The 57,671-nt window shown below is 57.2% G+C and carries 52 protein-coding genes and 2 pseudogenes (2 of these 54 cut by a window edge); 22 read left to right on the forward strand and 32 right to left on the reverse strand.

The window, feature by feature from the left end; genetic code table 11:
• Both ACMGGU_RS14865 and xapA read right to left on the reverse strand, forming a co-directional pair.
• On the reverse strand, positions 1-1,232 hold the 5' portion of the coding sequence (locus ACMGGU_RS14865) for a nucleoside permease (protein ID WP_420300689.1). It extends 25 nt beyond the left edge of the window; 1,232 of the gene's 1,257 nt are visible here — the first part of the coding sequence; the start codon lies at positions 1,230-1,232; its stop codon lies beyond the left edge, outside the window.
• A 51-nt stretch (positions 1,233-1,283) separates the two neighbouring features.
• Positions 1,284-2,108, reverse strand: coding sequence for a xanthosine phosphorylase (gene xapA, locus ACMGGU_RS14870; protein ID WP_196365150.1), 825 nt, complete (start codon positions 2,106-2,108; stop codon positions 1,284-1,286).
• A gap of 206 nt (positions 2,109-2,314) precedes the next feature.
• On the opposite strand from xapA, the gene ACMGGU_RS14875 reads away from it, so the two are divergent.
• Complete coding sequence (locus tag ACMGGU_RS14875; protein ID WP_045909442.1) at positions 2,315-2,653, forward strand: FlxA-like family protein; 339 nt, start codon at positions 2,315-2,317, stop codon at positions 2,651-2,653.
• Here ACMGGU_RS14875 and ACMGGU_RS14880 read toward each other — a convergent pair.
• Positions 2,650-3,585, reverse strand: coding sequence for a LysR family transcriptional regulator (locus ACMGGU_RS14880; RefSeq protein ID WP_111968135.1), 936 nt, complete (start codon positions 3,583-3,585; stop codon positions 2,650-2,652). The genes ACMGGU_RS14875 and ACMGGU_RS14880 overlap by 4 nt on opposite strands.
• 89 nt (positions 3,586-3,674) lie before the next feature.
• Between ACMGGU_RS14880 and ACMGGU_RS14885 the strand changes: the two genes are divergently transcribed.
• A complete protein-coding gene (locus tag ACMGGU_RS14885; RefSeq protein ID WP_045909444.1) occupies positions 3,675-4,670 on the forward strand; it encodes a bile acid:sodium symporter family protein in 996 nt (331 codons plus the stop codon).
• Here the strand turns inward: ACMGGU_RS14885 and ACMGGU_RS14890 are convergent.
• From ACMGGU_RS14890 to zipA, 3 genes are all read right to left on the reverse strand, one after another.
• Complete coding sequence (locus ACMGGU_RS14890; protein WP_003861328.1) at positions 4,667-4,882, reverse strand: DUF3820 family protein; 216 nt, start codon at positions 4,880-4,882, stop codon at positions 4,667-4,669. The genes ACMGGU_RS14885 and ACMGGU_RS14890 overlap by 4 nt on opposite strands.
• A gap of 1 nt (position 4,883) precedes the next feature.
• The gene (ligA, locus tag ACMGGU_RS14895; RefSeq protein WP_048029625.1) at positions 4,884-6,899 is read right to left on the reverse strand and encodes an NAD-dependent DNA ligase LigA; all 2,016 of its coding nucleotides are present in this window, start codon (positions 6,897-6,899) and stop codon (positions 4,884-4,886) included.
• Between the two features lie 69 nt (positions 6,900-6,968).
• Positions 6,969-7,952 carry a cell division protein ZipA gene (zipA, locus tag ACMGGU_RS14900; RefSeq protein ID WP_048226152.1) on the reverse strand — a complete coding sequence of 328 codons (984 nt, stop codon included), beginning with the start codon at positions 7,950-7,952 and terminating at the stop codon, positions 6,969-6,971.
• A gap of 230 nt (positions 7,953-8,182) precedes the next feature.
• Between zipA and cysZ the strand changes: the two are divergent.
• The 5 genes and pseudogenes from cysZ to crr all read left to right on the forward strand — a co-directional run bounded on the left by cysZ (position 8,183) and on the right by crr (position 12,975).
• Positions 8,183-8,943: pseudogene (gene cysZ / locus ACMGGU_RS14905) on the forward strand (sulfate transporter CysZ).
• Positions 8,944-9,106: 163 nt separating this feature from the next.
• Positions 9,107-10,078: a cysteine synthase A gene (gene cysK / locus ACMGGU_RS14910; protein WP_045909448.1), complete on the forward strand. Its 972-nt coding sequence runs from the start codon at positions 9,107-9,109 to the stop codon at positions 10,076-10,078.
• A gap of 317 nt (positions 10,079-10,395) precedes the next feature.
• The gene (ptsH, locus tag ACMGGU_RS14915; RefSeq protein ID WP_045909449.1) at positions 10,396-10,653 is read left to right on the forward strand and encodes a phosphocarrier protein Hpr; all 258 of its coding nucleotides are present in this window, start codon (positions 10,396-10,398) and stop codon (positions 10,651-10,653) included.
• Between the two features lie 44 nt (positions 10,654-10,697).
• A complete protein-coding gene (gene ptsI / locus ACMGGU_RS14920) occupies positions 10,698-12,425 on the forward strand; it encodes a phosphoenolpyruvate-protein phosphotransferase PtsI (protein ID WP_023332954.1) in 1,728 nt (575 codons plus the stop codon).
• Positions 12,426-12,465: 40 nt separating this feature from the next.
• Positions 12,466-12,975, forward strand: coding sequence for a PTS glucose transporter subunit IIA (gene crr / locus ACMGGU_RS14925; RefSeq protein ID WP_003861316.1), 510 nt, complete (start codon positions 12,466-12,468; stop codon positions 12,973-12,975).
• A gap of 44 nt (positions 12,976-13,019) precedes the next feature.
• Here crr and pdxK read toward each other — a convergent pair whose 3' ends face one another.
• The 10 genes from pdxK to ACMGGU_RS14975 all read right to left on the reverse strand — a co-directional run bounded on the left by pdxK (position 13,020) and on the right by ACMGGU_RS14975 (position 21,365).
• Positions 13,020-13,856 carry a pyridoxine/pyridoxal/pyridoxamine kinase gene (pdxK, locus tag ACMGGU_RS14930; RefSeq protein WP_008501605.1) on the reverse strand — a complete coding sequence of 279 codons (837 nt, stop codon included), beginning with the start codon at positions 13,854-13,856 and terminating at the stop codon, positions 13,020-13,022.
• A gap of 5 nt (positions 13,857-13,861) precedes the next feature.
• The gene (cysM, locus tag ACMGGU_RS14935; protein ID WP_008501606.1) at positions 13,862-14,773 is read right to left on the reverse strand and encodes a cysteine synthase CysM; all 912 of its coding nucleotides are present in this window, start codon (positions 14,771-14,773) and stop codon (positions 13,862-13,864) included.
• Between the two features lie 118 nt (positions 14,774-14,891).
• Positions 14,892-15,986 (reverse strand): sulfate/thiosulfate ABC transporter ATP-binding protein CysA, encoded by a 1,095-nt coding sequence (gene cysA, locus ACMGGU_RS14940; RefSeq protein WP_335248931.1) that lies wholly within the window; start codon positions 15,984-15,986, stop codon positions 14,892-14,894.
• Positions 15,976-16,851 carry a sulfate/thiosulfate ABC transporter permease CysW gene (gene cysW, locus ACMGGU_RS14945; RefSeq protein ID WP_008501608.1) on the reverse strand — a complete coding sequence of 292 codons (876 nt, stop codon included), beginning with the start codon at positions 16,849-16,851 and terminating at the stop codon, positions 15,976-15,978. Before cysW ends, cysA begins: the two co-directional genes overlap by 11 nt.
• Positions 16,851-17,684 (reverse strand): sulfate/thiosulfate ABC transporter permease CysT, encoded by an 834-nt coding sequence (cysT, locus tag ACMGGU_RS14950; RefSeq protein WP_420300690.1) that lies wholly within the window; start codon positions 17,682-17,684, stop codon positions 16,851-16,853. The genes cysW and cysT overlap by 1 nt, the downstream gene beginning before the upstream one ends.
• Entirely contained in the window at positions 17,684-18,697 is a 1,014-nt protein-coding gene (locus ACMGGU_RS14955) for a sulfate ABC transporter substrate-binding protein (RefSeq protein ID WP_271368384.1), read from the reverse strand. Before ACMGGU_RS14955 ends, cysT begins: the two co-directional genes overlap by 1 nt.
• A gap of 175 nt (positions 18,698-18,872) precedes the next feature.
• Positions 18,873-19,772 (reverse strand): Dyp-type peroxidase, encoded by a 900-nt coding sequence (locus ACMGGU_RS14960; protein WP_048226164.1) that lies wholly within the window; start codon positions 19,770-19,772, stop codon positions 18,873-18,875.
• 92 nt (positions 19,773-19,864) lie between these two features.
• On the reverse strand, positions 19,865-20,440 hold the full coding sequence (locus ACMGGU_RS14965) for an RpoE-regulated lipoprotein (protein WP_420300691.1): 576 nt from the start codon (positions 20,438-20,440) through the stop codon (positions 19,865-19,867).
• 63 nt (positions 20,441-20,503) lie between these two features.
• Positions 20,504-20,953 carry a DUF2919 domain-containing protein gene (locus ACMGGU_RS14970; RefSeq protein ID WP_420300692.1) on the reverse strand — a complete coding sequence of 150 codons (450 nt, stop codon included), beginning with the start codon at positions 20,951-20,953 and terminating at the stop codon, positions 20,504-20,506.
• Positions 20,940-21,365 carry a GNAT family acetyltransferase gene (locus ACMGGU_RS14975; RefSeq protein WP_008501614.1) on the reverse strand — a complete coding sequence of 142 codons (426 nt, stop codon included), beginning with the start codon at positions 21,363-21,365 and terminating at the stop codon, positions 20,940-20,942. The genes ACMGGU_RS14970 and ACMGGU_RS14975 overlap by 14 nt, the downstream gene beginning before the upstream one ends.
• Before the next feature lie 212 nt (positions 21,366-21,577).
• On the opposite strand from ACMGGU_RS14975, the gene amiA reads away from it, so the two are divergent.
• Entirely contained in the window at positions 21,578-22,453 is an 876-nt protein-coding gene (gene amiA, locus ACMGGU_RS14980; protein WP_045325904.1) for an N-acetylmuramoyl-L-alanine amidase AmiA, read from the forward strand.
• Positions 22,453-23,352, forward strand: a complete 900-nt coding sequence (gene hemF, locus ACMGGU_RS14985) for an oxygen-dependent coproporphyrinogen oxidase (RefSeq protein WP_045909456.1) — start codon at positions 22,453-22,455, stop codon at positions 23,350-23,352. Before amiA ends, hemF begins: the two co-directional genes overlap by 1 nt.
• 97 nt (positions 23,353-23,449) lie before the next feature.
• Here hemF and maeB read toward each other — a convergent pair whose 3' ends face one another.
• Positions 23,450-25,729, reverse strand: a complete 2,280-nt coding sequence (gene maeB, locus ACMGGU_RS14990; RefSeq protein ID WP_045406103.1) for an NADP-dependent oxaloacetate-decarboxylating malate dehydrogenase — start codon at positions 25,727-25,729, stop codon at positions 23,450-23,452.
• 289 nt (positions 25,730-26,018) lie between these two features.
• Between maeB and tal the strand changes: the two genes are divergently transcribed.
• A complete protein-coding gene (gene tal / locus ACMGGU_RS14995) occupies positions 26,019-26,969 on the forward strand; it encodes a transaldolase (RefSeq protein ID WP_045909457.1) in 951 nt (316 codons plus the stop codon).
• A gap of 19 nt (positions 26,970-26,988) precedes the next feature.
• The gene (tkt, locus tag ACMGGU_RS15000) at positions 26,989-28,977 is read left to right on the forward strand and encodes a transketolase (protein ID WP_104950387.1); all 1,989 of its coding nucleotides are present in this window, start codon (positions 26,989-26,991) and stop codon (positions 28,975-28,977) included.
• Positions 28,978-29,239: 262 nt separating this feature from the next.
• Here the strand turns inward: tkt and ACMGGU_RS15005 are convergent, their stop codons facing one another.
• The 3 genes from ACMGGU_RS15005 to aegA form a co-directional block, all read right to left on the reverse strand.
• Positions 29,240-30,283: a DUF1176 domain-containing protein gene (locus ACMGGU_RS15005; protein WP_234084915.1), complete on the reverse strand. Its 1,044-nt coding sequence runs from the start codon at positions 30,281-30,283 to the stop codon at positions 29,240-29,242.
• Between the two features lie 101 nt (positions 30,284-30,384).
• Positions 30,385-30,978 carry a GDP-mannose pyrophosphatase NudK gene (gene nudK, locus ACMGGU_RS15010; RefSeq protein ID WP_048029618.1) on the reverse strand — a complete coding sequence of 198 codons (594 nt, stop codon included), beginning with the start codon at positions 30,976-30,978 and terminating at the stop codon, positions 30,385-30,387.
• 66 nt (positions 30,979-31,044) lie between these two features.
• On the reverse strand, positions 31,045-33,024 hold the full coding sequence (gene aegA, locus ACMGGU_RS15015) for a formate-dependent uric acid utilization protein AegA (protein ID WP_420300693.1): 1,980 nt from the start codon (positions 33,022-33,024) through the stop codon (positions 31,045-31,047).
• 152 nt (positions 33,025-33,176) lie between these two features.
• Here aegA and narQ point away from each other — a divergent pair, with 152 nt between their 5' ends.
• The gene (narQ, locus tag ACMGGU_RS15020; protein ID WP_420300694.1) at positions 33,177-34,871 is read left to right on the forward strand and encodes a nitrate/nitrite two-component system sensor histidine kinase NarQ; all 1,695 of its coding nucleotides are present in this window, start codon (positions 33,177-33,179) and stop codon (positions 34,869-34,871) included.
• A gap of 142 nt (positions 34,872-35,013) precedes the next feature.
• Entirely contained in the window at positions 35,014-38,127 is a 3,114-nt protein-coding gene (acrD, locus tag ACMGGU_RS15025; protein ID WP_008501624.1) for a multidrug efflux RND transporter permease AcrD, read from the forward strand.
• A 109-nt stretch (positions 38,128-38,236) separates the two neighbouring features.
• On the opposite strand, the gene ypfM is transcribed toward acrD, so the two are convergent.
• Entirely contained in the window at positions 38,237-38,296 is a 60-nt protein-coding gene (gene ypfM / locus ACMGGU_RS15030) for a protein YpfM (protein WP_015572204.1), read from the reverse strand.
• Between the two features lie 387 nt (positions 38,297-38,683).
• On the opposite strand from ypfM, the gene ACMGGU_RS15035 reads away from it, so the two are divergent.
• From ACMGGU_RS15035 to ACMGGU_RS15045, 3 genes and pseudogenes are all read left to right on the forward strand, one after another.
• Complete coding sequence (locus ACMGGU_RS15035; protein WP_023294259.1) at positions 38,684-39,034, forward strand: ArsC family reductase; 351 nt, start codon at positions 38,684-38,686, stop codon at positions 39,032-39,034.
• 10 nt (positions 39,035-39,044) lie between these two features.
• A pseudogene (dapE, locus tag ACMGGU_RS15040) lies at positions 39,045-40,171 on the forward strand (succinyl-diaminopimelate desuccinylase).
• 24 nt (positions 40,172-40,195) lie between these two features.
• The gene (locus ACMGGU_RS15045) at positions 40,196-40,393 is read left to right on the forward strand and encodes a YpfN family protein (RefSeq protein WP_008501627.1); all 198 of its coding nucleotides are present in this window, start codon (positions 40,196-40,198) and stop codon (positions 40,391-40,393) included.
• A gap of 38 nt (positions 40,394-40,431) precedes the next feature.
• Here ACMGGU_RS15045 and ypfH read toward each other — a convergent pair whose 3' ends face one another.
• The 6 genes from ypfH to dapA form a co-directional block, all read right to left on the reverse strand.
• Positions 40,432-41,127: an esterase gene (ypfH, locus tag ACMGGU_RS15050; protein ID WP_048029615.1), complete on the reverse strand. Its 696-nt coding sequence runs from the start codon at positions 41,125-41,127 to the stop codon at positions 40,432-40,434.
• Between the two features lie 73 nt (positions 41,128-41,200).
• Positions 41,201-43,147, reverse strand: a complete 1,947-nt coding sequence (locus ACMGGU_RS15055) for a tRNA(Met) cytidine acetyltransferase TmcA (RefSeq protein WP_420300695.1) — start codon at positions 43,145-43,147, stop codon at positions 41,201-41,203.
• Positions 43,147-44,016, reverse strand: coding sequence for a neutral zinc metallopeptidase (locus ACMGGU_RS15060; RefSeq protein ID WP_028016137.1), 870 nt, complete (start codon positions 44,014-44,016; stop codon positions 43,147-43,149). Before ACMGGU_RS15060 ends, ACMGGU_RS15055 begins: the two co-directional genes overlap by 1 nt.
• A gap of 120 nt (positions 44,017-44,136) precedes the next feature.
• Positions 44,137-44,850 (reverse strand): phosphoribosylaminoimidazolesuccinocarboxamide synthase, encoded by a 714-nt coding sequence (gene purC / locus ACMGGU_RS15065; RefSeq protein WP_008501631.1) that lies wholly within the window; start codon positions 44,848-44,850, stop codon positions 44,137-44,139.
• A gap of 109 nt (positions 44,851-44,959) precedes the next feature.
• Positions 44,960-45,994, reverse strand: a complete 1,035-nt coding sequence (gene bamC / locus ACMGGU_RS15070) for an outer membrane protein assembly factor BamC (protein ID WP_028016136.1) — start codon at positions 45,992-45,994, stop codon at positions 44,960-44,962.
• Positions 45,995-46,010: 16 nt separating this feature from the next.
• Positions 46,011-46,889 carry a 4-hydroxy-tetrahydrodipicolinate synthase gene (gene dapA, locus ACMGGU_RS15075; protein ID WP_058653485.1) on the reverse strand — a complete coding sequence of 293 codons (879 nt, stop codon included), beginning with the start codon at positions 46,887-46,889 and terminating at the stop codon, positions 46,011-46,013.
• Positions 46,890-47,034: 145 nt separating this feature from the next.
• Between dapA and ACMGGU_RS15080 the strand changes: the two genes are divergently transcribed.
• Entirely contained in the window at positions 47,035-47,604 is a 570-nt protein-coding gene (locus ACMGGU_RS15080) for a glycine cleavage system transcriptional repressor (RefSeq protein ID WP_023325845.1), read from the forward strand.
• Positions 47,604-48,074 carry a thioredoxin-dependent thiol peroxidase gene (gene bcp, locus ACMGGU_RS15085; protein ID WP_008501635.1) on the forward strand — a complete coding sequence of 157 codons (471 nt, stop codon included), beginning with the start codon at positions 47,604-47,606 and terminating at the stop codon, positions 48,072-48,074. Before ACMGGU_RS15080 ends, bcp begins: the two co-directional genes overlap by 1 nt.
• 83 nt (positions 48,075-48,157) lie before the next feature.
• Here bcp and ACMGGU_RS15090 read toward each other — a convergent pair whose 3' ends face one another.
• On the reverse strand, positions 48,158-49,222 hold the full coding sequence (locus tag ACMGGU_RS15090; protein WP_045908583.1) for an AI-2E family transporter: 1,065 nt from the start codon (positions 49,220-49,222) through the stop codon (positions 48,158-48,160).
• A gap of 221 nt (positions 49,223-49,443) precedes the next feature.
• Between ACMGGU_RS15090 and bepA the strand changes: the two genes are divergently transcribed.
• Both bepA and arsC read left to right on the forward strand, forming a co-directional pair.
• Positions 49,444-50,907: a beta-barrel assembly-enhancing protease gene (gene bepA / locus ACMGGU_RS15095; RefSeq protein WP_045908582.1), complete on the forward strand. Its 1,464-nt coding sequence runs from the start codon at positions 49,444-49,446 to the stop codon at positions 50,905-50,907.
• An 18-nt stretch (positions 50,908-50,925) separates the two neighbouring features.
• Positions 50,926-51,282 (forward strand): arsenate reductase (glutaredoxin), encoded by a 357-nt coding sequence (gene arsC, locus ACMGGU_RS15100; protein WP_032675303.1) that lies wholly within the window; start codon positions 50,926-50,928, stop codon positions 51,280-51,282.
• Between the two features lie 84 nt (positions 51,283-51,366).
• On the opposite strand, the gene ACMGGU_RS15105 is transcribed toward arsC, so the two are convergent.
• The 4 genes from ACMGGU_RS15105 to ACMGGU_RS15120 all read right to left on the reverse strand — a co-directional run bounded on the left by ACMGGU_RS15105 (position 51,367) and on the right by ACMGGU_RS15120 (position 55,812).
• Complete coding sequence (locus ACMGGU_RS15105; RefSeq protein ID WP_213014348.1) at positions 51,367-52,068, reverse strand: DnaA inactivator Hda; 702 nt, start codon at positions 52,066-52,068, stop codon at positions 51,367-51,369.
• 95 nt (positions 52,069-52,163) lie between these two features.
• Positions 52,164-53,453 carry a uracil permease gene (gene uraA, locus ACMGGU_RS15110; protein WP_032675304.1) on the reverse strand — a complete coding sequence of 430 codons (1,290 nt, stop codon included), beginning with the start codon at positions 53,451-53,453 and terminating at the stop codon, positions 52,164-52,166.
• A gap of 86 nt (positions 53,454-53,539) precedes the next feature.
• Positions 53,540-54,166, reverse strand: a complete 627-nt coding sequence (gene upp, locus ACMGGU_RS15115) for a uracil phosphoribosyltransferase (protein ID WP_008501641.1) — start codon at positions 54,164-54,166, stop codon at positions 53,540-53,542.
• Between the two features lie 215 nt (positions 54,167-54,381).
• Positions 54,382-55,812 carry a 6-phospho-beta-glucosidase gene (locus ACMGGU_RS15120; protein ID WP_262808930.1) on the reverse strand — a complete coding sequence of 477 codons (1,431 nt, stop codon included), beginning with the start codon at positions 55,810-55,812 and terminating at the stop codon, positions 54,382-54,384.
• 266 nt (positions 55,813-56,078) lie between these two features.
• Here ACMGGU_RS15120 and purM point away from each other — a divergent pair, with 266 nt between their 5' ends.
• Together purM and purN are read left to right on the forward strand one after the other, a co-directional pair.
• Positions 56,079-57,116 (forward strand): phosphoribosylformylglycinamidine cyclo-ligase, encoded by a 1,038-nt coding sequence (gene purM, locus ACMGGU_RS15125; RefSeq protein ID WP_025758936.1) that lies wholly within the window; start codon positions 56,079-56,081, stop codon positions 57,114-57,116.
• Positions 57,113-57,671, forward strand: partial view of a phosphoribosylglycinamide formyltransferase gene (gene purN / locus ACMGGU_RS15130; protein ID WP_395299490.1) — the 5' portion only. Its footprint extends 83 nt past the window's final position; only the first 559 of its 642 coding nucleotides appear in the window; its start codon is at positions 57,113-57,115; the stop codon falls past the right edge of the window. The genes purM and purN overlap by 4 nt, the downstream gene beginning before the upstream one ends.

A 57,671-nucleotide genomic window follows, 5' to 3' on the forward strand; every position in this document is an offset into this window, starting at 1 on the left:
CTGTTTTTGCAGGTGTGGCGATAGTTAAAGCTAAAATAAAACACCACCGCGAGCGCCAGGGCATAGGCCGCGAATACCAGCCAGATCGTCTGCCAGTCCTTCACTCCGTCCACCGAGAAATAATCGACGGCCATACCGCTCAATACCGATCCGAACCAGGCCCCGATACCGTTAACGGTTGTCATAAACAGCCCCTGTGCGCTGGCGCGGATTTCGGCGCTCACCTCCTGTTCGACAAACACCGAGCCGGAAATATTGAAAAAGTCGAACGCGCAGCCATAGACAATCATTGAGAGCATGAGCAGCACAAAGCCTGTTGCAGACGGATCGCCAAAGGCAAACAGCCCAAACCGCAGCATCCAGGCCACCATGCTCATCAGCATGACCGTTTTAATACCAAAGCGTCCGAGAAAATACGGAATGGTCAGAATGAAGAACACTTCAGAGATTTGCGAAACGGAGAGCAGGATGGACGGATATTTGACGATAAAGCTATCGGCATACGCCGGATTACGCGCAAAATCATGCAGGAAGGGGCTGCCAAACGTGTTAGTTATCTGCAGCACTGCCCCCAGCAGCATCGCGAATAAAAAGAACACCGCCATGCGGGGCTGTTTAAACAGGACAAACGCATTGAGGCCCAGCTTGCTGGCCAGCGACGGAGACGTTTTTGTTTTCGCCACCGGAATGGCTGGCAATGTCAGAGAATAGAGCGCCAGCAGCACGGACGCGGCAGCCGCCATATAGAGTTGCAGGTTGCTCAGCTCCGCCCCCATCAGGCTTATGGTCCACATTGCGGCAATAAAGCCCACGGTGCCATACACCCGCACTCGCGGAAAATGGCTCACCGTATCCAGCCCTGCCTGTTCAAGACAGGAGTAAGAAATCGTATTCGACAGCGCAATCGTGGGCATGAAGGCCATCGCATTCACCAGCATGACCCAGAACATCAGGCCCGGCTCATTAACCTGTGCGGCATAGCAGAGCGCGACGGCGCAAACGAGATGACAAATCACGTAGGCGCGGTCTGCCCGCAGCCATTTGTCGGCAATAATTCCCACCAGCGAGGGCATAACAATCGCGGCAAGTCCTTTGGAGCTGTACACCATGCCCACGTCGGAGCCGGTAAAGTGTAGGGTGTTAATCATGTAAGCGCCGAGGGTAACCAGCCAGCTCCCCCAGATAAAATATTGCATAAAGGACATCATCTTTAAGCGAGTCGTGATGTTCATAACCCATTCCTTATAGCAGTGTGGCCCTCACGGGCCACTTTATTGTTTTACTCAGGCAATATGGCGAAGAAAACCGCAGATAAGATTGATAAAGTTCTGGCGGGAAAGCTCAGCGGCAGCGAGGGTTTGTTCATGAGAGAGTTTGATATCGCCCAGCCCTTCCGCGAGATTGGTAATCGCAGAAACGGCCACGACCTTCAGGCCGCAGTGACGCGCGGAAATCACTTCCGGCACTACGGACATGCCCACCACATCGCCGCCGATAATTTGCATCATGCGGATCTCGGCCGCCGTCTCGAAGTTCGGACCGGGATAAGAAACAAACACCCCTTCATGGAGCGGGAAGCCGGCTTTCGTCGCCACGGTTTGCAGAATGGCGCGGTAATCCGCGTCGTAAGCATTGGCCAGCGAGAAGAAACGCTCGCCAAAGCGCTCATCGTTCAGCCCTACCATCGGCGTGCCCGGCATGGTGTTAATATGGTCGCTCAGAGCAACCAGACTGCCTGGCTGAACGTCCGGGCGCAACGAGCCCGCCGCATTGGTGCTAAACAGCAGTTCGCACCCCAGCAGCTTAAAGGTACGGATCGCATCGGTCATGATAGTCATCCCTCGCCCCTCATAGAAATGGCCGCGCCCCTTCATGCAGGCAACCGGCACCCCGGCAAGATGCCCGAGCACCAGCTCCCCGGCATGGCCATGCACGGTGCTCACCGGGAAGCCAGGCAGCGTTTCGTAGCTCAGGGAAACGGCGTCATCAATCTGGTCGGCAAGGGCGCCCAGGCCAGAGCCGAGAATAAACGCCACGCGAGGCGTGAAGTTTGGCTTAGCGGCGCGAATGATGTCGGCGCAGTACCACGGATTATTCGAGAGGGTCATAGAGGCTCCTTAAAGATGAAGATCGCGATGCGGGGATCGCATGACTTACGTCTTATATCCGCAGCCTGCCGGTGACCTCCAATACACTTTCACCGCACCATCAATACTGATTGTGTATCGATGCAACTCCCTGCCAGATATGGCAGTTTTGCTCAAGCTAATCCCGACGGTGCCGATACCTCTGTTTTATACCGCGAGGAAAAAGTATGACGACCATTCAGGCTTCAACCCAACAGATACAAACCAGCGGCGCGAGTGGCACTTCGAGCAGTAACGATATCTCTGCGCAAATCACCCGCATTCTCGACAAGATCAAAAAGCTGACCCAGCAGTTAAAAGAGCTGTCGAACAGCCCCATCAGCACCGATGAGAAGAAAAAGCAGCAGGAACTGATTCAGACCCAGATCAAAGTGCTGCAGGCGCAGCTCGCCGCGCTGCAGCGCCAGCAGGCCGAAGAGGCCCAGAAGAAGCAGGAACAAAAACTGGGCAAAGTGGAAGGCGTGAATAGCCCGTCAGACACTAATCAGATTGATATCTACATCTAATCTTCTGATGCGTTAAACAGTGGATCGCGTATGCGGGCCTCGGTTAATCGCTGTGCCTGGATACGCACCACTTCCCAGATAGCCTGCGCTGCCCCCGAGAGTGAACGATTTTTTCGCCGCACCAGCATTAGCTTTCGCTCGACAACGGGCGTCAACCGCTTCACGGCCAGTCGACTTCCCTGCGGCAGGGGAAGCGCCAGGGCGGGCAATACGCTGATGCCAATGCCGGCTTCCACCATGGGAAACAGCGTTGCCGGGTGACCAATCTCCTGCACGATTGCAGCCTTGACCCTCTGATCCACCAGTGCGGAATCAATCAGCGGACGGCTGCCCGAGGCATAATCCTGTAAAACCAGGTTCGCGCCCTGCAGTGACTGCCACCTGACCTCCGGTAACGCGGCCAGCGGATCGTCGTCACGGCAGAGCAGCAAAAAGGGCTCTGAAAGTACGCTTTCGCACTCCAGATCGCTCACCTGGCCGGGATCGATAACAATACCAAAATCGACATCTCCCTGGCGGATGCTCTCCAGCACCCACTGTTGCGGTCTGTCATGCAGCACAAAATCAATGTCCGGGTAGCGATGGCTTCCCTCGGCAATACACTGCGGGATAAGGTGCGCAGAGATCGTCTGGCTGGCCGCAACCCGCACGGTACCCGAAAGCTGCTGGCCAAGTCTCCCCACGTCTCTGAGCGTGCTGTTCAGCTCATCCAGCAGCCGTTCAAGGCGCAGAGCCAGCTGCTGTCCGGCTTCGGTCAACACCACTTCGCGCGTGGTACGATCGAGTAATCTTACCCCCGTCTGATTCTCCAGCTCTTTCACGCTGTGGCTGACCGCCGACTGGCTCAGGCCAATCATCTCCCCTGCCCGGCTAAAGCTACGGGCATGGGCGACGGTGACGAAAATACGAAGCTGGCGTAAGGAATAATTCATCTATTTAATTCATGAATGGATGCAATAAATCAATTTTATTTCTCAAATGGAAAAAAGCACAATAGCGACATCTGTTTTCAGGAGTCATTATGAAACTATTTCGTATTGTTGATCCGTTTACGCTCACCCTGGTGGTTACCGTTTTACTGGCCTCGTTCTTTCCCGCTCGCGGCGGGTTCGTCCCGTTCTTTGAAGGGTTGACGACGGCCGCCATCGCGCTGCTGTTTTTTATGCACGGCGCAAAACTCTCCCGTGAAGCCATTATCGCGGGCGGTAGCCACTGGCGACTGCACCTCTGGGTGATGTGCAGCACGTTTATTCTGTTCCCGATCCTCGGGGTGTTGTTTGCCTGGTGGGCGCCTGTTAACGTCGACCCGGCGCTCTACACCGGCTTCCTGTATCTCTGTATTCTTCCGGCCACGGTGCAGTCCGCTATTGCCTTTACCTCTCTCGCGGGAGGGAACGTGGCGGCCGCGGTCTGCTCGGCATCAGCCTCCAGCCTGCTGGGGATTTTCGTCTCGCCGCTGCTGGTGGGCCTGCTGATGAACATGCACGGTGCGGAAGGTAACCTTGAGCAGGTGGGCAAAATCTGTCTGCAGCTGCTGCTGCCGTTTGTCCTGGGCCATCTCTCCCGTCCGTGGACCGGGGCGTTTGTGGCGAAGCATAAAAAGTGGATCTCAAAAACCGACCAGACCTCGATTCTGCTGGTGGTTTACTCCGCCTTCAGCGAAGCGGTCGTGAACGGGATCTGGCACAAGGTGGGGGCAGGCTCGCTGCTGTTTATCGTGGTGGTCAGCATTGTCCTGCTGGCGATTGTAATAGCGGTAAACGTCTTTGTGGCACGTAAGTGCGGCTTCAACAAAGCGGATGAAATTACGATTGTGTTCTGCGGTTCGAAGAAGAGCCTGGCGAACGGCATCCCGATGGCCAACATTCTGTTCCCGACCTCGGTGATTGGGATGATGGTGCTGCCGCTGATGATTTTCCATCAGATCCAGCTGATGGTCTGCGCGGTGCTGGCGCGTCGCTACAAGCGCCAGACCGAAAAGCTGGCGCAGGAAGCGACCCGCGCCGCGAAGGCTTAAGGACGTTTCAGGGGCTGCACCAGCTGGGTCAGCCCCTCGGTTTTGATCAGTAACGTTATCGCCATCAGCTCGCCCAGTCGCCCTGCCGGAAATTCATCCTTACGGGCAAACCACAGCAGATACTCCTCCGGCAAATCAATCAGCCTGCGGCCCTTGTATTTTCCGAACGGCATCTCGGTATTGGCGATCTCAACGAGCTGCTCTTTCTCCACGTTACTCTCCTAACAGACGCATCATTTCCGCTTCGTCGATAACCTCAATGCCGAGCTCCTGGGCTTTCGCCAGCTTCGAACCCGCCGCTTCTCCGGCAATCACCAGGTCGGTTTTCTTCGACACGCTGCCCGCCACTTTTGCCCCCAGCGCCACCAGACGGGCTTTGGCATCGTCGCGTGAAAGCTGGCTCAGGCTGCCGGTGAGCACCACCGTTTTACCGGCGAACGGGCTATCGATCTCTTCAGCATTGACCACCACCGGCGCGGGCCATTTAATGCCCTCTTCCAGCAGTTCGCCGATGACGTTACGGTTGCTCTCTTCGGCAAAGAAGTTAAAGACGTGCGTGGCAACGACGATGCCGACATCCGGGACTTTCTGCAGCTCCTCGATGCTCGCCTTTTCCAGCGCCTCCAGCGTACCAAAGTATGCTGCCAGACCCGCGGCCGTCGCCTCACCCACTTCACGAATGCCCAGCGCGTACAGGAAGCGAGCGAAGGTGGTCTCTTTGGCGGCTTCCAGCGCGTTAACCACGTTCTGGGCTGACTTTGGCCCCATGCGGTCCAGACCGGTCAGTTTACCTGCGGTCAGCCTGAAGAGGTCCGCTGGCGTGTGGACATACTCTTTCTCAACCAGCTGATCGATAATCTTGTCGCCCATGCCGTCCACGTCCATTGCGCGACGGGAAACGAAGTGCTTCAGTGACTCTTTACGCTGTGCGCCACAGATTAAGCCCCCCGTACAGCGCGCCACGGCTTCACCTTCCACACGCTCAACGTCCGAGCCACACACCGGGCAATGGGTTGGGAAGACAACCTCGCGCGTATCGTCAGGACGTTCTGACTCCACAACGTTAACCACCTGCGGGATCACGTCCCCCGCGCGGCGAATTACCACTTTGTCACCAATACGCAGGCCCAGGCGGTCGATTTCATCGGCGTTATGCAGCGTGGCGTTACTCACCAGCACACCCGCCACCTGCACCGGCTCCAGACGGGCGACCGGGGTAATGGCCCCCGTACGTCCCACCTGGAACTCCACGTCGCGGACGAAGGTCATCTGCTCCTGAGCCGGGAACTTAAACGCCACCGCCCAGCGCGGCGCGCGCGCCACGAAGCCCAGCTGCTCCTGCAGCGCCAGTGAATTCACCTTGATGACCACGCCATCAATATCAAAGCCGAGCGTCGGACGATCCTCTTCCACCTTGTGGTAGAACGCCAGTACCGCTTCCGGCGAGTCGCAGAGCTGAACGCGGTTGCTCACCGGCAGCCCCCACGCCTTAAACTGCAGCAGACGCCCGAGATGGGTATCCGGCAGCTCGCCGCCCTCCAGAATACCGACACCGTAGCAGAAGAAAGTAAGTGGTCGCTTCGCAGTGATGCGCGGGTCAAGCTGACGCAGCGAGCCCGCCGCCGCGTTACGCGGGTTAGCAAACACCTTCCCGCCGGTGCGACGCGCCTCTTCGTTAATTTTCTCGAAGCCCGCCTGCGGCAGGAACACCTCGCCGCGCACTTCCAGACGCGCAGGAATGTTGTCACCCTGAAGCTTCAGCGGGATCGCGCGGATGGTACGCACGTTAGTGGTGATGTCTTCACCCGTCGTGCCGTCGCCACGCGTCGCGGCACGCACCAGCACGCCGTTTTCATAGAGAAGGCTGACGGCGAGGCCATCCAGCTTCAGCTCGCAGCACCAGGTGAGCGCGTCGCTGCTTTTCAGGCGATCCTGCACGCGCTTGTTAAACGCGAGGAAGCTCTCTTCATCGAAGACGTTATCCAGCGACAGCATTGGCACTTCATGCCGCACCTGGCTGAAGGCCCCCAGCGGCTCTGCGCCGACGCGCTGGGTGGGGGAATCCGGCGTGATGAGTTCTGGATGCTGCGCCTCTAATTCCCGCAGCTCGCGCATCAGGCGGTCATACTCCGCATCCGGGACTTCCGGTGCGTCCATAACATGATAGAGATATTCATGATGGCGAAGCGTGGTTCGCAGTTCAGTGAGTTGTTGTTCGATTGAGTCCATATCACACCATCAATGAGAAAAAACCCCCGACATGCGGGGGTTGAGGAGGAGTTGAAGTCAACGCGGCGATTACGCGTTAGCTTCCTTAACTTCGCGGATGCGGTCCTGATACTCGCGCAGTTTCTGCGGGGTCATCATTCGACGCTGATCGTCGAGCACCACACCACCGACTTCGTCAGCGATATGCTGAGCGGACTGCAGCATCAGCTTAAAGTTTTGCAGTTCGTCGCCGTAAGACGGCACCTGCATAAAGATAGTGACGCCAGGCGTAACGAAATCACCGGTCATGTCCGGATCAAAGGTACCTGGGTTAACCATGTTGGCCAGGCTGAACAGCGCCGGGCCGCTACCGTCAGGACTCAGGTGACGATGGAAAATGTTCATATCGCCAAACTTGAAGCCTGCCTGTTGAATACTGTTAAGCAGAACGTCACCGTTGAGATGGCTACCGTGATGCGCGGCCACGTTCATGATGATCACCGCTTCTTTACGCTGCGGTTTTTCAACAACCGGTTCTGGCTCTGCAACGGGCTCAGGCTCAACGTGCGGGGCTGGCGCGGGCTGCGGCGCAGGTTGAACATGAACAGGCTGCTGCGGTTGTGGTACCGGCTGTGCAGGCTGCTGTTGCACGGGCTGCTGCACCGGTTGCTGTTGAACCGGCTGTGGCGCAGCAGGCTGCTGATAGACAGGCTGTTGCGGCGGCTGGCGCACCGGTTCTTCCACAGGCTGCGGCGCTGGCTGGCGCGGCTGTGCAGAAGCATACGGCGGTTGATACTGGTGCTGCGAAGGACGAGGCGCTTCATGCTCCCCATGGCCTACGCCGGGCGCAGTATTGACCCGATGAACACGAACTTCACCCACGCCGTCGTCGTCGCTTCCATCGATGTCATCTTCACTGTCATCGTCGTCACGACTGGACTTCATGCGCTTCAGTGGGCGATCGCGAAACATCGAGGAACGCTCTTTACGGCTGGTCCAGAAACCATGTACCAGTAAAGCGATTATGGCGATCGCGCCAACAATGATTAATATCAGACGCAAATCCTGCATCATTATATTCTCTGTTGTTCTAACACCTTGCCACCACGGCAAACATTTACTCACTAAGAGTATTTGCCGTTTACGTCAAGTGCAAGTGTGTGCAGAGCATTCACAGCATAAAGATGAAGGAAATCGTGCTTTTTGCTGGTTTTTCGAACATTTCCGAACTGGTCATTGGTCCGTAAGTGGATAATATAGGCGGGCAATTCCACTGGTTGTGTAAAAAGGAGTACAGCCTGGCTATGGTTTCAACATCTTCTTCCCCCCGCGCAGCGGCGTCTGGTATTTTTCTCAGGGCTGGAAACTGGTCTCCCTGCCGGGTATTCGACGCTTCGTCATCCTGCCGCTGTTGATCAACATTATTCTGATGGGCGGCGCGTTCTGGTGGCTGTTCACAAAGCTGGAGAGCTGGATCCCGTCGCTGATGAGCCATGTGCCAAACTGGCTGCAGTGGCTTAACTACCTGCTCTGGCCGGTGGCGGTGATCTCCGTGCTGCTGGTGTTTGGCTACTTCTTCTCGACGATTGCCAACTGGATAGCCGCGCCGTTTAACGGTTTGCTGGCGGAACAGCTGGAAGCGCGCCTTACCGGCGCAACACCGCCGGACACGGGCATATGGGGGATCATGAAAGACCTCCCTCGCATTATGAAGCGTGAATGGCAGAAGTTTGCCTGGTACCTGCCCCGCGCGATTGTGCTGCTTATCCTCTATTTTGTGCCCGGCATTGGCCAGACGGTGGCACCGGTGCTGTGGTTCCTGTTCAGCGCCTGGATGCTGGCCATCCAGTACTGCGACTATCCGTTCGATAACCACAAGGTGCCGTTTAAAGAGATGCGCACCGCCCTGCGCAGCCAGAAGGTTGCCAATATGCAGTTTGGTGCGCTGACCAGCCTGTTTACCATGATCCCATTCCTGAATCTGTTCATCATGCCGGTTGCCGTCTGCGGCGCGACGGCAATGTGGGTGGACTGCTACCGTGCTAAGCACGCGTTATGGAAATAATGCAAAAATGTGTAAAGCAGGGGTGGCTTATGCCGCCCCTTATTCCATACTGATCCCCATTATTTCCTTGCAGTATATAGATATGCGAATTCCTTACTTCCCCCTACCTGCTTAGCAGGTATGCTGGGTCGGTATCCCAATTTCATACAGTTAAGGACAGGCCATGAGTAAGATTTATGAAGACAACTCGCTGACTATCGGTCATACGCCCCTGGTTCGACTGAACCGTATCGGTAATGGACGCATCCTGGCGAAGGTCGAATCACGTAACCCGAGCTTCAGCGTAAAATGCCGCATCGGTGCAAACATGATTTGGGATGCTGAAAAACGTGGCGTACTGAAGCCTGGCGTTGAGCTGGTGGAACCGACCAGCGGCAATACCGGGATCGCTCTGGCCTATGTTGCTGCCGCGCGCGGCTATAAGCTGACGCTGACCATGCCTGAAACCATGAGCATCGAGCGTCGTAAGCTGCTCAAAGCGCTGGGCGCGAACCTGGTGCTGACCGAAGGCGCGAAGGGCATGAAAGGTGCCATTCAGAAAGCCGAAGAGATTGTGGCCAGCGACCCGGCGAAATACCTGCTGCTGCAGCAGTTCAGCAACCCGGCAAACCCGGAAATTCACGAGAAGACCACCGGCCCGGAAATCTGGGAAGATACTGACGGCCAGGTTGACGTCTTTATCTCCGGCGTGGGTACCGGCGGTACGCTGACCGGCGTGTCACGCTATATTAAAGGCACGAAGGGTAAAAAAGATCTGATTACCGTTGCCGTTGAGCCGACTGACTCACCGGTTATCACCCAGGCGCTGGCGGGGGAAGAGCTCAAACCCGGCCCGCACAAAATTCAGGGTATTGGCGCAGGCTTCATTCCGGGCAACCTGGATCTGAAGCTGATCGATAAAGTGATCACCATTACGAACGAAGAAGCCATCTCTACCGCGCGTCGCCTGATGGATGAAGAAGGTATTCTGGCGGGTATCTCTTCCGGTGCGGCCGTTGCGGCAGCGCTCAAGCTTCAGGAAGATGAAGCCTTTACCAATAAGAATATTGTGGTTATCCTTCCTTCCTCGGGTGAGCGTTACTTGAGCACCGCGCTGTTTGCCGATCTCTTCACTGAAAAAGAGCTGCAACAGTAGTGCCAGCATGTTAATAACGCGTAAAAAAGCACCTTTTCAGGTGCTTTTTTGTGGCCTGCTTCAAACTTTTACCCCTCCTGGCATTGCTTCACCCCGAAGGGTCTGGTATTTAAACCAGCAATTATTTTGATGCGTGAAATTAATCAGCGAACGAAATAGCCTTGCTGAATCGATTTTATGATTTGGTTCAAGTCTTGCTTTCGCTGCATAATGTTTAATGACGATCGAAACGTCAGCGCTAACAATACAGGCTAAAGTTCAGTCGCCAGGCTAGACTTTAGTTCCACAACACTAAACCTATAAGTTGGGGAAATACAATGTTCCAGCAAGAAGTTACCATTACCGCTCCGAACGGTCTGCACACCCGCCCTGCTGCTCAGTTTGTTAAAGAAGCAAAAGGCTTTTCTTCTGAAATCACTGTGACTTCCAACGGCAAAAGCGCGAGCGCAAAAAGCCTGTTCAAACTGCAGACTCTGGGCCTGACTCAGGGCACCGTAGTCACCATCTCTGCGGAAGGTGAAGACGAGCAGAAAGCAGTTGAGCATCTGGTAAAACTGATGGCTGAGCTCGAGTAAGTTTCCGGGTTCTTTTAAATATCAGTCACAAGTAAGGTAGGGTTATGATTTCAGGCATTTTAGCATCCCCGGGTATCGCTTTCGGCAAAGCACTGCTGCTGAAAGAAGACGAGATCGTCATCGACCGGAAAAAAATTTCTGCCGACAAGGTTGATCAGGAAGTTGAACGTTTTCTGAGCGGTCGTGCCAAGGCATCTGCGCAACTGGAAGCAATCAAAACTAAAGCTGGCGAAACTTTCGGTGAAGAAAAAGAAGCCATCTTCGAAGGGCACATCATGCTGCTCGAAGATGAGGAGCTGGAGCAGGAAATCATAGCCCTGATTAAAGATAAAGGCATGACGGCCGACGCGGCTGCGCATGAAGTTATCGAAGGTCAGGCAACTGCCCTGGAAGAACTGGATGATGAATACCTGAAAGAGCGTGCGGCTGACGTACGTGACATCGGTAAGCGCCTGCTGCGCAACATCCTGGGCCTGGCCATTATCGACCTGAGCGCAATTCAGGATGAAGTGATCCTGGTTGCTGCTGACCTCACCCCGTCTGAAACCGCACAGCTGAACCTGAAAAAGGTCCTCGGTTTCATCACCGACGCGGGTGGCCGTACCTCCCACACCTCTATCATGGCGCGTTCTCTGGAACTGCCTGCCATCGTGGGTACCGGTAGCGTCACCTCTCAGGTGAAAAACGGCGACTATCTGATTCTGGATGCCGTAAACAATCTGGTTTACGTTAACCCAACCAATGAAGAGATCGATAAACTGCGCGCGGTTCAGGAGCAGGTTGCGACTGAAAAAGCGGAACTCGCTAAGCTGAAAGACCTGCCAGCCATCACCCTGGACGGCCATCAGGTTGAAGTGTGCGCAAACATCGGTACCGTCCGCGACGTTGATGGCGCTGAGCGCAACGGTGCGGAAGGCGTCGGTCTCTATCGTACTGAATTCCTGTTCATGGACCGCGACGCGCTGCCTACAGAAGAAGAGCAGTTTGCCGCGTATAAAGCCGTGGCTGAAGCGTGTGGCTCTCAGGCGGTTATCGTCCGTACCATGGACATCGGTGGCGACAAAGAGCTGCCGTACATGAACTTCCCGAAAGAAGAGAACCCGTTCCTGGGCTGGCGTGCAATCCGTATCGCAATGGATCGTAAAGAGATCCTGCGTGACCAGGTTCGCGCGATCCTGCGTGCCTCTGCGTTCGGTAAGCTGCGCATCATGTTCCCGATGATCATCTCTGTTGAAGAAGTGCGTGCACTGAAGAAAGAGATCGAAATCTACAAACAGGAACTGCGCGACGAAGGTAAAGCGTTTGACGAGTCAATCGAGATCGGCGTGATGGTGGAAACACCAGCGGCGGCGACCATTGCGCGTCATTTAGCCAAAGAAGTTGATTTCTTTAGTATCGGTACCAATGATTTAACGCAGTACACCCTGGCAGTTGACCGTGGTAATGATATGATTTCACATCTCTACCAGCCAATGTCACCGTCCGTACTGAACTTGATCAAGCAAGTTATTGATGCTTCTCATGCAGAAGGTAAATGGACTGGCATGTGTGGTGAGCTTGCAGGCGACGAACGTGCTACACTTCTGTTGCTGGGTATGGGTCTGGACGAATTCTCTATGAGCGCCATTTCCATCCCGCGCATTAAGAAGATTATCCGTAACACGAACTTCGAAGATGCGAAGGTGTTAGCAGAGCAGGCTCTTGCTCAACCGACAACGGACGAGTTAATGACGCTGGTTAACAAGTTCATTGAAGAAAAAACAATCTGCTAATCCACGAGATGCGGCCCAAATTACTGCTTAGGAGAAGATCATGGGTTTGTTCGATAAACTGAAATCTCTGGTTTCTGATGATAAGAAAGACTCCGGAACTATTGAGATTGTTGCTCCGCTCTCCGGCGAGATCGTCAACATCGAAGACGTGCCGGATGTAGTGTTTGCTGAGAAAATCGTTGGTGATGGCATTGCTATCAAACCAACTGGCAACAAAATGGTTGCTCCAGTTGACGGCACCATCGGTAAAATTTTTGAAACCAACCATGCGTTCTCTATCGAATCTGATAGCGGTATCGAACTGTTCGTTCACTTCGGTATCGACACCGTTGAACTGAAAGGCGAAGGCTTCAAACGTATCGCGGAAGAAGGCCAGCGTGTTAAAGTTGGCGACCCGGTGATTGAATTCGATCTGCCACTGCTGGAAGAAAAAGCCAAGTCTACCCTGACTCCGGTTGTTATCTCCAACATGGACGAAATCAAAGAACTGATCAAACTGTCTGGCAGCGTCACCGTGGGTGAAACCCCGGTTATCCGCATCAAGAAGTAATTCTTGCCGCACAGAAAAATGGCGCCTTCGGGCGCCATTTTTGTTTATGCCGGGAGGATAAGCTCGTCGTAGCCTTTCGACTGGGTATACAGCATGACGTCAGTCACCCGATCGCCGGCCATGCGAATGGCATCGGCAACGGTTTTCCCCTCAACAATGCCGCTCACCAGCTCTGAACAGAACAGATCGCCCGTTCCCTTCAGATCGGTCTCTACGCGCGGATGCGCGCTGACGGTGACGCCCTCGCGTGAAACCAGCACCACGTGGATGTTTTGCGGATCGTCGGCAACCGGCGCACTGGTGATCGCCACCCATTTCAGGCTGTCGGAGAGCAGTCCCTGTGCCGCCGCGATGGCACTTTCCGGCGTGCGGCATGGTTTGCCGCTTAACACTTCCAGCTCGTAGACGTTTGGCGTGATCCCCTGCGCCAGCGGCAGCAGGTGCTCCCGATACGCTTCGGGGATCTCAGGCTTCACGTACATCCCGCTGTCGATATCGCCGATAACCGGATCGACCAGCACCAGCAGGTCAGGATGCTGCGCTTTGACCGCCTTCAACCACTGCGCCAGTAGGACGATCTGGCTGGCACTGCCCATATAGCCGGTGGTGACCGCCTTAAGCTCGCGCAGGATCTCGCGCTCTTCCAGCGCCTTCAGGTAGCCGCTGAACCACTCGTCGGGGATCACGCCGCCGTAGAAGGTGTCATAGTGCGGCGTGTTGCTGAACAGTACCGTCGGCACGGCGGTAACGTTCAGCCTGTGGGTACGAATATTCGGTACCGCAATGCTGTTCCCCACGCTGCCGTACACCACCTGCGACTGCACGGCGACAATATCGGTTTGCTGCGCCCGGGTATTATCCCGGAATAGAATCATCTCCATGACGCTTAAATCCCCGCCCCCTGCGAATAACTCTCTTCACCAAAGACGCCGGTAGACAGATAGCGATCGCCGCGATCGCAAATAATCGCCACCACTACCGCCCCCGGGTTTGCCTGCGCCACCCGAATCGCACCCGCTACCGCGCCGCCCGAGCTGACGCCGCAGAAGATACCTTCGCGGACGGCCAGCTCACGCATGGTATTTTCCGCCTCGCGCTGGTGAAGATCCAGCACCTGGTCCACAAGCTGTGCATTAAAAATGCCGGGCATATACTCCGCCGGCCAGCGGCGAATGCCCGGAATGCTGCTCCCCTCTTCCGGCTGCAGGCCAACGATGGTGACGGCTTTCGCCTGCTCGCGCAGAAAACGGGATACGCCGGTAATGGTTCCAGTGGTGCCCATGCTGGAGACAAAATGGGTGATGCGCCCGTCGGTTTGCTGCCAGATTTCCGGGCCGGTGGTGGTGTAGTGCGCGTAAGGGTTGTCCGGGTTGTTAAACTGATCGAGCAGTTTACCTTCGCCGCGCTCGGCCATTTCTAACGCCAGGTCGCGCGCGCCTTCCATCCCTTGCTCTTTGGTCACCAGAATCAGCTCGGCTCCGTAGGCACGCATCGCGGCGCGACGCTCCTGGCTCATGTTGTCCGGCATCAGCAGCTTCATGCGGTAGCCTTTCAGCGCCGCAATCATCGCCAGGGCGATACCGGTGTTGCCGCTGGTGGCTTCGATCAGCACGTCGCCCGGCTTAATCTCGCCGCGCTTTTCGGCCTGGACGATCATCGACAGTGCGGCACGGTCTTTCACCGACCCCGCCGGGTTATTGCCTTCGAGTTTGACCCAGATTTCGCTGCCGTTATCCGGCCCCATGCGCTGAAGTTTGACCAGAGGGGTATTGCCGATGGTGTGTTCGAGTGTATTCACGATTTTTACTCAATAAAAAAGCCGGGTGGCGTTTCGCTTACCCGGCCTACAAGACACAGTTTTAGCTGTAGGCCCGGTCAGCGCAGCGCCACCGGGCGATAAACATCCTAATAACCTATCAGGCTGACTCCGCCAGAGCAATATCCTCGCGCGTCTCGATGCGTTCCTTGCCGTGATAAATACGGGCATGCTGAAGACCGACAAACAGGCGCTCTCCCCGATGCGGAGGGACGTCGTCGCGCATGACCACGGTCAGCGGCTCGGTGTACCAGCCCAGCGGCTGAACCACCAGTTGGGTGTAATGCCCTTTAGGGCTCGCTTCCAGCACCTGTACCGGCAGCGGTGAGTCCAGGCTGGTTCGACGGCTCACGTCCACTTCCCAAGGACGCAGGAACAGATCGACCGGGCCCTGATGCGCGGAGGTATAGCCCAGCGGCCAGCGGTGCGCGCCAACGTGGAACTGACCGCCGCGAATGGTGCCCTGCAGGCGGTTCACCTCGCCCATAAACTCCAGCACGAAGCGGGTCGCCGGTTCACGCCAGAGCTGCTCCGGCTCGTCAACCTGCTCAATGTTGCCCTGGCTCATCACCACCACGCGATCCGCAACTTCCATCGCCTCTTCCTGGTCGTGGGTCACGAAGACGCTGGTGAATTTCAGCTCTTCATGCAGCTGACGCAGCCAGCGGCGCAGCTCTTTACGCACCTGTGCATCCAGCGCGCCGAAGGGTTCGTCCAGCAGCAGAATTTGCGGCTCAACGGCCAGCGCGCGCGCCAGCGCCACGCGCTGTTTCTGCCCGCCGGACAGCTGGGCCGGGAAACGGTCCGCCAGATGCGTCAGCTGCACCATCTCCAGCAGTTTGGTCACTTTCGCCTTAATGGTTGCCGCATCCGGACGCTCACGACGCGGCAGCACGGTCAGGCCAAACGCAATGTTGTCGAACACGGTCATGTGGCGGAACAGCGCGTAATGCTGAAACACAAAGCCCACCTTACGATCGCGGGCGTGCAGGCGGCTCACGTCAGTGCCGTGGAAACGGATGTGCCCGCTGGTCTGGTGCTCAAGCCCGGCGATAATGCGCAGCAGCGTGGTTTTGCCCGAGCCAGACGGCCCCAGCAGCGCCACCATTTGTCCGGAAGGGATATCCAGCGAGATATCATTCAGCACCTGGGTGCGACCAAAAGACTTCTTAATATTGGCAATCTCAATGCTCATGATTTCCCTCCTGATGCTGACGTTTTTCCTGATTTTCTAAACGCCACTGCACCACACTCTTCAAAAACAGGGTCAAAATCGCCATCAGCGTCAGCAACGCTGCGGCAGTAAAGGCGCCGATGGTGTTGTAGTCCTGCTGCAGGAGTTCAATCTGCAGCGGCAGAGACAGGGTTTCACCCCGAATGGAGCCGGAAACAACGGAAACGGCACCGAACTCGCCAATCGCGCGGGCGTTGGTCAGTACCACGCCGTAAAGCAGCGCCCAGCGGATGTTCGGCAGCGTCACGCGGCGGAACATTTGCCAGCCTGAAGCCCCCAGCAGCACCGCCGCTTCGTCTTCGTTGCTCCCCTGGCTTAACATCACCGGCACCAGCTCGCGCACCACAAACGGACAGGTCACGAAGATGGTGACCAGCACCATACCCGGCCAGGCGAACATGATCTGCAGGTTATGCGCATCCAGCCAGCCGCCAAGCGGGCCGTTGGAGCCGTAAAAGAGCAGATACACCAGGCCCGCCACCACCGGCGACACGGCAAACGGAATATCCAGCAGGGTCAGCAGCAGCTGACGTCCCGGGAAATTAAAGCGCGTCACCAGCCACGCCAGCAGGGTACCGAACACCAGGTTCACCGGAACGGTGATCAGGGCAATCAGCACGGTCAGCCAGATGGCGTGCAGCATATCCGGGTTCGCCAGATTTTCCAGCGCGGGCATCAGGCCCTTGCTGAACGCCTGAACGAAGATATAAATCGTCGGCACGACGAGAATGAGGGCGGACACCAGTACGCCCGCCCCAATCAGAAACCATTTACCCCAGTTGATGCGGGGCGCATCGTATCGCTTCAATTGCGTAACTTCCGCCATCAGTGACCTACCACACGTCGACCAAAGCGACTTTGCAGAGTGTTAATCGAGTACAGCAGCAGCAGCGAGGCCGCGAGGATCACCGAAGCAATCGCGCTCGCCGCCGGATAATCAAACTCCTGCAGGCGAATGAAAATCATCAGCGAGGTCACTTCCGTTTTCCAGGCGATGTTCCCGGCGATAAAAATCACCGCGCCGAACTCGCCAAGGCTGCGGGTAAACGACAGCGCGACGCCCGCCATCAGCGCCGGAGACAACTCCGGCAGCACCACCTTGCGGAAGCTCTGCCAGCGCGTGGCGCCCAGCGTTTCCGCCGCTTCTTCGTATTCCGGACCTAACTCTTCCAGCACCGGCTGCACGGTACGCACCACAAACGGGATGCTGGTAAAGGCCATCGCCACCGCGATACCGAGCCAGGTATAGGTCACCTTGATGTCAAATTTCGCCAGCCACTCGCCGTACAGCCCGTTCACGGAGAAAAGCGAGGCGAGGGTTAAGCCGGCGACCGCCGTCGGCAGCGCAAACGGCAGATCCATCAGGGCGTCAAGCAGCGTGCGGCCCGGGAAGCGATAGCGGGTTAAAATCCATGCCATCAGCAGGCCGAACACACCGTTAAAAATGGAGGCGACAAACGCCGACAGCAGCGTCACCTTATAGGCCGCCACCACCTGCGGGTTAGTGACCACGTCCCAATACTCCGCCCAGCTCATCTGCGCAAGCTGCATCACCAGGGCGCTGAGCGGCAACAGCAGGATCAGGCAAACGAACAGCAGGCTGGTCCCGAGGCTTAAGGTAAAGCCCGGCAGCACGCGTTTAGTCGATACTGCAAACATTACTTATGCCCCGCCGCCAGCAGTTTGTCTAACTCACCGCCACTGGCAAAATGCGTTTTCATCACGTCTGGCCAGGAGCCAAAATGATCTTCCACGCGGAACAGCGCGGTCTGCGGGAATTTATCTTTCAGCTTGTTCATCACGTCCGGGTTGTTCACGCGGTAGTAGTAATCGGTAATGATGGTCTGCGCCTGAGGGCTGTACAGGTAATTGAGATAGGCTTTTGCCGCTTTCTCGGTACCGTTTGCCTGCACGTTTTTATCCACCCATGCGACCGGGAATTCGGCCAGAATGTTGGTTTTAGGGATAACCACCTCAAAGCCCTGCGCTTCATACTGTTTGCGAATATTGTTCACTTCCGACTCGAAGCTGATCAGCACATCGCCCAGACCGCGCTCTGCGAAAGTCGTGGTCGCCCCGCGGCCGCCGGTATCAAACACTTCGACGTTTTTCAGGAACTGGGTCATGAACTGCTCGGTTTTGGCTTTATCGTTACCGTCAGCCTTGTCCGCCGCGCCCCACGCCGCTAAATAGGTGTAACGCGCGTTACCGGAGGTTTTTGGGTTCGGGAAAATCAGCTTCACGTCGGAACGCACCAGGTCGCTCCAGTCGTGGATATTCTTCGGATTGCCCTTACGCACCAGGAAACCCATGGTGGAGTAGAACGGCGAGCTGTTGTTCGGCAGACGGCTCTGCCAGTCCGCCGGGATGAGATTGCCTTTGTCATGCAGGATCTGCACGTCGGTGACCTGGTTGTAGGTCACCACATCCGCTTTCAGCCCCTGGAGAATGGCCAGCGCCTGTTTGGACGAACCGGCGTGGGACTGCTTGATGGTCAGCTTATCGCCGTTATTGTCTTTCGCCCACTGCTGTTCGAACGGGGGGTTAAGGGCGGCAAACAGCTCGCGGGAGACGTCATACGAACTGTTCAACAGTTCAGTCGCCTGCGCCTGTGCCACCAGCAGTAAACCTGCCAGCGCCAGAGTTCCTTTTTTCAGTACAGTAACGGCCATTGCGCACCCTTATAAATGTGATGACTATCTTATAGTCATAATATTTATAACGGGGATGAAAGGAGTAACGGTTTTATATACCGTTTGGTGATTTAGAAGCAGAAAAGGGAATAAGGGGCAGGGAAAATTGCCGGGTGGCGCTAACGCTTACCCGGCCTACGTATGGAGAGCGGTTTTACAGCGCCAGCAGACGCTCAACGGACGGCGCGAAGTAGTAGCCGCCGGTCACCGGTTTGGTGAAGCGCAGCATGGCGTCGCGCTTGCCGTCGGTATCGCCGAACATGCTCAGCAACTGCTGTTCAATATTATACAGGCGCGCGCAGTAGGCGCAGAAGTAGAGGCCGTGCGTGCCGCTTGCCGTGCCGTACGGCAGGCTCTGGCGGACAATCTTCAGTCCTTTACCGTCTTCCTTGAGGTCAACGCGGGTCAGGTGCGAGGTGACCGGACGGTCATCACCGTCGATCTCTTCGTTGGCCTCTTTCGTACGGCCAATCATCATCTCCTGGTCGTGCACGCTCATGCGGTTAAGCTGCTTGAGGTTATGCTCCCAGCGCTGCACGAACACGTAGCTGCCGCCCGCGTCCACGCCGTCTTTGATTACCGCGACTTCACGACGCGTCTCTTCCCCTGCCGGGTTTTCCGTTCCGTCGACGAAGCCGCTCAGATCGCGCTCTTCGACCCAGCGGAAACCGTGAACCTCTTCCTGCACCTCAATGCTGTCGCCAAAGGCCGCCACCGCCGCTTGGGCAACGGAGAAGTTCACGTCGTGACGCAGAGAAAGAATGTGGATCAGCACGTCGTACTGGGTCGCCGGAGCCAGGCCTTTGCCGTAAGGGATGAAGTCTTTCAGCTCTTCCGCCCCTTCCCCGCCGCTCAGCTGACGCCAGACGTTATTGCCAAACGCAACGACGGCGCCGAGGTGGGCTTCCGGGAATTTGGCCTGGAAAGTCGCCAGTTTATCAATAAACGCTTTGCTGGCCGCACGCAGGGCATCCACGTCCCCTTTGACATTGGCTTCAATCCAAATCGCCGCGCGGCAATGTTCTGGCAAAATGCCACTCTGAACCTGAGACATCGCTCCTCCTGAAATAAAGATGCCACGTCAGCGTGGCATTGATGGCGGCTATTATACCCGGATTTCAGCGAGGCGGTTTGTTCAGACGCAAATTACTGCTTCCAGAGTATTTTGCTCACCTTCCAGCTCTTCAGCGTGTCGTCAGACGGCATCAACCCTTCCGGACCGCTCCAGGTGCCGGTAAAAACATAGCTGATATGCTGGCTGCCTTCAGCCTTACACTCCACCGCCACTTCATCGTCGGATGGCGCGCTGGAGCAGTTGCCAAAGGCCTGCTTATAAAGATCGCTAAACGGGGTCCCGACCTTCACGCCGTTGGCGGTCGGAATATCTTCATCCATGACGGCAATCCGGTTTACCGTGCCTTTGTCACCGTTGATCACCAGTGCCAGCTTGTCGCCCTTCAGCGCTTCGTAATAGCGCACTATATTGCCATTCTCTGTTTTCATGCCGCTGCGCAGGCGGTAATCGCTGCTGAGCGCATCCTGAATAGCATTCTGATCCAGCGCCGTCGCGGCGGTAATTTTCCCCACGCCCTGCTCGGTCACTTCCGTTGATGAGCCAAACCAGTTCCACGGATACGCGGCGGACCAGTTAATGGAGGAGAGCGTCGAACAGCCGGTCAATGCCAGCGGGAGAGCGCATAAGAGTAAACGCAGCGATTTCATTGAAACGTCCTTACGTGTTAAATCAACGCTTGTTGGAGTGCGACATCGGCAAAAAGTGCCGAATTAATCATCCTGCGGCGCAAAACAGGCGCGAAGGCGCGGGTTGGTCAGCAGCCACAGCAGCGCCACAATATCGGCAACCACCAGCGCAACGCCGATGCCCGTCAGCGGTTCACCGTACCACCAGAGTACCGACTGCCAAAAGAGCAGCGCAATCTGGGCAAGGATCAGCAGCCCGCGAAGCGCGCGCCACAAACGCGGGATCGCATGCCGTCGGCCGCTGCACAAGAAAGCCACCACCGCCGGTACGCCCGGCAGCAAGCCGAGCCAGAAGGCATCGTGATCGGGATAAAAGAGCGTCAGCAGCGTGTCGCCCTGCCCGCGCGACGCGGCGGCCATCACGAACAGCACCCAGGTCCGGGCCTGGAGCAGCAGAACGCACCAGAATAAAAAGGGCAGCCTGACGCGCCCCTGCGCGTCATAGTCTGCCGGATGGATCTCAGTACTCTTCATCTTCGATGAGACGCTTTCCTAAATTCAGCACGTCAGCGTGAACGTAGCCCAGGCGTTCATACATGCCCAGCACCACGTCGTTATCTTCCCGCACCATGATCTGGATTTTCGGACAGCCGCGGGCGATCAGCTTCTTCTCGAGCCGGTTGAGCAGCGCATTGGCGATGCCGCGACCACGGTATTCCGGGTGCACGCCCAGATAATAGGCCGAGCCGCGATGGCCGTCGTAACCGCCCATGACCGTCCCCACGACCTCGCCATTGACTTCCGCGACCAGAAACAGACTGACGTCGTGATTCACCTTACGTTCGATATCCATTTCCGGATCGTTCCACGGACGCAGCAGATCGCAGCGCTCCCAAAGGGTGATCACCTCTTCGAAATCTTCCTGGCGAAAAACGCGTATCTCCATGGTATTAACCGCCTTTTCGGGTTTAAAAACAGTGATTATGGCGCGAACCACGCCTTTAGCCAATAACCGGGGAAAATCTCGCCAAAATTTGGCATAATGTCACTTTGTCACGTATTGAAATGAAAAGTAAAACAATTCTCACTATGGACTGTCGTAACGCTAAACGCGATACGATATAACACCAGGACCCCATTTTTTAGTATTCAGGCCGCATGAGCACATTCAAACCATTAAAAGCACTCACATCGCGTCGTCAGGTTCTCAAAGCGGGGCTGGCGGCCTTAACGTTAACGGGCATCGCAAAGCAGGCTCAGGCGAAAGACGAGAGCACGCTCAAAACCAGTAACGGACACAGCAAACCGAAAACGAAAAAGCCGGGCGCGAAGCGTCTGGTGATGCTCGACCCGGGCCACGGCGGTATTGATACCGGCGCCATCGGCAAAAACGGGTCAAAAGAAAAACACGTCGTGCTGGCGATTGCAAAAAATGTGCGGGCGATTTTACGCAGCAACGGCATTGACGCCCGCCTGACGCGCTCTGGCGACACCTTTATTCCGCTGTATGACCGCGTAGAGATCGCCCACCAGCACGGGGCGGATCTGTTTATGTCGATTCACGCCGACGGCTTTACCAACCCGTCAGCCGCCGGCGCCTCGGTGTTTGCGCTTTCCAACCGCGGCGCCAGTAGCGCCATGGCGAAATACCTCTCCGATCGCGAAAACCGGGCGGATGAAGTCGCCGGGAAGAAAGCCACTGACAAGGACCACCTGCTACAGCAGGTGCTGTTCGACCTCGTGCAGACGGATACGATCAAAAACAGCCTGACGCTCGGCTCGCATATTCTGAAAAAGATTAAGCCGGTGCATCGACTGCACAGTAAAGGCACCGAGCAGGCGGCGTTCGTGGTGCTGAAATCACCGTCCATCCCGTCCGTACTGGTGGAAACCTCGTTCATTACCAACCCGGAAGAGGAGCGACTCCTCGGCACCGCGGCGTTTCGTCAGAAGATTGCCAACGCCATCGCTTCCGGCATTATCAGTTACTTCAACTGGTTCGATAACCAAAAAGCGCACTCCAGGAAACGTTGATGAAACCCAATGCTCAACTGGTCAAAACGTTCCTGCTGCAGCTGCAGGATGAGATTTGCCAGAAACTGGCCGCCGCAGACGGCGGAGAATTTCAGGAAGATACCTGGCAGCGCGAGGCCGGTGGTGGCGGACGCAGCCGCGTGCTGCGTAACGGCGGCATCTTTGAACAGGCCGGGGTGAATTTTTCCCACGTTCATGGCGACGCGATGCCCGCGTCTGCGACGGCACATCGTCCTGAGCTTGCAGGCCGCAGCTTCGAAGCGATGGGCGTCTCGCTGGTGGTGCATCCGCACAACCCGTTTGTGCCGACCAGCCACGCCAACGTGCGCTTTTTCATTGCCGAAAAGCCGGGGGCCGATCCGGTCTGGTGGTTTGGCGGCGGTTTCGACATGACGCCCTACTACGGCTTCGAAGAGGATGCCGTGCACTGGCACACCACCGCGCGGGACCTTTGTCTGCCGTTTGGCGAAGACGTTTACCCGAAATATAAAAAGTGGTGCGACGACTACTTTTACCTGAAGCACCGCGACGAGCAGCGCGGCATCGGCGGGCTGTTCTTTGACGACCTCAACACGCCTGATTTTGATACCGCGTTCAGCTTTATGCGCGCGGTGGGTGAAGGCTATACCGACGCCTATCTGCCCATCGTCGAACGCCGTAAAAACACCGACTACGGCGTACGCGAGCGTGAGTTCCAGCTCTACCGCCGCGGGCGCTACGTGGAGTTCAACCTGGTGTGGGATCGCGGGACGCTGTTCGGCCTGCAGACCGGCGGGCGCACGGAGTCGATTCTGATGTCGATGCCGCCGTTGGTGCGCTGGGAATACTGCTACGAGCCAAAAGAAGGCAGCCCGGAGGCTGCCTTAAAAGAGTTTATTCAGGTTCGGGATTGGGTGTAACTCCCCTCACCCCGGCCCTCTCCCCATAGGGGAGAGGGTGAAAGACGGCTCGGTGCAGTTCCCTCTCCCCTATGGGGAGAGGGTTAGGGTGAGGGGTTTACAGCGGCTGCGTCTGCGCCTCAACCACCGCCAGCGCCACCATATTCACGATACGGCGCACGGAGGCAATCGGCGTTAACACGTGCACCGGTTTTGCCACGCCCATCAGCACCGGTCCTACGGTTACCCCTTCAGAGCTGGAGACGCGCAGCAGGTTATAGCTGATACGCGCCGCTTCCACGTTCGGCATAATCAGGATATTTGCCGATCCCTTCAGCGGGCTGTCCGGCATACGTTCGTTACGGATGCTCTCCACCAGCGCCGCATCGCCGTGCATTTCCCCGTCAATCATCAGCTCTGGCGCGCGCTCGCGCACCAGCGCCAGCGTCTCACGCATTTTGCAGGCCGCCGCCGATTTAGACGAACCAAAGTTAGAGTGCGACAGCAGCGCCACCTTCGGTTCGATACCAAAGCGACGCACGGTCTCAGCGGCCATCACGGTGATCTCCGCCAGCTCGTCCGGGGTGGGATCGTCGTTAACGTAGGTATCGGCAATAAAGGTGTTGCCGCTTGGCAGCAGCAGGGCGTTCATCGCCCCGGCGGTGTGCACGCCGTCGCGATAGCCGAAGATCTCCTGCACCACGCTAAAGTGCTCGTGGTAATCGCCGATGGTGCCGCAGATCAGCGCATCCGCCTCGCCGCGATGGACCATGATCGCGCCGATCACCGTCGTGTTGCTGATGACGGCTTTCTGCGCCTGCTCCTGGGTGATCCCCCGACGTTTCATGATCGCGTAGTATTCGCTCCAGTACTCTTTGAAGCGCGGATCGGATTCGTTGTTAACGATCTCGAAGTCGACGCCCGGCTTAATCTGCAGGCCCAGCTTCTGGATACGCATTTCGATCACGCTCGGACGACCAATCAGAATCGGCTTCGCCAGGCCTAAGGTGATCAGCTCCTGGGTGGCGTGCAGCACGCGCGCCTCTTCCCCTTCCGCCAGCACCACGCGCTTCGCGTCGGCGCGCGCCTGGGAGAAGATCGGCTTCATGAACAGGTTCGTTTTATAAACAAACTCGGTGAGTTTATCGACGTAAGCGTCGAAATCCTCAATCGGACGCGTCGCCACGCCGGAATCCATCGCCGCTTTGGCCACCGCAGGGGCAATTTTGACAATCAGACGCGGGTCGAACGGTTTTGGAATGATGTAGTCCGGGCCAAAGCTCAGATCCTGATCGCCATAGGCTGAGGCAACCACTTCGCTCTGCTCGGCGTGGGCCAGCTCCGCGATGGCGTGCACGGCGGCCAGCTTCATCTCTTCGTTGATTGCCGTCGCGCCGACGTCCAGCGCGCCGCGGAAGATGAACGGGAAGCAGAGCACGTTGTTGACCTGGTTCGGGTAGTCGGAACGCCCGGTACAGATAATGGCGTCTTCACGCACCGCTTTCGCCAGCGGCGGCAGAATTTCCGGTTCCGGGTTGGCCAGGGCCAGGATCATCGGCGCGCGCGCCATCTTCTTCACCATCTCCTGGGTCAGGACCTTCGGACCCGAGCAGCCGAGGAAGATATCCGCGCCGTCGATCACGTCCTCAAGCGTGCGTTTACCGTCGTCCTCTACCGCATACGCCGCTTTGGTTTCCGCCATGTTTGGCTCGCGGTCTTTGTAAATCACGCCCTTGGAGTCGCAGACCACAATGTTGTGTTTCTGCATCCCCAGCGCCACCAGCAGGTTCATACAGGCGATGGCCGCGGCGCCTGCGCCCGACACCACCATGCGCACGTCGGAGAGATTTTTCTCCACCACGCGCAGGCCGTTGAGAATGGCGGCGGTGCTGATAATGGCCGTACCGTGCTGGTCGTCATGGAACACGGGAATGTTCATACGCTCGCGCAGCTTCTGCTCGATATAGAAACATTCCGGCGCTTTAATGTCTTCCAGGTTGATCCCCCCGAAGGTCGGCTCCAGCGCGGCTACCACGTTGATGAATTTGTCAGGATCGAGCTCGTCCACCTCGATATCAAACACGTCGATACCGGCGAATTTCTTGAACAGTACCCCCTTGCCTTCCATCACCGGCTTACCGGCCAGCGCGCCGATGTTACCGAGACCCAGTACCGCCGTGCCGTTAGAGATCACGGCAACAAGGTTGCCACGCGCGGTATATTTGTAGGCCGCCAGCGGATCTTTTTCGATTTCCAGACACGGGGCCGCTACGCCCGGCGAATAGGCCAGCGCCAGATCGCGCTGGGTTGCCAGCGGTTTGGTTGGGGAGACCTGAATTTTGCCCGGGACAGGGAACTCGTGAAAATCGAGGGCACTCTGTTTCAACTGCTCATCCATCTTATTTATCCTTTCACGTATCGGTCAAAAGGGTGACGAAAGCGATCCGGTTGCACACCCTGGTGTGCCGCCTAGTATCGCCTCAGACTGCCTCCTAAACTTTGAAGGCTGCCAAACTCTCACCATCACACATTAAAAATTGTTATCAATTTATAACAGCCATGTTACCCGTCTCAAAAGCAATGCCTCCCCCGTCTGCTATGCTTTTTTGTTAAGTCCATCATGATTTTCCCAGAAGTGTGAACTAACGCACTCATCTAACTCTTTTATTTCCAAGGAGTAATCATTTATGAACCAGCTAGACGGCATCAAACAATTCACCACCGTGGTCGCCGACAGCGGCGATATCGAGTCGATTCGTCACTACCAGCCGGAGGATGCGACCACTAACCCTTCACTACTGCTCAAGGCAGCCGGGCTTGCCCATTTTAGTCATCTGATTGATGACGCCATTGCCTACGGTAAGCAGCGCGGGAAAACGCAGGAGCAGCAGGTCGCCGAAGCCAGCGACAAGCTGGCGGTTAATTTTGGTGCGGAAATTCTTAAAAGCATTCCGGGCCGCGTCTCGACCGAAGTCGACGCCCGCCTGTCGTTCGATAAAGAAAAGAGCATTAATAAAGCGCGTCGTCTGGTGGAACTCTACCAGGAGCAGGGGATCGATAAATCACGCATTCTGATCAAGCTGGCGTCGACCTGGGAAGGCATCCGCGCCGCAGAGGTGCTGGAAAAAGAGGGGATTCACTGCAACCTGACGCTGCTGTTCTCCTTTGCCCAGGCGCGCGCCTGTGCCGAAGCGGGCGTGTTCCTGGTGTCACCGTTTGTAGGCCGTATCTACGACTGGTACCAGGCGAAACAGCCGATGGATCCGTACGTGGTGGATGAGGACCCGGGGGTGAAATCGGTGCGCAATATTTACGACTACTACAAACAGCATCGCTACGAGACCATCGTGATGGGGGCCAGCTTCCGCCGTACCGAGCAGATCCTTGCCCTGGCAGGCTGCGACCGCCTGACCATCTCCCCTAACCTGCTCAAAGAACTACAGGACAAAGAAGAGACGGTGATCCGCAAGCTGGTGCCAACCTCTACCGTTCTGCCAAAACCGAAAGCCATGACCGAAGCGGAGTTCCGCTGGGAGCACAATCAGGACGCCATGGCCGTGGAAAAACTGGCGGAAGGTATCCGTCTGTTTGCCGTCGACCAGCGCAAACTTGAAGATCTTCTCGCTGCCAAACTTTAACCTTGCCACGGAGTGAACTATGTCCCGTAAAGAGCTCGCCAATGCCATCCGCGCCCTCAGCATGGATGCCGTGCAGAAAGCCAATTCCGGCCACCCCGGCGCACCGATGGGCATGGCCGATATTGCCGAAGTGCTGTGGAACGACTTCCTGAAGCACAACCCCAACGATCCCACCTGGTATGACCGTGACCGCTTTATTCTCTCCAACGGCCACGCCTCGATGCTGCTCTACAGCCTGCTACACCTGTCCGGTTACGATCTGCCGCTTGAGGAGCTGAAAAACTTCCGCCAGCTGCACTCCAAAACCCCGGGACACCCGGAGATTGGCTATACGCCGGGCGTGGAGACCACCACCGGGCCGCTCGGTCAGGGGCTGGCAAATGCGGTCGGGCTGGCGATTGCCGAACGTACCCTGGCGGCACAGTTCAACCAGCCGGACCACGAGATTGTCGATCACTACACCTACGTGTTTATGGGTGACGGCTGTCTGATGGAGGGGATCTCCCACGAGGTTTGCTCCCTGGCGGGCACCCTGGGGCTGGGCAAGCTGATCGGGTTCTACGATCACAACGGCATCTCCATCGACGGGGAAACCGAAGGCTGGTTCACTGACGACACGGCAAAACGCTTCGAGGCCTACCACTGGCACGTGGTGCATGAGATCGACGGCCATGATCCTGAGGCGGTGAAAAAAGCGATTCAGGAAGCGCAGAGCGTGAAGGACAAACCGTCCCTGATTATCTGCCGCACGGTTATCGGCTTCGGCTCACCGAACAAGGCGGGCAAAGAAGAGGCGCACGGCGCGGCGCTGGGTGACGAAGAAGTGGCGCTGACCCGCCAGAAGCTGGGCTGGAAATACCCGCCATTTGAAATCCCGAAAGAGATCTACAGAGCCTGGGATGCCCGTGAAGCGGGTGAAAAAGCCCAGCACGCCTGGAACGAGAAGTTTGCCGCCTACAAAAAAGCGCACCCGGATCTGGCCGCCGAGTTTTCCCGCCGCATGAGCGGCGGTCTGCCGGAGGACTGGGACGATAAAACTCAGGCGCTGATTGAAAACCTGCAGTCCAACCCGGCAAAAATCGCCACCCGTAAGGCGTCGCAAAACACCCTGAATGCGATTGGCCCTCTTCTCCCTGAACTGCTGGGCGGCTCGGCGGATCTGGCACCGAGTAACCTGACCATCTGGTCGGGCTCGAAATCGCTGAAAGAGGACATTGCCGGGAACTATATCCACTACGGCGTGCGCGAGTTCGGGATGACCGCGATCGCCAACGGCATCGCTCACCACGGCGGCTTCGTGCCCTACACCGCCACCTTCCTGATGTTCGTCGAGTACGCCCGTAACGCGGCGCGCATGGCAGCGCTGATGAAGGCGCGGCAGATTATGGTCTATACCCACGACTCCATCGGTCTGGGAGAAGACGGCCCCACCCACCAGGCGGTTGAACAGCTGGCGAGCCTGCGCCTGACGCCAAACTTCAGCACCTGGCGTCCCTGCGATCAGGTCGAAGCGGCGGTGGGCTGGAAGCTGGCGGTAGAACGCCATAACGGCCCGACGGCACTGATTCTGTCACGTCAGAACCTGGCGCAGATAGAGCGCACGCCGGAGCAGGTGAAAAACATCGCTCGCGGCGGCTATATCCTGAAAGACAGCGGCGGCAAGCCGGACGTGATCCTGATTGCGACCGGTTCAGAGGTGGAAATCACGGTGAAAGCGGCGGAGAAACTGACCGCCGAGGGCCACGCGGTGCGTGTCGTCTCCCTGCCTTCCACGGATATCTTTGACGCCCAGGACGAGGCGTACCGGGAATCGGTCCTGCCGTCCAGCGTCGCGGCGCGCGTGGCGGTGGAGGCCGGTATTGCCGACTACTGGTACAAGTATGTCGGGCTCAAAGGAGCGATTGTGGGCATGCGGGGCTACGGTGAGTCCGCCCCTGCCGATAAGCTGTTCCCGTACTTCGGCTTTACCGTTGAGAACGTGGTGGAGAAGGCGCTGAGCGTGATCTAATGCGGCCTGCGTTGCCGGGTGGCGCTGTCGCTTACCCGGCCTACGGCTCGGTTTTTTGTAGGCCGGGTAAGGTGAAGCCGCCACCCGGCACATTGCCACAGACCACATGATTCGTAGGCCGGGTAAGGCGAAGCCGCCACCCGGCACATTGCCACAGACCACATGATTCGTAGGCCGGGTAAGGCGAAGCCGCCACCCGGCACATTGCCACAGACCGCAAGATTCGTAGGCCGGGTAAGCGACTGCGCCATCCGGCAAAAAGCTACCGCGTGATCCACAGCGTGGGCCAGGCGTCTGGCCCGTTCCAGTTATCGCAGCTGGGTTCCTCAGCATAACGCACCAAGCGGAAACGCTGGCCGTCAAACCGCCAGCGCGTCTGGAACCCACAGTCGCCCATACCGCGCCCCAGCGAGAGCGTGGTCAGCTCGCGCGTCTTCTCATCAAAGCTGGCGTTCATCAACTCTATTTCGCTGCTGTCGCTTGACGGCGTAAACGGCAGACGCAGCCTGACGCTGCGGGCAGAGAACGGTTTCTTACGTGACACCAGCCACGCCAGATCGACGGTGTTATAGGCCCCCGCCTCGCAGCTGACGATCAGCAGCGCCTTGTCATCGGTTAACGCGGTGACGCGCACTTCCCGGCGGTTAGGATCCAGCGAGCACTGGCTGCTGTTCATCCTGCCGGTGCCATAATCCAGCAGGTCGTTCAGTTCGGCATGGGAAAGCGGTGTTGGGGTAGGATTAACGGTCGCCACCTTTTTCAGGGCGGGTGCGGGCGGTACGCTTAACGGCGGATCGTCACCTTTTCTGATCCACGCGGTTTCACTGCCCACGCGCTTTTGCTGCGCATCAATGAACAGCAGCGCGGCTTTCAGACCGCTCAGAGATATCACCTGCTTACCGCCGCGAAGGGTCAGGGCCTTCCCTTCCTGGATATTTTTCAGAAAGGCGGTGATGGTGGTCGCATCGTCCGTTTTCAGATGCCAGGGCGTGAGCTGCCAGCGCTGTTTGTCCAGCTTCAGGGGAACATTATCCAGCAGCAGTCGGGGGGCAATCTCAGGCTCTTTCACGGAAGGCGTATCAAGCCCGCCGAGATCGATACGCAGCGTGGCATCCGTTTTCGCCCCGGCGCTTCGGGTGAGCGTCATGACCAGACCACGGTGTTCGCCCGTGTTGCGGGCAAGGCAAAAGTTCTGGTTATTGCAGGTCACCTGCCAGTCAGAAAAGGCTTGCTGCGCGGGTGCAGCCCGCACCTGCGGCGCGAGGAGCACACAAAACAGGGAAAATAAAAAGACGCTGTAGCGCATGAATGGCACAATCCCGGAACGAAAACGTGTAACTGGGCAGTATCTTCGTGTTCCCGCCGGGGTTGCTCAATCGGATTTATCAGATATACCCGAAAAACAGGCTATATCCGTTCGAAAGGGGTATTCATCAGCCCGGTAGTCTGTAAATACTGCAGTAATATCACTGCCTTACCATCCCTGATTTCGCCTGAACGCACCATCTCCAGCGCCCGGGCAAAAGGAAGCTCCAGCACTTCGATATCTTCATCTTCTACGCCGCCGCCCCGGTGAGTGCGCTGCGCGTCGCTGTATTCCGCGATGAAGAAATGGACGATTTCCGTCACGCCGCCCGGCGACATAAACAGCTCGAAGACCTTTTTGACCTCGCCCACTTCGAAGCCGGTCTCTTCGACGGCCTCTTTGCGGATGCAGACTTCCGGCTCATCGTCATCGAGCAGGCCCGCGCAGGTTTCAATCAGACGTCCGTCCGGGTTGCCATTGACCCATGTTGCCACCCTGAACTGGCGGATCAGCACCACGCTCTGCTTTTCACGATTATAGAGCAGGATAGTTGCCCCATTGCCGCGGTCGTAGACCTCGCGCCTGTGGCGGATCACTTCACCGTTGTTACGCGTCAGATCGTAGGTGATGTTACGCAGGACAAAGTAGTTTTCAGAGAGAATTTTGTCTTTGATAACGTCTATTTTCAGGGTCATACGGGCTCCACGACACAATGAGTCGTCCTATACTACGCCGTGAATCCCGCTTTGTCGCACGCCGGATTAATGATGCTGTGGCGCATTACCTCCCAGCCAGTCGAGTATCCCTTGCGCGGCATGACGTCCTTCCGCCATCGCGGTCACCACCAGATCCGCGCCGCGTACCGCATCGCCCCCGGCGAAGATCTGCGGATTGGTCGTCTGGTAACGGTAGCGGCTCTCAACCGAGGCCACGATCCGTCCCCAGTCGTCCGTTTCAACCCCCTGCGCCTGCAGCCAGGGCATCGCGTGAGGATTAAAACCAAACGCCATGATGACCGCATCCGCGACCATTACAAACTCGCTGCCCGCCACCGGAACGGGCCGACGCCGTCCCTGCGCATCCGATTCACCGAGCACGGTTCGCAGCATCCGGATACCGTTGACCTTACCGTTCGGATCCAGCGTCAGCTCAACCGGCTGAACGTTAAACTCAAACGCGGCCCCCTCTTCTCTGGCATTCTTCACCTCTTTCTTCGAGCCTGGCATGTTGGCCTCATCCCGACGATAGGCGCAGGTGACGTTTGCCGCCCCGTGGCGTAACGCAGTGCGGACGCAGTCCATCGCGGTGTCGCCTCCGCCCAGCACCACCACGTTCATGCCACGGGTGTCGATGAACGGTTCGCTGGCCGTCGCCTCCAGCCCCATAACATGCCGCGTGTTGCCTACCAGGAAAGGCAGCGCGTCGTAGCCCCCTGGCGCGTCCTCGTTCGGGATACCCGCCTTCATCGAACGATAGGTTCCCACCCCAATAAACAGGGCGTCGTAATCGTGCTTAAGCTGTGACATCGACACGTCCTGGCCCACCTCGCAGTTCAGCTCGAAGCGGATCCCCATCGCGGTAAATATCTCTCTGCGCCGCGCGAGCAGCGATTTGTCGAGCTTAAATGCCGGGATGCCAAAGGTCAGCAAACCGCCGATCTCCGGATGCCGGTCATAGACCGTCACGCTCACGCCGTGGCGCGCCAGCACGTCGGCGCATGCCAGCCCGGCTGGCCCCGCGCCGACAATCGCGACACGTTTACCTGACGGCGTGACGGCGGACATATCCGGCCGCCAGCCCATCGCCAGCGCCCGATCGGCGATATAGCGCTCGATGTTGCCGATGGTCACGGCGCCCGCCGCTTCACGCAGCGTGCAGGCCCCCTCGCATAGCCGGTCCTGCGGACAGACGCGGCCGGTAATTTCGGGTAAACAGTTGGTCTGATGAGAAAGCTCAGCCGCGCCGGTGATATCCCCCGCGTTGAGGCGCTCAATCCACTGCGGAATGTGGTTATGCAGCGGGCAGGTCCATTCGCAAATGCTGTGCTCGCCGCACTTCAGGCAGCGCGACGCCTCGCGGTTGGCCTGTTCGGCCCGGAACGACAGGTAAATTTCGCTAAAATGGCTCACGCGTTCGGCGGCAGCCAGCTTATCGGGCTCGCCGCGGGGCGCCGTCGCCTGCATCTGCTGCAGTTTGGTACGCGGCGCGTCCACGCTGACGGCCTCCGCATCATGCCAGGGTTGCGCCTCCAGGCAGGCCGTGCGCTGTCGGCGCGATTTCGCCAGATTATCCAGCACGGCAGGCGTCGCTAGGGAGAGGACATCTGCGGGGCAATTTTCGATACAGGCCGGGCCGTGTGGACGCGTCAGGCAGAGATCGCATTTATTCGCCGAGGCCTTCACGCTGCCCTTGTCGAGCGGGGTGACGATAATCTCCATCGTGCCAAACGGGCAGGCCACCACGCAGGCCTTACAGCCGATGCATTTTTGTTGATTCACCTGTACGCTGTCATCGCATTTGCTGATGGCGCCGTTCGGGCAGCTTTGCGCGCAAGGTGCATTTTCGCAATGATGGCAGGTCACCGGGCGGCTCTTCTCGCCGGATCTCAGGACCGTGATACGGGGATGAAAATGGCGCTCGCTCAGGACATGCTGCTCATCGTTGTGCGCCATCACGCAGGCCACTTCGCAGGCGCGACACCCAATGCACTGCTGGCTGTTAGCCATAATAAAACGATTCATAACCACACCTGTTTTTGGTTCAATAACCTTTCTCTTTATAAGAGTATGGTATTTACGCATCACGGTGCGATCGGGCAATGTTCAAATGCCCTGAACGCCCAATTATTTCCAGTGAACCTGTGGCAGATCAATTTAATTCAGAGAGCCGTTCTGTGACCGTTAAACGACCCGTTTCCGGAAGCCTTGCCTGGGCTTTCTTTTCGATCATTGCCCTATCCGTGCTCAGCAGCACCGTCGCGCTGCTGACGCTGGCCAGCAGCCAGCGCGATGCCGAAGCCATTAATATCGCCGGTTCGCTACGCATGCAGAGCTATCGTCTGGGCTACGAGATGCAGCGCAACAGTCCTTCCCTTGCGGCACATCGCGAGAGCTGGCAACAGACGCTCGGCGCGCCTGCCCTGCAGAAGCTGAACCGCTGGTACGTCCCGGACAATGTGAAAGCACGCTATCAGCAGCTGCATGTGGCCTGGCAGGAGATGGATGCGCGCATCGCCCACGGCGACAGCGCGTGGTATCAACGCAATATTGAAGATTTTGTCGGCCGCATTGATGCCTTTGTGCTCGCCCTCCAGCACTACACCGAACATAAAATTCAGACGGTCACCCTGCTCTCGCTGGCTGGCGCACTCGGGATCCTGCTGCTGACGCTGTTTACCCTGCGACGCATCCGTCGCCAGGTGGTGCTGCCGCTAAACAACCTGGTGGCGGCCAGCGAACGCATTGAGCGCGGCGAATTTGCCACTCCTGCGCCGGATAGCGCCCTGCCGAACGAGCTGGGGCAGCTTTCGCGCGCCTTTAACCACATGTCGGCCGAGCTTGATACGCTCTACCGTTCGCTCGAAGCCTCGGTTGCGGAAAAGACGCGGCACCTGCACGAAGCCCACCAGCAGCTCGACATGCTGTTCAAGTGCTCGCAGGCGCTCAATACCGGCCAGATAGACAGCCACTGTTTCCGGCATATCCTGCAGATTGTCCATGACTATACGCAGATGAATTATCTGGAACTGCGCACCAGCGACGACTGGCGGCTGTGTGAAGGGACGGAGGCTGAGGGTATCCCTCTGCAAAACCTGCCGGTACTGATGCAGGACACGCTCTACGGCGAGCTGCGCTGGCAAAGCGAGGCGGACAGCGTCCCCCTTCCGCTGATGAGAAGCGTGGCGACCATGCTCGGGCGCGGACTGTACTTTAACCAGGCGCAAAAGCATTACCAGCAGCTGCTGCTGATGGAAGAGCGCGCCACCATTGCCCGCGAGCTGCACGATTCGCTGGCGCAGGTGCTGTCGTATCTGCGCATTCAGCTTGCGTTGCTCAAACGCGCCGTGCCGGAAGAAAATACCCCGGCTCAGACCATTATCACCGACTTCTCCCGTGAGCTGAACAACGCCTGGCAGCAGCTTCGCGAGCTGCTGACTACCTTCCGCCTGACGTTGAACCATGCGAATTTACCCGCGGCGCTGCAGGAGTCCCTCGACGGGCTGCAGAGCCAGACGCAGGCGAAACTGCATCTCGACTGCCGCCTCTCCTCGCTGGCGCTCGACGCGCAAAAGCAGGTGCATTTGCTGCAGATCGTGCGTGAGGCGGTGTTGAACGCCATTAAGCACGCGCAGGCAAGCGAAATCACCGTCAGCTGCGTGACCGCAGTGGACGGTACGCACAGCGTCAGCATTCGCGACAACGGCATCGGGATTGGCGAAGCCAGCGAGCCGCCGGGACATTACGGGCTGAACATTATGCGCGAACGCGCGCAGCGGCTTGGAGGAGTGCTGCACTTTTCACAGCCGCAAAACGGCGGCACGCTGGTCAGCGTGACGTTCCCGGCGCCCACGCCGTTTACGGGTAAATAACGGTAAAGAGGGAAGCGCAGGGAAAAGCGCATGATAATTTACACTATCTCCTTTATTTCTCCACGTTTGACCTGGGCCTTACCGCTAAAGTTATGCGGGCAATAAACAATAATGACGTGCAGCAAAACGAGGTCACACTTTCATGGCGAATTTTTTCATCGATCGCCCCATTTTTGCCTGGGTGCTTGCCATCCTGTTGTGTCTGACAGGCGTCCTGGCGATTACTTCACTTCCCGTTGAGCAATACCCCGACCTGGCACCGCCGAACGTGCGCGTCACCGCAAACTACCCCGGCGCGTCGGCACAAACGCTGGAAAATACCGTGACGCAGGTTATCGAGCAGAACATGACGGGTCTGGATAACCTGATGTACATGTCCTCGCAAAGCAGCGCCACGGGACAGGCGACGGTTACCCTGAGCTTTAAGGCGGGCACCGACCCGGACGAAGCGGTGCAGCAGGTCCAAAACCAGCTGCAGTCGGCCATGCGCAAGCTGCCCCAGGCGGTGCAGAACCAGGGCGTGACCGTGCGTAAAACCGGCGATACCAACATATTGACCATCGCGTTTGTCTCGACAGATGGCTCGATGGATAAACAGGACATCGCGGACTACGTCGCCAGTAATATTCAGGATCCCATCAGCCGTATCAACGGCGTCGGGGATATCGACGCCTACGGCTCACAATACTCCATGCGTATCTGGCTCGATCCCAACAAGCTGAACAGCTACCAGATGACGGCAACCGACGTGACGGATGCCATTAAAGCCCAGAACGCCCAGATTGCCGTGGGGCAACTGGGGGGAACGCCTTCCGTTGATAAGCAAGCCCTGAACGCCACCATTAATTCGCAATCCCTGCTGCAGACGCCGGACCAGTTCCGCAATATCACCCTGCGCGTGAATCAGGACGGCTCAGAAGTGCGTCTCGGCGATGTCGCCACGGTGGAAATGGGGGCGGAGAAATACGACTACCTGAGCCGCTTTAACGGCAATCAGGCCTCCGGTCTGGGAATTAAACTGGCCTCCGGCGCGAACGAAATGGCGACGGCAAAACTGGTGTTAGACCGTCTGGACGAGCTGTCGCAGTATTTCCCGCACGGGCTGGAGTACAAAGTCGCCTATGAAACCACCTCCTTCGTAAAAGCCTCCATTGAGGACGTGGTGAAGACTCTGCTGGAAGCCATCGCGCTGGTGTTCCTGGTCATGTACCTGTTCCTGCAAAACTTCCGCGCGACGCTGATCCCCACCATTGCCGTCCCCGTGGTGCTGCTGGGGACCTTTGCGGTGCTCTACGCATTCGGGTACAGCATTAATACCCTGACGATGTTTGCGATGGTGCTGGCAATCGGCCTTCTGGTGGATGATGCCATCGTGGTGGTTGAAAACGTCGAGCGCATCATGAGCGAAGAAGGGCTCTCTCCGCGCCAGGCGACGCGCAAGTCCATGGGGCAAATTCAGGGGGCGCTGGTCGGGATTGCGATGGTGCTGTCGGCCGTCTTTATCCCGATGGCCTTCTTTGGCGGCACCACCGGGGCGATTTACCGCCAGTTCTCGATCACCATCGTCTCGGCGATGGTGCTCTCGGTGCTGGTCGCGCTGATCCTCACCCCCGCGCTGTGCGCCACCATTCTGAAACCGCTGCACAAAGGAGAGCATCACGGGCAGAAAGGGTTCTTCGGCTGGTTTAACCGCATGTTCAACCGCAACGCCGCGCGGTATGAATCTGCCGTCGGTCGCGTACTGCACCGCAGCCTGCGCTGGATGATGATTTACGTTGTGCTGCTGGGCGGCATGGTCTGGCTGTTCCTGCACCTGCCCACCTCGTTCCTGCCGATGGAAGACCGGGGGATGTTCACCACCTCGGTGCAGCTTCCGAGCGGCGCAACGCAGCAGCAGACGCTGAAAGTGGTGCAGAAAGTGGAACAGTACTTCTTCACCAAAGAGAAAGATAACGTTGTGTCAGTCTTCTCCACCGTCGGCTCCGGCCCGGGCGGAAACGGGCAGAACGTCGCCCGCATGTTTGTCCGCCTGAAGGACTGGGACGAGCGCGATACCCGGACGGGCACCTCGTTTGCCATCATCGAACGTGCGACAAAAGCCTTTGCGCACATCAAAGAGGCGCGCGTCTTTGCCAGCAGTCCGCCAGCCATAAGCGGGCTGGGCAGTTCCGCCGGTTTCGATATGGAGCTGCAGGATCACGCCGGTGCGGGCCACACGGCGCTGATGGCGGCACGCGATAAGCTGTTAGCGCTGGCAGGCAACGATCCCGGCCTGACCCGCGTTCGCCATAACGGCCTCGACGACAGCCCGCAGCTTCAGGTGGATATCGATCAGCGTAAGGCGCAGGCGCTGGGCGTCTCGATCAACGATATCAACGACACCCTGCAAACGGCGTGGGGGTCGAGCTATGTGAATGACTTTATGGATCGCGGCCGCGTGAAAAAAGTGTATGTCCAGTCCGCCGCGCCGTTCCGCATGCTGCCGGATGATATTAACCGCTGGTTTGTCAGAAATAATGCTGGCGGCATGGTGCCGTTCTCCGCCTTTGCCAGTTCGCACTGGGAGAGCGGATCGCCACGCCTGGAACGCTATAACGGCTATTCTGCGGTTGAAATCGTCGGGGAAGCCGCGCCGGGCGTCAGCACCGGTACCGCCATGGACACCATGGAAAAACTGGTGCAACAGCTGCCCGCCGGTTTTGGTCTCGAGTGGACGGCCATGTCTTACCAGGAGCGTCTCTCAGGGGCGCAGGCCCCCGCCCTTTACGCGCTCTCGCTGCTGGTGGTCTTCCTCTGCCTTGCCGCACTGTATGAGAGCTGGTCGGTCCCGTTCTCGGTCATGCTGGTCGTGCCCCTTGGGGTTATCGGTGCGCTACTCGCGACCTGGATGCGCGGCCTGGAGAACGATGTTTACTTCCAGGTGGGCCTGCTCACCGTCATTGGGCTATCGGCGAAAAACGCCATTCTGATCGTTGAGTTTGCCAACGAGATGAATGCCAAAGGCCACGAACTGATGGCCGCCACGCTGCACGCCTGCCGTCAGCGCCTGCGTCCGATCCTGATGACGTCGCTGGCGTTTATTTTTGGTGTGCTGCCGATGGCGACCAGCACCGGTGCAGGTTCCAGCAGCCAGCATGCCGTCGGCACGGGGGTGATGGGCGGCATGATTTCGGCCACCATCCTGGCCATTTACTTCGTTCCGCTGTTCTTTGTGCTGGTGCGTCGCCGCTTCCCGCTAAAGGAACGTCCTGAGTAAGTGGTTGAAATAAAAAAAGGCGGCTTTATCGGCCGCCTTTTTACTGTGTGATTAATTCACACTATGGTTATTTTACTTATTTTAGTGCTCTTGCAATTCTTACTGAATGTCATTTACGAAGCATGCCTTCGATAAAATCTTTCCAGTTCCCCAGTTCACGTTCAATCATAACAACCTCTCTTATTATTATGCGTATTCTACAAAAACGTACCATCATTGTGAAGACTATTTAACCAATTGCTGTGATTGTACCCCACGTCCTGCGGGGATTTATGATAAATATGAACGGAGAGCCCTCAATTTTTTGTGACGGCCAGCAATATTTTGAAATAACCCTACGAACGGGTGAGTTTTATTTTATTGGCTGAGTTTATTGGGTTTTTAAAGTTTATGGACATCTATGCTTAAATGATGAAAGAATATTCAGCGTACAGTTGTGAGTCGAATTAAGCAGGCGCATTAATCCAGACAATTCCTGAATGTGTTATATTCCACTTAAGGATATATCTTCGAATTTACTGAACATTTAATTATCAGAACATCAAAAGGATTCACCATGGTTGTGATGTACGGCATTAAAAATTGCGACACCATCAAAAAAGCCCGCCGCTGGCTGGACGCTAACAGCGTGGAGTACCGCTTCCACGATTACCGTGCCGATGGGCTTGATGCAGAATTTCTGCATAGCGCTATTCGCGAACTGGGCTGGGAAGCCCTGCTGAACACCCGCGGTACCACCTGGCGTAAACTGGACGACTCTCTGCGCGCCAGCATCAAAGATGCCGACAGCGCGGCAAAACTGATGCTCGAGATGCCGGCAATTATCAAACGCCCATTGCTCTGCGCGCCAGGGCAGCCTATGCTGCTGGGTTTCAGTGAAACCCTTTATTCCGACTTTTTTCGTTGAGGTGTAGTTTATGTCATGCCCGGTCATTGAGCTGACTCAGCAGCTTATTCGCCGTCCTTCCCTTAGCCCGGACGACGCAGGTTGTCAGGCTCTTATGATTGAACGCCTGCGCGCCATCGGTTTTACCGTTGAACGCATGGATTTTGGCGATACCCAGAACTTCTGGGCGTGGCGCGGACAGGGCGAAACGCTGGCCTTCGCCGGGCATACTGACGTCGTTCCCGCCGGTGACGCGGATCGCTGGATTAACCCGCCGTTTGAGCCGACCATTCGGGATGGCATGCTGTTTGGTCGCGGCGCGGCAGACATGAAAGGCTCTCTGGCGGCGATGGTCGTGGCGGCAGAGCGCTTTGTGGCGCAGCATCCGAACCACAAAAACCGTCTCGCGTTTTTGATCACCTCCGACGAAGAAGCCAGCGCGCACAACGGTACCGTGAAGGTCGTTGAAGCGCTGATGGCACGCAACGAGCGTCTCGACTACTGCCTGGTCGGTGAGCCGTCCAGCACCGAAGTGGTGGGTGACGTCGTCAAAAACGGACGCCGTGGCTCGCTGACCTGTAACCTGACCATTCACGGCGTTCAGGGCCACGTTGCGTATCCGCATCTCGCCGATAACCCGGTCCACCGCGCCGCGCCAATGCTGAGCGAGCTGGTGGCGATTGAGTGGGATAAGGGTAACGAGTTCTTCCCGCCGACCAGCATGCAGATAGCAAACGTCAAGGCCGGGACCGGCAGCAATAACGTGATCCCGGGGATTACTTCGTCCAGTTCAACTTCCGCTTCAGCACGGAACTGACCGATGAGATGATCAAGGCGCGCGTTATCGCCCTGCTGGAAAAATATCAACTGCGCTACACCGTGGAGTGGTGGCTTTCCGGCCAGCCGTTCCTGACGCAGCGTGGCAAACTGGTGGATGCGGTGGTGAACGCCATCGAGCACTATAATGAAATTAAGCCACAGCTGCTGACAACGGGTGGCACCTCAGACGGACGCTTTATCGCCCGTATGGGTGCTCAGGTTGTCGAACTGGGGCCAGTGAACGCAACCATTCATAAAATAAATGAGTGTGTCAATGCGGCAGATTTACAACTGCTGGCCCGTATGTATCAACGTATTATGGAGCAAATCGTCGCCTGACGAACGCTCTGAGAGGAATAGCGAATGGATTGGCTTTCAAAGTACTGGTGGGTTCTGGTGTTGGTTTTTCTGGTCGGCGTACTGCTTAACGTGATTAAAGACCTTAAGCGCGTGGACCATAAAAAATTTCTCGCCAACAAACCGGATCTTCCCCCGCACCGTGATTTCAACGACAAGTGGGACGATGACGACGACTGGCCGAAGAAAGACCAGAAGAAGTAACCGGTCTGTATCCCCTCTCCTGTGGAGAGGGGATAACCTCACATAAACTCAACAATATCATCATTATCCGGCTTACCGCCGCTGAGCGCTTCATCAAAGTAGTGCTTCGGTACGGTATAGCGTAAACGATCGAGCGCAAACTGCATGCTGCGGTCGTCAATGGCGTGGCCCAGATCATCAACGATATCCAGCGTCACATCCCCACCTTCCCGAATCAGCGCTTCCTGGGCAGCAACCGCATGCGAGAGTTCAATCACCCGGTCTTCACCGCCGTGGATTAAGTGGATCGTGGTCTGCGTGGTTGCGCTTGTCGGTAACGTCGCAAAACGGCCGTTAAACGCGATCACCCGTGACACCAGACCTGGCTGCGCCTTTACGCTTTCCAGCGACATGATTGACCCCTGCGAGAAGCCAATCAGCGCGGTGGCATCGGCTCCTACGCCGCTCTGCTGCTGCCAGTAGCGGACGACCTCGATAAAGGTCGGCATGATGGCATCAATGCGCGCCTGGCGGTTCTCTTCCGTCACGCCTTGAACCGAGAACCACTGGCGCCCGTTCGGGCCGCATGGCTCTACGCCACCAATGCTAACAATCAATGCCTCCGGAAAAACGGGCGCAAACCAGCTGCCAATCTGACCCATATTGACGGCATTATCGCCAACCCCATGAAACAGAAGCAGTAACTGTTTAGCCGGTTTGTCAGGGCTTTGAACAACAAAATGGTCATGTTTCATGGTGGTCTCCTTAATAGATGACCTGGATTCTACGCCTCCCGGCGGGAATGACCATGCCACTTTACTGAAGAAGTCATTGAAAAAATTGCCATTGCAAAATGGCTTCCTTCAACTGCTGGCAGCGGGGATAATCAAGGCTTTCAAGCGCTTGCGCGGTTTCACTGCGCAGCTTGGCCAGCAACGCTTTTCGCCCGGCCTCATCCGTTTTCCCTGCCATTTTCCCCCGCAGGGCCGGAAGCGGCATATCAACGGTGAGCAACAACCGCGTCAGCGCAGCAACCGAGGTTGAAAACGCGCGATGGGCAAAAGCAAACCCCGCCAGCTCCCGCCAGTCATCACTATTAAGGGTAGCTTCCCAGCCGTCGTCCACCGGGATCTTTTCACCGTTCCAGGCCGACAGGACGCGCATATCCCGGCACAAACGCTGATGTTCCTGCGCGCACAGCCGATGCCCTGCCTCGCTCAGCGGCAGCAGCGCCATCGCCGTGTAGCAGCCGCTGCTGGCTTCCCGATGGCTCCCCATCCGCACCAGCACAAACCCGCACCGCTGCCAGAAATGCCACAGTTCGTCGGTGTAGCCAAAACTCACCGACAGATAATCTTCCCCGCTGGCGCTACGGATAAGCCGTTGCCCGATGCCTTCCCGCTGGCGCAGGGGGTGAACCGCAATGCGGCTAACCCGTCGCCCTTTCAGCGTCGCCGCGAGCGGAGAGCCGCCGTGCGCCGCCAGCGACTGCGCCACGAGATTCCCGCGCGGACGCCGGTATCCCGCCCACACGGCGCGGCTAAGCTCAGGGGACAACCCGCCCTCTTCCACTAGCCAGAGCGCGCCTGCAATCTCTGCCTCCGTCCCGGCAACAGCAAAGTGCTGGCCGGGCGCGTCCATCATCCGGCGTAAATCGAGCGGTGACGTGCGGTAGTGTGCCGCACACAGCAGTTCATACACGCTTGCCACGCGTGCCGGGTCGCTCTCCCACATCAGCGGCGCCAGCGGCGTTATACGCACGTCGCCTTCCGGTTTGCGGTCGATAAGCGCATCATCAAATAACAGAGCATTCGCCACGAATCGCTCAAGCGGACATCCGGCGGCCCAGCGAATGGGGGTCGATAAGGCATAATGCCGCAATCCGCTAAAACGGGCGCAAAACTTCAGCAGGAAACCCCTGCCCGTCCCTTCATAGCCCTGCACCGTGGTGGTTAACACTACGCGCGGAAAGCGCGTGACCAGCTTTTCCAGCAGCGGGCCCGGGATGGCAGCAGCTTCATCGACAATCAGCCAGTCGGCCTGCAACGTGGAGGCCAGCAGCGCATCCGGGGCCATAAAGTGAAAATGCTCGCCTGCAAAGCGCGCAATGACATCCGTTGCCCCTTTAGCCGGTGCCGTGACCACCGCACGCCCCTGAATGCTACTGAGCAGCATCCCCGCCAGCGCTGACTTTCCGCGCCCGCGCGGTGCCGTTACGGCTGCAATGCCCGCAGGCATGGTCAGAAGCGCGTCGAGGATCTCCGCCTGCTCACGCTGCGGTGCGCCGCTGGCAGGCTGCCAGGCGGGTAAATCCGGCGCAACGGGAACGGACAAGGGGCGATGCTGCTGCCAGACAATCGCATCCGGATCGGCGGCAAGCGTCCGGCAGAAGTGGTGCACAAAGTGTGGAGTGGCGATCGGCTCCGCGCTGTCGCTCCAGCGCAAAGAATCGCTGTCTGGCCTGTCGGCCCAGTCAGCAAGCGGAGGGACCAGCAGTACCAGGAGGCTTCCGGCGCGCAGCGTCCCGCTGAGCGCGGCGAAGGCTGAGACGTCAAAACCGGCGCGCGCGTCAAAGACAGCATGCCGATATTCGCGTCCCAGCAGTCCGCTGAGGGCTTTAGAGGGATTATCATCCAGCCACAGCCAGTCTCCCGGCAGGGTATTACGCAGGTCAGTCGCCTGACTCAACGTCCACTGCGCCTCGCCGCTGAGCACCACCAGCCGACGATGGCCGGTGCGCTCAAGCTCGCGTATCAGCTGATCAAACGCCAGCATTACATCGCTTTGCCGAAGGTATTACACTGCGCCGGGTCGCCGCTGTCGAAACCGCGTTTAAACCAGCTGTAGCGCTGCTGTGAGGTACCGTGGGTGAAGCTGTCCGGCACGACGCGCCCCTGGCTCTGCTGCTGAAGACGGTCGTCACCGATCGCCTGAGCGGCATTCAGCGCCTCCTCAAGATCGCCGGATTCCAGCACGCCCTGCTGCTGCATGCTGTGGCCCCAGACGCCCGCGAAGCAGTCCGCCTGCAGCTCCATTTTGACGGACAGGCGGTTCACTTCCGCCTGAGACGCATTTTGCTGCAGCTGGCGCACTTTTGGCTCAATCCCCAGCAGCTTTTGCACGTGGTGGCCGACTTCATGCGCGATCACGTAGCCCTGGGCAAAATCGCCGTCAGCGCCAAGCTTGCGTTTCATGTCATCGTAAAAGGAGAGATCGATATAGACGGTGCCGTCCGCCGGGCAGTAGAACGGCCCCATCACGGACTGTCCGGTACCGCATCCGGTGCGGGTTGCGCCCCGGTACATCACCAGCTTTGGCTGCTGGTAGGTACGCCCCATCTTCTCAAACAGCTGACCCCAGGTGTCTTCCGTTGTGGCGAGGATCACGGAGGTAAATTTGGCCGCTTCATCTTCATTCGGGCTGATGGAACGCTGAGAATGCTGCTGCTGTTGCAACGGCTGACCGGTCATTAACCCGGTGAGATCGACGCCGTAATACCCCGCGACCAGCACCACTATCAGCAGAATGATACCGCCCTTGCCGCTGGGTAAGCGGAAGCCGGGTCCCCCCATGGAAGGACCTCCGCCGCCATCACTGCGTCTGTCTTCTACATTGTCACTTTCACGACGCCCTTGCCAGCGCATAACCACCTCGAACTATTCCATTTATAATAGCTATGATCGTAGGCGGTTAACGGCAAGATTACCATAGGAAACAAAGGTAAGACGCCAAAGGATGCGAACATCCTTTGGCAAGTGAGGGAGTTAGTCGAGCTTAACGCCTAAACGGTGAGCAACCGCTTCGTAGGCTTCAATCAGGCCACCCAGGCTCTGACGGAAACGGTCTTTGTCCATTTTATCCAGGGTTTCTTTGTCCCACAGGCGGCTGCCGTCCGGTGAGAACTCATCGCCCAGCACCACTTCGCCTTTGAACAGACCAAACTCCAGCTTGAAGTCAACGAGGATCAGGCCCGCGTCATCAAACAATTTTTTCAGCACGTCGTTGGCTTTGTAGGTCAGCTCTTTCATGCGCGCCAGGTTCTCTTTGTTCACCCAGCCGAAGGTTTCGCAGTAGGAATCATTGACCATCGGGTCGTGCATGGCGTCGTTTTTCAGGAACAGATCGAACAGCGGTGGATTCAGTTCGATACCTTCTTCAATGCCCAGACGCTTCACCAGGGAGCCCGCCGCACGGTTACGAATAACGCACTCAACCGGAACCATATCCAGTTTTTTCACCAGACATTCCGTATCGGACAGCAACGCTTCCATCTGAGTCGGGATACCCGCTTCGGCCAGTTTGGTCATAATGAAGTGGTTGAACTTGTTGTTCACCATGCCTTTACGATCGAACTGCTCAATGCGTGCGCCATCCCCTGCTGACGTATCATTGCGGAACTCGAGCACCAACAGATCCGGGTTTTCCGTGCTGTATACGGTCTTCGCTTTGCCACGATACAACTCAGCTTGCTTCTGCATCTTCATTACTCCTGGTGTGATGATTTGTGTTCAAAACTGGGGATATTATGCCACGCACACGTTTGCGTAGCACGAAAATAAAAAGGGCTGGATTCACCAGCCCTCGTATTTATTTGCTGAATGCTGCCTGGAAGACAGCGACCAGCGCATCGTTCTGCGACTGGGTCAGCGTGTGACCTTTTGGATCGATAAACTGCAGGCTACTGCGGTTATCAAGGTCACCGACCTGAATTTTGTAGTCACCGGAGGCAAGCTGAGGATCTTTTGCACCCAGTTCCTGCCATGCGCTGTCGGAGAGCGGCTTATAGGTTGCCGTTATGCTGCCGGTTGAGCGGGTGCTGTCAGTGACTTTCATGCCCACTTTTTCCAGCGTCGCAGGCAGACGCTGCCAGGTCTGGTTAAACGGTGCGCGCACCACCAGCATTGGCAGGCCGGTATCATCCGCGCCGCTCTGGACATCGAAGGTTACACCGTTGCGGCTCTGCGCGGCGTTGGCGGCATCGGTCGCGGTTTTATCCAGACCTGCGGCAATCACGTTCAGCATTTCGGTACTGTAACGCTGCAGGGACGAGGCATCCGCAACCGGTTTACCCGCCTGCTCCAGGTTCAACAGCTTAACGTTGACCGCCTGCTGGTAACCCTGTGGTTTTACGGAGACTTGATAGCGACCGCGGTACTGCTGATCTTCATCCAGACGGTTCCATTCGATCCAGTCGGTGGTTAACGTCTGGCTGGCGTCATCGCGTTTATCGATGGTGTAGTTCTTCGACTGAATGACGCTGACAACCTGTGGCCACAGCGTGCTACCGCGCGCGCTCTCAACCATCAGAGACGCGGTATCACCGGTGAACTGGGTACGCGCCCCGTTAACCAGCGCCAGAGGCTGTGCTGGTGGACGAATATCAAGCGCTTTACCGACCAGGCCGCTGCCGTTGGTCACGGGAATATTATAATCGCCGTTCTGAATCGGCAGGATCATACCAGCCGGTGCGTGAAGTTCAGCAAGCGGGGTCGCATCCAGATAGGATTCATCACCGCTCACCTGGCGCTTGTAGCGCGAGTCTGAACTACAGGCAGCGAGCAGCATAACAAGCGAAACACTCGCAACCTTCGCCAGGCGCGACTTCTGTACTGAATAAGCCATCAAATCTCCCTAAACTCTACAGCAAACCGGCATGCTTCAGCGCTGCCCTGACGATATCACGACCGTGGTCGGTAATCGGTGTCATTGGCAGACGCAGCGTGTCGGTTGCTACAAGCCCCAACTCCTTACATGCCCATTTCACTGGGATCGGATTGGGTTCGACAAATAATTTATTGTGCAGCGGCATCAGACGCTGATTGATGACACGCGCTTCATCAAAGTGACCGGCCGCGGCCAGTTTGCACATTTCAGCCATGTCGCGCGCCGCAACGTTTGCCGTTACGGAGATCACGCCATGACCACCGAGCTGCATAAAGTCCAGCGCGGTCGCATCATCACCGCTCAACAGGATAAAGTCGTCTGAAACCAGCTCTTTGAGCTGATGAACGCGGCTTAAGTTCCCTGTCGCCTCTTTAATACCGATAATATTTTTTACTTCCGAGAGACGGCCAACGGTTTCCGGCAGCATATCGCAACCGGTACGGGACGGCACATTATACAGAATTTGTGGCAAGTCAGTATGTTCAGCGATGGCTTTGAAGTGCTGGAACAAACCTTCCTGAGTGGGACGGTTGTAGTAAGGGGTTACCGTCAGACAGCCGACAATGCCGCTGTCGTTAAAACGTTTAGTCAGGCTGATCGCTTCTGCGGTGGCATTCGCGCCTGTGCCCGCGATGACCGGAATACGTCCGTCAGCCAGTTCCAGGGTCAGCATAACCACATCGCCGTGCTCATCGTGGCTCAGCGTTGCAGATTCACCGGTAGTCCCTACCGAAACGATCGCCGAGGTTCCATTGGCGACATGGTAATCAATCAGCTTCTTCATGCTAGACCGGCAGACGTTACCTTTTTCATCCATCGGTGTTACAAGCGCGACAATACTTCCCGTGAACATGAGCCATCCTCTGTGCGAACAAGAGTCTCAATGGTACGTTTGGAACTGTAATAAAAGCAAGCGACCTGAGGCCCTCAGGCGGTTGTATGCATGTTTTTTTTATGCTTTCCTTAGGAAGACTTAACCATGCAAAGGAAGAACAGGTTTGACAACCTCATCACAACATTACCTGGTTATCACTGCGCTGGGTGCCGACAGGCCGGGTATCGTGAACACCATCACCCGCCACGTAAGCAGCTGCGGCTGTAATATCGAAGACAGCCGTCTGGCCATGCTCGGCGAAGAGTTCACATTCATTATGTTGCTTTCCGGGACATGGAACGCCATCACGTTGATTGAATCGACCCTGCCGCTGAAAGGCGCCGAGCTGGACTTGCTGATCGTCATGAAGCGCACCACCGCGCGACCGCGTCCGGCTATGCCTTCTACCGTCTGGGTGCAGGTTGAAGTGCCTGATTCTCCGCATCTGATTGAGCGCTTCACCGCGCTGTTTGACAGCCATCAGATGAACATCGCCGAGCTCGTTTCCCGCACACAGCCGGGGGACGCAAGCACGGTTCCCACGCTCTTTATTCAAATTACCGCGCACAGTCCTGCATCACAGGATGCGTCAAATATCGAGCAAGCGTTCAAAGCCCTCTGTACAGAATTAAACGCGCAGGGCAGTATAAGCGTCGTCAATTATTCGCAGCACGAACAGGATGGAGTTGAGTAATGAATCCACTGAAAGCCGGTGACATCGCACCGAAATTTAGCTTACCGGATCAAGACGGCGAGCAAGTAAATTTGACCGACTTCCAGGGACAGCGTGTTCTGGTCTATTTCTACCCGAAAGCCATGACCCCCGGCTGCACCGTACAGGCCTGCGGCTTACGCGACAACATGGATGAGTTGAAGAAAGTCGGCGTGGAAGTGCTGGGTATCAGCACCGATAAACCAGAAAAGCTGTCACGATTTGCTGAAAAAGAGCTGCTGAACTTCACGCTGCTTTCTGATGAAGATCATCAGGTTTGCGAGCAGTTTGGCGTCTGGGGCGAGAAGACGTTTATGGGTAAAACCTACGACGGCATTCACCGCATCAGCTTCCTGATTGACGCTGACGGTAAAGTTGAACACGTGTTTGACGACTTCAAAACCAGCAACCACCACGACGTGGTGTTGAACTGGCTGAAAGAAAGTGCCTGAAAGTGAGTGTCGGGTGGCGGCTTCGCCTTACCCGACCTACAAGGATAAGTCGGCCGGGTAAGCGCAACGCCACCCGGCAAAACTTACTGCTCTTCTACCGCCGGCACATCCGGCCACGCGTGGACGACCGCTTTAATCAGCGTTGCCAGCGGAATGGCGAAGAACACGCCCCAGAATCCCCACAGCCCGCCGAAAATCACCACCGATAAGATAATCACCAGCGGATGCAGGTTTACCGCTTCGGAGAACAGCACCGGTACCAGCAGGTTACCGTCCAGCCCCTGAATAATCAGGTACACCGCGAAACAACTCCAGAACTCGGTCCCCAGCCCAAACTGGAACAACGCCACGCCAACCACCGGAATGGTCACCACAAACGCGCCGATATACGGGATCAGGACCGATAACCCCACCAGCACCGCCAGCAGCAGCGAGTAGTTCAGGCCGAAAATCAGGAAGCCAATCCAGGTGGCGACCCCCACGACAATCATCTCCAGCACCTTGCCGCGAATGTAGTTGGTGATCTGCTGGTTCATCTCTTCCCAGACCTGCCCCGCCAGCCCGCGGTTGCGCGGCAGAATACGGCGCACGGCGTTAAGCATCTGGTCTTTATCTTTCACCAGGAAGAAGACCATCAGCGGCACCAGCACAAGGTAGACCGCCAGTGTCAGCAGTCCGACCAGGGACGCCAGAGAGTACTTCACCACCGAATCGCCCATCGTCATGATGCGGGCGCGCATGTTTTCGGCCATCGCGTCGATAATCCCGGCATCCATCAGCGCAGGATAACGGCGCGGTAGCGTGGCGGCGAAATCAGACAGTTTGTTCAACATGCCGGGCATATCGCGGATCAGGTTGATTCCCTGTTGCCAGGCAACCGGCATCACCACAAAGGCCATCAGCAGCAGGATGCCAACAAACAGCACCAGCACGATGCTGGTCGCCCAGCGGCGGGAACAGCCGATATGTTCCAGGCGCGCCGTGGGCCACTCCAGCAGGTACGCCAGCACAATCGCCACCAGCAGAGGGGCGAGCAGACCGCTAAAGAAGAACAGGATACCGAACCCGGCAACCAGAATAACCAACAAAGCAATGGCTTCCGGGTCGCTGAAGCGACGCCGGTACCACTGCATTAACATTTCGAGCATACAACCCTTCCCTGAATCGAATGGCGGGAGTGAGACGGTGAATTGTATCTAACTGTCACAAAAAAGACTTTCGCTTTTTGTATCCCGATCGCAATCCGCAAAAGCCTGATGAATGGGATTTTCTTCATGCTACAACACGGCTACACTCGCAGGGCAGCAGAGATGAACGATATGCCGGTTCATCGGTCAAATTAGCACATCCAACATACAGGACAGTGGTTATGTTCAGGCAATTGAGAAAAACACTGGTTGCAACACTGATTGCCGCGGTGACGGTCGGTCAGGTGTTGCCCGCTTTTGCTGACTCGTCCGATACATTGCCGGACATGGGCACCACAGCAGGAAGCACGCTCTCTATTGGGCAAGAGATGCAAATGGGGGATTACTATGTTCGCCAGCTGCGCGGCAGCGCCCCGCTGATTAACGACCCTTTGCTGGTACAGTACATAAACGGGTTGGGAATGCGTCTGGTGGCGCACGCCGATTCGGTCAGAACCCCCTTCCATTTCTATTTAATTAATAACGACGAAATCAACGCCTTCGCCTTCTTTGGCGGTAACGTGGTGCTGCATTCGGCGTTATTCCGTTACTCAGACAACGAAAGCCAGCTGGCCTCGGTGATGGCGCACGAAATTTCGCACGTCACGCAGCGTCACCTGGCGCGTGCGATGGAAGACCAGAAACGTAACGCTCCCCTTACCTGGGTAGGCGCACTGGGATCGATTCTGCTGGCGATGGCCAGCCCGCAGGCCGGGATGGCAGCGCTGACCGGTACGCTGGCAGGAACGCGCCAGGGGATGATCAGCTTTACCCAGCAGAACGAGCAGGAAGCAGACCGCATCGGCATTCAGGTGTTACAGCGTTCAGGCTTTGACCCGCAGGCCATGCCGAGCTTCCTCGAAAAACTGCTCGATCAAGCGCGTTATTCTTCCCGTCCACCGGAAATTTTGCTCACGCACCCGCTGCCTGAAAGCCGTCTGTCGGACGCGCGTAACCGTGCCAACCAGATGCGCCCGGTCGTGGTCCAGTCTTCGCAGGATTTCTACATGGCGAAGGTGAGAACGCTGGGGATGTACAATTCCGGGCGTAACCAGCTCACCAGCGACCTGCTGGATACCCTGGCGAAAGGCAACGTGCGCGAGAAGAACGCCGCGCAGTATGGTCAGGCGCTCCAGGCGATGGAAGCCAGTAAATACGACGAGGCACGTAAGGCGCTGCAGCCGCTTCTGGCTGCCGACCCAAACAACCCGTGGTACCTCGATCTGTCGACGGATATCGATCTGGGGCAGAAGAAGCCTGCCGATGCGATTAACCGCCTGAAAGGGGCGAAAGACGTCCGTACCAACCCGGTGCTGCAGCTTAACCTGGCGAATGCTTACTTGCAGGGCGGCCAGCCGGGTGAAGCGGCGACCATTCTGAACCGCTACACCTTTAATAATAAAGACGATCAAAACGGCTGGGATCTGCTCGCTCAGGCGGAAGCCCAGCTCGGCAACCGCGATCAGGAGCTGGCGGCACGCGCAGAAGGCTTTGCCCTGGTGGGGCGCCTCGATCAGGCCATTTCCGCACTCAGTAGCGCCAGCTCGCAGGTCAAACTCGGCAGCCTCCAGCAGGCCCGATACGACGCGCGTATCGATCAGCTTCGCGGCCTGCAGCAGCGCTTCAAGCCGTACGAGAAGATGTAATCAAGGAGAATTCACGTCATGACAGACGCCGTAAAAATTTACCACAACCCGCGCTGCTCCAAGAGCCGCGATACCCTGAGCCTGCTGAAGTCTAACGGCGTGGAGCCGGAGGTGGTGCTGTACCTCGACACCCCACCGGACGCGCAGACCCTCCGCCAGCTGCTGCATATGCTGGGCATGGGCAGTGCGCGAGATCTGATGCGCAAGAAAGAAGATCTGTATACGTCGCTTAACCTGGATGACAGCCGTCTCTCCGAGGCTCAGCTGATACAGGCGATGGTTGAAAATCCAAAGCTGATTGAGCGCCCGATTGTCGTGGCGAACGGCCAGGCGCGCATTGGACGCCCGCCGGAAGACGTGCTCGAGATCCTCTGATGGTTTCGCCCGGTGGCGCTGCGCTTACCGGGCCTACGGATGCCATATGTAGGCCGGGTAAGGCGCAGCCGCCACCCGGCACAACTATAGCTTCAGAATATCTTTCACAAACGGAATGGTCAGCTTGCGCTGGGCGGTAATGGAGGCGCGATCGAGCTGATCCAGCGTGTCAAACAGCGTACGCATTTCGCGATCCAGCCGCTTCAGCAGGAAACGGCCCACGTCTTCCGGCAGCTCAAAGCCGCGCTGCTTTGCGCGCAGCTGTAGCGCCTGAAGCTTATCTTCATCCGACAGCGGCTGAAGCTTATAGATTTGGCCCCAGTCCAGCCGAGACGCCAGATCCGGCAGTCCCAGATTCAGCTGGCGAGGCGGACGATCGCCGGTGATCAGCAGCCGGGTTTTGCCCGATTCCAGAATGCGGTTGTAGAGGTTAAAGATCGCCATTTCCCACGGCTCATCCCCCGCCACGCATTCGATGTTATCGATGCAGACCAGGGAGAGATGTTCCATCCCCTCCAGCACGTCAGGGACAAACCAGGTTCGTTTATCCAGCGGCACATAGCCTACCGCATCACCGCGCGCAGAGAGCTCCGCGCAGGCGGCATGCAGCAGATGGCTGCGCCCCGCGCCTTCGCGTGACCAGATATAGATGTATCCGCTGTGTTCCTGACGCAGCACGTTTTGCAGTGCAGCCAGTAAAGAGGGGTTATCACCCGGCCAGAAACTCGCAAACGTTTCGTCGTCAGGGAGATAGAGTGGCAGAGAGAGCTGTGCCGGTCCGTTCAGAAGTACCTCAACCAGATCTGACATAAAATCGGCATGGAGTTTAACACGGAACCTGCAAGGAGAGAACCGGGCGGATCGTCCGCCCGGTTATAGGATCAGTGTGACGCTTTTTCGTTTTCGTCAGCGTCCAGCACCACCTCTTCCGGACGGATCACGGAGATCAGCTTGAAAATCAGGCTCAGGCCCACGCCGACGATGGTTGCCAGCGCCATGCCTTTCAGCTCGGCCGCGCCGATGTGCACCTTCGCCCCGCTCACGCCGATAATCAGGATCACCGATGTCAGGATCAGGTTCTGCGCTTTGCTGTAATCCACTTTAGATTCAATCAGCACGCGAATACCGGAGGCACCAATTACTCCGTACAGCAGCAGAGACACGCCGCCCATCACCGGAACCGGGATGATCTGAATCGCTGCCGCCAGCTTGCCGACGCAGGAGAGCAGAATGGCGATGATCGCCGCGCCGCCGATAACCCAGGTGCTGTAAACGCGGGTAATCGCCATCACGCCGATGTTTTCACCGTAGGTGGTGTTTGGGGTAGACCCAAAGAAACCGGAGATGATGGTGGAGAAACCGTTCGCAAACATGGAGCGGTGCAGGCCCGGATCGCGGATTAAATCGCGCTTAACGATGTTCGCCGTTACCACCAGGTGGCCGACGTGCTCCGCAATCACCACCAGCGCCGCAGGCAGAATGGTGAAGATCGCAAACCATTCGAAGCGCGGCGTGTAGAAGGTTGGCAGCGCGAACCAGTGCGCCTCGGCAATCGGGGTGGTATCCACCACGCCCATCACGAAGGAGAGCGCATAGCCCGCCAGCACGCCGATCAGGATCGGGATAATCGCCATAAAGCCGCGGAACAGCACGGAGCCAAACACCGTTACGCCCAGGGTCACCAGCGAGATGATAATGGTTTTGGAATCCGGTGACTGGCCGTCAGCAGGCAGCAGACCGGCCATATTCGCCGCCACGCCCGCCAGTTCGAGACCGATGACGGCCACGATGGCACCCATCGCCGCAGGTGGGAACATCACGTCCAGCCAGCCGGTCCCGGCTTTCTTCACGATGAAGGAGACCAGGCAGAACAGCACGCCACACATGATAAAGCCGCCCAGCGCGACCTCATAACCCAGCGGCAGCAACAATAACACCGGAGAGATAAAGGCAAAGCTCGACCCGAGATACGCCGGGATTTTGCCTTTACAGATGAAGAGGTACAGCAGCGTACCGATGCCGTTGAACAGCAGCACGGTAGCCGGGTTAATGTGGAACAGGATTGGCACCAGCACGGTTGCGCCAAACATGGCGAACAGGTGCTGCAAACTAAGCGGGATAGTCTGTAAAAGCGGCGGTCTTTCACTCACCCCGATAGCACGGCGCGTCATAGTGTTTTCCTCTGAGTAGTATCGTTGTTGGTGTTTTATTCAAAAAAAAGCCGACTATCAAAGTCGGCTTATTTATCGTTATTCGATTATTTCGTACCAAAGATCTTATCGCCGGCATCGCCGAGCCCCGGGATGATGTACCCGTGCTCGTTCAGACCCTGGTCGATAGAGGCGGTATACAGCTCAACGTCCGGGTGCGCTTTTTCCAGCGCCGCGATCCCTTCCGGTGCCGCAACCAGCACCAGCACTTTAATGCTGCTGCAGCCCGCTTTTTTCAGCAGGTCGATAGTGGCAATCATTGAACCGCCGGTTGCCAGCATCGGGTCAACCACCAGCGCCATACGCTCGTCGATGTTGGACACCAGCTTCTGGAAATAAGGAACCGGCTCGAGGGTTTCTTCGTTACGGTAGATCCCCACCACGCTGATGCGCGCGCTTGGCACGTGCTCCAGCACGCCTTCCATCATGCCGAGACCGGCACGCAGGATAGGCACGACGGTAATTTTCTTACCTTTGATCTGCTCAACCTGTACCGGACCGTTCCAGCCTTCGATGGTGACTTTTTCCGTTTCCAGATCAGAGGTCGCTTCGTAGGTCAGCAGGCTGCCGACTTCAGAGGCCAGTTCGCGAAAACGCTTCGTGCTGATGTCATGCTCACGCATCAGGCCCAACTTGTGTTTAACGAGTGGGTGTTTCACTTCCACAATCTTCATTCTCTTTCTCCTCTGAATGGCATCCGCAAAAAAATCGCGGGATTATACCGCTTTTTTCGGATTAGGCCATACCCATGTTGCTTGATGTACATCAATCAAAAACAAAAAAGCCAGAGGCTGGGCTCCGGCTTGGGTGCGGGGTTCTGCCGGGTGGCGCTAACGCTTACCCGGCCTACACATCCCGTAGGCCCGGTAAGCGCAGCGCCACCGGGCAATTATAGCTGCTCCCCGTTGCTCGCGATCACCTGCTTATACCAGTCGAACGACTTCTTCTTGCTGCGGTTCAGCGTGCCGTTTCCTTCATTGTCTTTATCGACAAAGATAAAGCCGTAGCGTTTTTTCATTTCACCGGTACCGGCAGACACCAGGTCGATACAGCCCCACGGGGTATAGCCCATCAGGTCTACGCCATCCTCCACCACCGCTTTTTTCATCTCGCGGATGTGGGCGGCCAGGTAGTCAATGCGGTACTGGTCGTTCACCGTGCCGTCGCTCTCCTGCACGTCGATTGCGCCAAAACCGTTTTCAACGATAAACAGCGGCAGCTGGTAGTGATCCCAGAACCAGTTGAGGGAGTAGCGCAGCCCCACCGGGTCAATCTGCCAGCCCCAGTCGGATTTCTGCACGTACGGGTTGGAGACCAGGCTCTTGCTTTCGTCATAGTCCAACTGCGGGTTGTCCGCCGTCGCCTTGGTGGCGAAGGACATATAATAGCTAAACCCGATGTAATCCACGCAGCCCTGCGTCAGCGCGGCTTTATCTTCTTCGGTGATATCGAGCGTGAAGCCGCGACGCGCAAAGTAGTTGAGCAGATGCTGCGGGTACTTGCCGCGCACGTGCACGTCGGTGAACCAGTAGCGGCGGTGCATGGCGTTCATCGCCATCATCATGTCGTCCGGCGCGCAGGTCAGCGGGTAGATTGGGCACATGGCAATCATGCAGCCGATCTGCAGGGACGGGTTAATCTCGCGCCCCGCCTTCACCGCCAGCGCGCTGGCCACCAGCTCATAGTGCGCGGCCTGGAACATCACCGGCTCACGGTCTTCGCCCGGCGCGTACTTCAGCCCGGAGTTGGTGAACGGCGCAAAGTCTTCATGGAAGTTGGCCTGGTTGTTGATCTCGTTAAAGGTCATCCAGTACTTCACTTTATGCTGATAGCGCTGGAAAACCACTTTTGCAAAACGAACGAAGAAGTCGATCAGCTTACGGTTGCGCCAGCCGCCGTATTCGGTGACCAGGTGGAAAGGCATCTCGAAGTGAGAGAGGGTAATAACCGGTTCGATGCCGTACTTCAGGCACTCGTCGAACAGGTCGTCATAGAATTTCAGGCCAGCCTCGTTCGGCTCACGCTCGTCCCCTTTCGGGAAAATGCGCGTCCAGGCGATAGAGGTGCGGAAGCATTTGAACCCCATCTCGGCAAAGAGTTTGATGTCTTCTTTATAGCGGTGGTAGAAATCGATGGCGTCATGGTTAGGGTAATTTTTCCCCGGCAGCACGCCGTTGGTGATTTCACGCGGCACGCCGTGCGCGCCTGCAGTCATGACGTCGGCTACGCTTACGCCTTTACCCCCTTCTTGCCAGCCGCCTTCCAGCTGGTGCGCCGCAACCGCACCGCCCCACAGAAAATCTGCTTTAAATCCTGACATTCGCTTTCCCTCATTCTGCGTTATTTTCTGCAAAAACAATTACAGAAACCGGTTTCAGTTGAATGATGTGCAAAGCCGTTTCGGGTTGCAAGGAGAATACCGAAACCGGTTTCATTTTCGTGAACAGACGCAAGTTTGGGCGCACTGGCAGGCTGCGCGTAAAAAAAGATCCTCTCGCCGAGAATAGGCTCGCAAACGTTTGCCTGGACTGTTAGAATTGCGCCGATTTTTCTTACTAGCTATGCAATCGCGTGGGGATTTAAGCCGTGACCAACAAAACTTCTCTCAGCTACAAAGATGCCGGTGTTGATATTGACGCAGGTAATGCGCTGGTTGACCGAATCAAAGGTGTGGTGAAAAAAACCCGCCGCCCGGAAGTGATGGGTGGTCTGGGTGGATTCGGCGCACTGTGCGCGCTGCCGCAAAAATATCGTGAACCTGTTCTGGTCTCGGGAACTGACGGTGTAGGCACCAAACTGCGCCTGGCGATGGATTTAAAACGTCACGACACGATCGGTATCGATCTGGTCGCGATGTGCGTGAATGACCTGGTGGTTCAGGGCGCAGAGCCGCTGTTCTTCCTCGATTACTACGCGACCGGCAAACTGGACGTGGATACCGCGGCAAGCGTGATCAACGGTATCGCCGAAGGGTGTCTGCAGTCTGGCTGTGCGCTGGTCGGCGGTGAAACCGCGGAAATGCCGGGCATGTATCACGGCGAAGATTATGACGTCGCAGGCTTCTGCGTCGGCGTAGTAGAAAAATCAGAAATTATTGACGGCAGCAAAGTGGCGGATGGCGATGTGCTGATCGCGCTGGCCTCCAGCGGCCCGCACTCCAACGGCTACTCCCTGGTGCGTAAAATCCTTGAGGTGAGCGGTTGCGACCCACAGACGACCGAGCTTGAAGGGAAACCGCTGGCTGACCATCTGCTGGCCCCAACCCGCATCTACGTGAAGAACGTGCTGGAACTGATCGAGAACGTTGACGTGCACGCTATTGCCCACCTGACCGGTGGTGGCTTCTGGGAAAACATCCCGCGCGTGCTGCCGGACAACACCCAGGCGGTGATCGACGAGTCCTCATGGCAGTGGCCAGCGGTCTTTAACTGGCTGCAGACCGCAGGCAACGTGAGCTCTCACGAAATGTACCGCACCTTTAACTGCGGCGTGGGCATGGTTATCGCACTGCCGGCAAGCGAAGCGGATAAAGCGGTCAAGCTGCTGACCGAGAAAGGTGAAAACGCGTGGAAAATCGGTACGATTAAAGCCTCCGATTCCGAACAGCGTGTGGTCATTGAATGAAAAACATCGTGGTGCTCATTTCCGGCAACGGAAGTAATTTGCAGGCCATCATAGACGCCTGCAAGCAGAACAAAATCAACGGCACCATTCGGGCAGTATTCAGCAACAAGGCCGACGCGTTCGGCCTTGAGCGCGCGCGGGAAGCAAACATACCCGCGCACGCGCTGGAAGCCAGCCAGTTCGCCGGGCGTGAAGCCTTTGACCGCGAGCTGGTTCATGAGATTGATGCCTACGCGCCGGACGTCGTGGTGCTGGCGGGCTATATGCGCATTCTGAGCCCGGCCTTTGTCGCGCACTACGCCGGACGTTTGCTGAATATTCACCCTTCTCTTCTGCCGAAATATCCCGGCCTGCATACCCATCGTCAGGTTCTGGAAAACGGCGATGAGGAGCACGGCACCTCCGTGCATTTCGTGACCGACGAGCTGGACGGCGGTCCGGTGATCCTGCAGGCCAAAGTCCCGGTCTTTGATGGCGACAGCGAAGAAGACGTGACCGAACGCGTGCAGACCCAGGAGCATGCCATTTACCCACTGGTGGTAAGCTGGTTTGTTG

This window comes from Enterobacter sp. BNK-8, from assembly GCF_048685095.1.
Taxonomy (GTDB): Bacteria; Pseudomonadota; Gammaproteobacteria; order Enterobacterales; family Enterobacteriaceae; genus Enterobacter; species Enterobacter quasiroggenkampii.

Coding starts and splice junctions, on each gene's coding strand:
- arsC (WP_032675303.1), top strand. CDS start 50,926: ATGACAGACGCCGTAAAAATTTACCACAACCCGCGCTGCTCCAAGAGC.
- cysW (WP_008501608.1), bottom strand. CDS start 16,851: ATGGCGGAAGTTACGCAATTGAAGCGATACGATGCGCCCCGCATCAAC.
- ACMGGU_RS14975 (WP_008501614.1), bottom strand. CDS start 21,365: ATGGAGATACGCGTTTTTCGCCAGGAAGATTTCGAAGAGGTGATCACC.
- ACMGGU_RS15120 (WP_262808930.1), bottom strand. CDS start 55,812: ATGTCAGGATTTAAAGCAGATTTTCTGTGGGGCGGTGCGGTTGCGGCG.
- pdxK (WP_008501605.1), bottom strand. CDS start 13,856: ATGGAGATGATTCTATTCCGGGATAATACCCGGGCGCAGCAAACCGAT.
- ACMGGU_RS15090 (WP_045908583.1), bottom strand. CDS start 49,222: ATGCTCGAAATGTTAATGCAGTGGTACCGGCGTCGCTTCAGCGACCCG.
- ACMGGU_RS14880 (WP_111968135.1), bottom strand. CDS start 3,585: ATGAATTATTCCTTACGCCAGCTTCGTATTTTCGTCACCGTCGCCCAT.
- amiA (WP_045325904.1), top strand. CDS start 21,578: ATGAGCACATTCAAACCATTAAAAGCACTCACATCGCGTCGTCAGGTT.
- aegA (WP_420300693.1), bottom strand. CDS start 33,024: ATGAATCGTTTTATTATGGCTAACAGCCAGCAGTGCATTGGGTGTCGC.
- ACMGGU_RS14955 (WP_271368384.1), bottom strand. CDS start 18,697: ATGGCCGTTACTGTACTGAAAAAAGGAACTCTGGCGCTGGCAGGTTTA.
- hemF (WP_045909456.1), top strand. CDS start 22,453: ATGAAACCCAATGCTCAACTGGTCAAAACGTTCCTGCTGCAGCTGCAG.
- ypfH (WP_048029615.1), bottom strand. CDS start 41,127: ATGAAACATGACCATTTTGTTGTTCAAAGCCCTGACAAACCGGCTAAA.
- ACMGGU_RS14875 (WP_045909442.1), top strand. CDS start 2,315: ATGACGACCATTCAGGCTTCAACCCAACAGATACAAACCAGCGGCGCG.
- ligA (WP_048029625.1), bottom strand. CDS start 6,899: ATGGACTCAATCGAACAACAACTCACTGAACTGCGAACCACGCTTCGC.
- crr (WP_003861316.1), top strand. CDS start 12,466: ATGGGTTTGTTCGATAAACTGAAATCTCTGGTTTCTGATGATAAGAAA.
- ptsH (WP_045909449.1), top strand. CDS start 10,396: ATGTTCCAGCAAGAAGTTACCATTACCGCTCCGAACGGTCTGCACACC.
- ACMGGU_RS14970 (WP_420300692.1), bottom strand. CDS start 20,953: ATGAAGAGTACTGAGATCCATCCGGCAGACTATGACGCGCAGGGGCGC.
- cysA (WP_335248931.1), bottom strand. CDS start 15,986: ATGAGCATTGAGATTGCCAATATTAAGAAGTCTTTTGGTCGCACCCAG.
- tal (WP_045909457.1), top strand. CDS start 26,019: ATGAACCAGCTAGACGGCATCAAACAATTCACCACCGTGGTCGCCGAC.
- ACMGGU_RS15035 (WP_023294259.1), top strand. CDS start 38,684: ATGGTTGTGATGTACGGCATTAAAAATTGCGACACCATCAAAAAAGCC.
- ACMGGU_RS15060 (WP_028016137.1), bottom strand. CDS start 44,016: ATGCGCTGGCAAGGGCGTCGTGAAAGTGACAATGTAGAAGACAGACGC.
- bepA (WP_045908582.1), top strand. CDS start 49,444: ATGTTCAGGCAATTGAGAAAAACACTGGTTGCAACACTGATTGCCGCG.
- ACMGGU_RS14885 (WP_045909444.1), top strand. CDS start 3,675: ATGAAACTATTTCGTATTGTTGATCCGTTTACGCTCACCCTGGTGGTT.
- acrD (WP_008501624.1), top strand. CDS start 35,014: ATGGCGAATTTTTTCATCGATCGCCCCATTTTTGCCTGGGTGCTTGCC.
- maeB (WP_045406103.1), bottom strand. CDS start 25,729: ATGGATGAGCAGTTGAAACAGAGTGCCCTCGATTTTCACGAGTTCCCT.
- tkt (WP_104950387.1), top strand. CDS start 26,989: ATGTCCCGTAAAGAGCTCGCCAATGCCATCCGCGCCCTCAGCATGGAT.
- upp (WP_008501641.1), bottom strand. CDS start 54,166: ATGAAGATTGTGGAAGTGAAACACCCACTCGTTAAACACAAGTTGGGC.
- ACMGGU_RS14965 (WP_420300691.1), bottom strand. CDS start 20,440: ATGAAATCGCTGCGTTTACTCTTATGCGCTCTCCCGCTGGCATTGACC.
- uraA (WP_032675304.1), bottom strand. CDS start 53,453: ATGACGCGCCGTGCTATCGGGGTGAGTGAAAGACCGCCGCTTTTACAG.
- ptsI (WP_023332954.1), top strand. CDS start 10,698: ATGATTTCAGGCATTTTAGCATCCCCGGGTATCGCTTTCGGCAAAGCA.
- cysT (WP_420300690.1), bottom strand. CDS start 17,684: ATGTTTGCAGTATCGACTAAACGCGTGCTGCCGGGCTTTACCTTAAGC.
- ACMGGU_RS14960 (WP_048226164.1), bottom strand. CDS start 19,772: ATGTCTCAGGTTCAGAGTGGCATTTTGCCAGAACATTGCCGCGCGGCG.
- bamC (WP_028016136.1), bottom strand. CDS start 45,994: ATGGCTTATTCAGTACAGAAGTCGCGCCTGGCGAAGGTTGCGAGTGTT.
- cysK (WP_045909448.1), top strand. CDS start 9,107: ATGAGTAAGATTTATGAAGACAACTCGCTGACTATCGGTCATACGCCC.
- ACMGGU_RS15055 (WP_420300695.1), bottom strand. CDS start 43,147: ATGCTGGCGTTTGATCAGCTGATACGCGAGCTTGAGCGCACCGGCCAT.
- dapA (WP_058653485.1), bottom strand. CDS start 46,889: ATGTTCACGGGAAGTATTGTCGCGCTTGTAACACCGATGGATGAAAAA.
- ACMGGU_RS15045 (WP_008501627.1), top strand. CDS start 40,196: ATGGATTGGCTTTCAAAGTACTGGTGGGTTCTGGTGTTGGTTTTTCTG.
- zipA (WP_048226152.1), bottom strand. CDS start 7,952: ATGATGCAGGATTTGCGTCTGATATTAATCATTGTTGGCGCGATCGCC.
- ACMGGU_RS15005 (WP_234084915.1), bottom strand. CDS start 30,283: ATGCGCTACAGCGTCTTTTTATTTTCCCTGTTTTGTGTGCTCCTCGCG.
- xapA (WP_196365150.1), bottom strand. CDS start 2,108: ATGACCCTCTCGAATAATCCGTGGTACTGCGCCGACATCATTCGCGCC.
- purC (WP_008501631.1), bottom strand. CDS start 44,850: ATGCAGAAGCAAGCTGAGTTGTATCGTGGCAAAGCGAAGACCGTATAC.
- nudK (WP_048029618.1), bottom strand. CDS start 30,978: ATGACCCTGAAAATAGACGTTATCAAAGACAAAATTCTCTCTGAAAAC.
- bcp (WP_008501635.1), top strand. CDS start 47,604: ATGAATCCACTGAAAGCCGGTGACATCGCACCGAAATTTAGCTTACCG.